Source organism: Streptomyces sp. NRRL WC-3626 (assembly GCF_000718785.1).
Taxonomy (GTDB): domain Bacteria; phylum Actinomycetota; class Actinomycetes; order Streptomycetales; family Streptomycetaceae; genus Streptomyces; species Streptomyces edwardsiae.
Map to the genome: position 1 here is coordinate 171,083 of NZ_JOCA01000001.1, position 57,102 is coordinate 228,184.

A 57,102-nucleotide genomic window follows, 5' to 3' on the forward strand; every position below is an offset into this window, starting at 1 on the left:
TCCTACGTCTCCTCCTCGGACACCTCGGTGTACGCGGCCGGCACGAGCGCCCGCATCATCGGCTGGGGCACCACCTCCTCCGGCGGCAGCTCCTCCAACCAGCTGCGCACCGCGACCGTGCCGACCGTCTCCGACACCAGTTGCAGCGGCTCGTACGGCAGCCGGTACGTGCGCGGCGACATGGTGTGCGCCGGCTACGCGTCGGGCGGTGTGGACACCTGCCAGGGCGACAGCGGCGGTCCGCTGCTGATCGGCGGCCGGCTCGCGGGGATCACCTCTTGGGGCGACGGCTGCGCGGCGGCGGGCTCCCCGGGCGTCTACACCCGGCTGACCACGTTCTCCGCGGATGTGACGGCACAGGTGGGCGGCTGACGGACGCACACCCCATGAGTTCCTGAGTACCCCTCGGGCAGCAGACCAGGGGGCGTTGCGGGCTTCCACGAGCAGCCCGCAACGCCCCCTCTCCATGCCCGCGTTCACTCCCGTACCGCCCCGAAGCGGATGTCGTACGTGCCCTGTGGGTGCATCACCCTCAGCATCCGCTCGCCCTCCGCGACGAGTTCGCCGCGCTGTCGGTCGTCCAGCCGGCCGAACGGCTCCACGACCAGGGCGTGTTCGTCCAGCCGCCACAGCCCGGCCAGGAACCCGTCGACGAGGAAGGTGCGGTAGGCGATGTTGCCCTGCCAGTGGCGGCCCCGGTGTTCGGGCGGTACGACACGGCCGCGGTCGGCGTGGGAGAGGAGCAGGTTGTCGAACTCGGGCAGGAAGCGCGGCGGGGCCGGGGTGTCCGGGTCGGGGCGGGGCGCGTCCGGGAGGTCGAAGAGCTCGACGCCGTTGTCGTCGTGGAAGGTGAGGAGCCGGGGTCGGAGGCGTTCGAAGACCTCGCGCAGCCGGGTCAGGCCGGCCCAGGCCTGCATGTCCTTGACGGAGGCCGGTCCGAAGGCGGCGAGATAGCGCAGCACGGTGCCGTCGGGCGTGGGCGCCGGCTCGGCGGGCCTGCCCAGCCAGTGCTCGGCGGTGGTGAGCGTGACCTGGCCACTGCGGCCCCACAGTCCGCGCGGGGTGATCTGCACGAGGGGCAGTTTGCAGCGGGCGGCGACGGAGAGGGACTGCGGGTCGGCGTCGGGCCACACCTTCAGCAGGGCCTCGCGCAACTGCCCCATGGTGCGCGGTTCGGCCTCGACGAGTTCCCGGGCGTGCGCGGCGAGGCGGTCCAGGTCGACACCGGCGAGCCCCGTGCGGAAGACCCGGAGCTCGCGGTCGCGGGCGGACTGGACCAGGGGCCGCAGGGTGAGGCAGTCGTCGGCGGTGTGCGTGTGGATGGTCGAGCGCATGGTGACGAGCCGGGCCACCGTCCGGTCGGCCATCGGCCGGGACAGCGCCTCGGGCGTGAAGCCGTCGAGGCGGGCGGCGAGGGCGTAGTAGGGCGGTTTGACGTTCTGCGCCTGAAGGCCGACCAGATGCCCGACCGCGTCCTCGGCGGACATCGGGGAGCGGCTCAGCAGCAGCTGCCGCGCCAGGGTGGCCCGGTTGAGGGCCCGCGTGCCGAGGACACCGGCCGGCTTCGTCTTCGTCATGCGAGCACGCTAGCGGGCTTCTAGGTCGGTTCCTGTCCTCGATACACAGGCGGCACCGGGCCGATTGCCTTCCCCCGGACCGGGGCACTCGGTGGCACTGTGTACGGACGAGAGCGACCGGGACCGCGAAAGGTCCTGCTGACCGGATGGTTCAGCTTCCGCGAGAGCGAGGCGACCGCCGGGGACGTACTGGCGCTGCGCCGGGTGGAGGAGGTGCTGCGGGGCGCCGGGATGGCGTACGACGTCGTATGGAGCCCGGGCTTCCGGCCCAAGGCGCTGCACTTCGACGACGTACGGCCCGGCGACTACTCGCACCTGGTGTTCGTGTGCGGGCCGCTGCACGGTCCGCAGGTCGAGGAGCTGCACCGGCGCTTCGCGCACTGTGTGCGGATCGCCGTGGGGACGTCGGTGATCGACCCGGACGGCGCCGCCGTGACCGGCTTCCACCGGGTACTGGCGCGGGACGCGCCCGGCACGGCACCGTCCGAGGACCTGGCCGCCCGCGCCCCCGACGCACCCGCGCGGCCCGTGGTCGGGGTGATCCTCACCGACGGACAGCGCGAGTACGGGGAGCAGAGCCGGCACGGGCAGGTCGCGCAGGGGGTGACGCGCTGGCTGGCGGGGAAGGACTGCGCCCGGCTGGAACTGGAGACCCGGCTCGACACCCATGACTGGCATCTGAGCGCGACACCGGCGCAGGTGCAGTCGGTGCTGGCCCGGCTCGACCTCGTCGTCACCGACCGCCTCGACGGGCTGGTGCTGGCGCTGCGGGTCGGCACGTCGGTGCTGGCGGTGGACCCGGTGGCGGGCGGTGCGAAGGTGACCGCGCAGGCGCGGGCCTGCGGCTGGCCGGCGCTGCTGGCCGCCGAGGGGCTGGACGCGCGGCGGCTGGACCGGTGGTGGGACTGGTGTCTGACCTCGGGCCGGGTGGCCGCCCGGCAGGTGCGGGACGCGTTCCGCGAGGGCCGGGTGGCGGACGGTGCCGACCGGCTGGTGGAGGTGCTGGCCACGCGCGGGTGACGACTCTCACACGCTCCCCCTCGCCTGTGTGAGGGCGACACAAAACGGACTATACAAGCCGTGTATAGACGGTGCGTATAGTCCGGGCCATGCCTTCTCCCACCAGCAAGACGAAAAGATCGGGGGCCGCGTTCCCGACCGGTGCGATCGTGGTCGCGGCCACAGCTCTGGCGCTGGCGCTGACCGGCTGTACGCGGCTGGAGACGACCGCCCCCAGCGCCGTCCGCGCCACCGACGTCCAGGCCCGTTTCGGCACCGTCGACTGCCGCGAGGTCAAGTGCATCGCGCTCACCTTCGACGCGGGGCCGAGCGAGCACTCCGCGCGGCTGCTGGACATCCTCGAGGAGGAACAGGTCCCGGCGACCTTCTTCCTCCTGGGCAGGCGGCACATCGACACCTATCCGGAACTCGTGAAGCGGATGGCCGACGAGGGGCACGAGGTGGCGAGCCACACCTGGACCCATCGCCGTCTGACGGAGCTGAGCCCGGACGAGATACGCGAGGAACTCGAACACACCAACACGGAGATAGAACGCCTCACCGGCCGCCGCCCCACCCTGATGCGCCCGCCGCAGGGCCGCACCGATGACACCGTGCACGGCATCAGCCGTGAGCTGGGGCTCTCCGAGGTCCTGTGGAGCGTGACCGCGAAGGACTACCAGACGACCGACTCGGACCTCATCACCCGGCGCGTGCTCGCGCAGTCCTCACGTGACGGCATCATCCTGCTCCACGACCTCTACGACGGCACGGTCCCGGCCGTTCCCGGCATCATCGCCGAGCTGAAGAAGCGGGGGTATGTCTTCGTGACGGTCCCCCAGCTGCTCGCTCCGGGGGTGGCGGAGCCGGGCGAGGTGTACCGCTGACGGGCGGACCCGTTCTCTAGGATGCCCTCGTGGCCGTCTTCCAGCTCCAGCGCACGGTGCCGCTGCCCCTCGACGAGGCCTGGCGGCGGCTCACCACGTGGTCCCGGCATGGAGAGGTGGTGCCGCTGACCCGGGTGACGGTTCGCACTCCGCCGCCGACCGGTGTGGGCACCCGGGTGGTGGCCCGCACGGGGTTCGGCCCGCTCGCCTTCGACGATCCGATGGACGTGACGGTGTGGCAGCCGCCGCGGGACGACTCACCGGGGGTGTGCCGGCTGGAGAAGCGGGGCCGGGTGGTCATGGGCTGGGCGGAGATCGAGGTACGGCGGGGGCCGGAGAGCCGTGCGCTGGTGACATGGCGAGAGGACATCCGGCTCCGCTTCCTGCCGCCCGTCTGCGACACGCTGCTGGCGCGGGCGGGACGCGGGGTGTTCGGACGCGCGGTGAACGGGTTGCTGCGGCGGGGGTGAGCGGGGGGATTCCAGCGGGCAGTCACGCCGCAGGCGCCGCACTCCGCGGCCCTGCCGCCACCGATCCGCGTTCCGCGTTCCGCGCGCCGCCCATCCGCGTGCCGCGTGCCGCCCCGCCGCCCATCCGCGTTCCGCCCCACCGCCCATCCGCGGGCAGTCGTGCCGCAGGGCGGCACGGGTGGGCGCGACGGCACCCCGTAAGCGCCGGGCCGCGCGACCTCCCCCGCTCAGCCGTCACCCCGGGCAGCTGCTGGGCGGGGGTGGGGGTGCGCTCGCCCCGCTGGAGGGGGTGCCGCTGCGCCCACCCGTGCCGCCCCAGCGGCACGACTGCCCGCAGCTACGGCGGCTACGGCGGCACGACTGCCCGCAGCTACGCGGGCTGCGGGGGCGGGCTTACGGCGCCCCCGTCGTGAGGTGTTCCGGGCGGATGGGGGTTTTCGTCAGGGGCAGACCCGTCGCGTCGCGGATCGCCGACAGGACCGCCGGCGTCGAGGAGAGAGTCGGCGCCTCACCCACACCCCGCAGGCCGTAGGGAGCATGCGTGTCGGCCAGTTCCAGCAGATCGACCGGCATGGTCGGGGTGTCCAGGATCGTCGGGATCAGATAGTCCGTGAAGGACGGGTTGCGTACCTTCGCCGTCCTCGGATCCACGACGATCTCCTCCATCACGGCAACGCCCAGCCCCTGCGTGCTGCCACCCTGGATCTGGCCAATGACGGACAGCGGGTTCAGCGCCTTCCCGACATCCTGCGCACAGGCCAGCTCGATGACCTTCACCAGCCCGAGCTCCGTGTCCACCTCGACCACCGCACGATGCGCGGCGAACGAGTACTGGACATGCCCGTTCCCCTGCCCGGTGCGCGGATCGAAGGGTTCGGTCGGCCGGTGCCGCCACTCCGCCTCCACCTCGACGGCCTCGTCCCCGAGAACGTCCACCAGATCCGCGAGGACCTCCCCACCGTCGGTGACCACCTTCCCGCCCTCCAGCAGGAGTTCCGCCGTCGCCCAGGCCGGGTGGTACGACCCGAACCGGCGCCGCCCCAGCTCCAGCACCCGTTCGCGAACGAGCTCACACGCGTTCCGCACCGCGCCGCCGGTGACGTACGTCTGCCGGGACGCGGAGGTCGAACCCGCCGAACCCACCCGCGTGTCGGCCGGATGGATGGTCACCCGGCCGACACCCAGCTCGGTGCGGGCGATCTGCGCGTGGACTGTGACGCCGCCCTGGCCGACCTCCGCCATCGCGGTGTGCACGGTGACGACCGGCTCACCGCCGGCCACCTCCATGCGCACGCGCGCGGTGGAGTAGTCGTCGAAGCCCTCGGAGAAGCCGACGTTCTTGATGCCGACCGCGTAGCCGACCCCGCGTACGACGCCCTCGCCGTGCGTGGTGTTGGACAGCCCGCCCGGCAGCTGGCGTACGTCGGCGCCCTCGCTGGACTCCCACTGCCGTTCCGGCGGCATGGGCATCGCCTTGACCCGGCGCAGGAGTTCGGCGACCGGCGCCGGGGAGTCGACGGGCTGGCCGGTGGGCATCAGCGTGCCCTGTTCCATGGCGTTCACCTGCCGCAGCTCCACCGGGTCCATGCCGAGCCGGGCCGCCAGCCTGTCCATCTGCGCCTCGTAGGCGAAGCACGCCTGCACCGCGCCGAAGCCGCGCATGGCGCCGCAGGGCGGGTTGTTGGTGTAGAGGGCGATGGCCTCGATGTCGACGTCGTCGACGGCGTACGGGCCGACGCCGAGGGAGGAGGCGTTGCCGACCACGGCCGGGGAGGCGGAGGCGTAGGCACCGCCGTCCAGGACGATGCGGCACCTGACGTGGGTCAGCCTGCCGTCGGCCGTGGCGCCGTGCTCGTAGAACAGCTTGGCCGGGTGGCGGTGGACATGGCCGAAGAAGGACTCGAAGCGGTCGTAGACGATCTTGACGGGTTTGCCGGTGCGCAGGGCGAGCAGACAGGCGTGGATCTGCATGGACAGGTCCTCGCGGCCGCCGAACGCGCCGCCGACACCGGCCAGGGTCATCCGTACCTTGTCCTCGGGCAGGCCGAGCACGGGCGCGATCTGGCGCAGATCGGAGTGGAGCCACTGGGTGGCGATGTAGAGGTGGACGCCGCCGTCCTCCTCGGGGACGGCGAGTCCGGACTCGGGGCCGAGGAAGGCCTGGTCCTGCATGCCGAAGGTGTACTCGCCCTCGACGATCACGTCCGCGCGCTCCCGTGCCGCCGCCACGTCCCCGCGCACGATGGGCTGGCGGTGGACGATGTTGGGATGCGGGACATGACCGATGTGATGATCGTCCCGGTTCTCGTGGACGAGGACCGCATCGGGGGCGAGGGCGGAGAGCTCGTCCGTGATGACGGGCAGTTCGCGGTACTCGACCCTGATCCTGGCGGCGGCGCGGCGGGCGGTCTCCGGGTGGTCGGCGGCGACGACGGCGACCGGTTCGCCGTGGTGGCGGACCTTGCCGTGGGCGAGGACGGGGGTGTCCTGGATCTCCAGGCCGTAGTTCTTCACGTCCGTCGGCAGATCGTCGTACGTCATCACGGCGTAGACGCCGGCCGTGGCGAGGGCCTCACCGGTGTCGATCGACACGATCTCGGCGTGGGCGACGGTGGAGCGCAGGATATGGCCCCACAACATGTCCTCGTGCCACATGTCGGAGGAGTACGCGAACTCGCCGGTGACCTTGAGGGTGCCGTCGGGACGCAGGGTGGACTCACCGATGCCGCCCCTGGTGCGCAGGCCCTGGGTGAGGGTGGTGGGAACGCCGTTCGCCGGCATGTCCGGCATCTTCAGACCCCCTCGGACCCGCGGGCGGCGGCGAGGCGGACCGCGTCCATGATCTTCTCGTAGCCGGTGCAGCGGCACAGGTTGCCCGACAGGGCCTCGCGGATGTCGGCGTCGGACGGGTCCGGGTCGCGCTCCAGCATCTCGTCGGCGGCGACCAGCAGACCGGGGGTGCAGAAGCCGCACTGGACGGCGCCCGCGTCGATGAACGCCTGCTGGACGGGGGCCAGTTCGGCCTCGCCCGGTGACCCGCCACCGGAGCGCCGCCGGGCGAGGTCCGCCAGGCCCTCCACGGTGACCACCTCGCGCCCCTCCGCCTGACCGGCGGCGACCAGACACGAGCACACGGGCACGCCGTCGAGCCGTACGGTGCACGACCCGCACTCTCCCTGCTCACAGGCGTTCTTGGAGCCGGGCAGACCGAGCCGCTCGCGCAGCACGTACAGCAGCGACTCGCCCTCCCAGACGTCGTCGGCCTCCCGGGGGCGTCCGTTGACGGTGAGGTTCAGGCGCATTACGCGGCTCCCTCCGTGGGGCGGCGGGCGTCGCGGTACGACTCCCACGTCCAGGTCAGCGTGCGGCGGGCCATGACACCGACGGCGTGACGGCGGTACTCCGCGGTGCCGCGGACGTCGTCGATGGGGTTGCAGGCGCCGGCGCACAGGTCGGCGAACCGCTTGGCGAGGGACGGGGTGATGATCTTCCCGTTGTCCCAGAAGCCGCCCTCCTCCAGTGCCGCGGTCAGGAATTCCTCGGCGGCGAGCGCCCGTACGGGTGTCGGGGCGGCGGAGCCGATCCCCGTGCGCACGGTCCGCGTGTCGGGGTGCAGGGCGAGACCGAAGGCGCACACGGCGATGACCATGGCGTTGCGGGTGCCGACCTTGGAGAACTGCTGGGGGCCGGCGGCCTTCTTGATGTGGACGGCGCGGATCAGCTCGTCGGGCGCCAGCGCGTTGCGCTTCACGCCGGTGTAGAACGCGTCGATGGGGATGCGGCGCGTGCCGCGCACCGACTCGGCCTCGACCTCGGCGCCGGCGGCGAGCAGCGCCGGGTGGGCGTCGCCGGCCGGGGAGGCGGTGCCGAGGTTGCCGCCGACGCCGCCGCGGTTGCGGATCTGCGGGGAGGCGACCGTGTGGGAGGCGAGGGCGAGGCCCGGCAGCTCGGCGCGCAGCCGCTCCATGATCCTCGCGTACGGGACGGAGGCGCCGAGCCGCACACTGTCCTCGCCGACCTCCCACTCCCCGAGCTCGGCGATGCGGTTCAGGTCCATCAGATGGCCGGGCCTGCGGTGATCGAAGTTGATCTCGACCATCACGTCGGTGCCCCCCGCGATCGGCACGGCGGCGGGGTGCTCGGCCTTCGCGGCGAGCGCCTCCTCCCAGTTGGCGGGGCGAAGGAAGTCCATGACCGGCTCTCTTCTACGTCTCGGGGGCGTCTGGATCAAGCCAATCCGTGTGCGGTGCTCCCGTCTCGTCGACGCGCGGTTCACTCGGCGTGGGGTCAGTAGACCGCCGTGTGCTCCACCCGGGTCAGTCACGGAAACCATGAAGGAGTTGGCTGGCCAGCGCAGGCATCTTGTAGATTCGTATGAACGGAGGTCGTCCGTGGCCTCCTCACCTTCCTCCGCAAACAGGGCACACGGTCCAGGACACGGCCGGCACCACTGATCAGCCACCCGACGGGCCCTCGCCGGAAGGCCCCGCCACGGTCCACCGGACCCACCGAGACACGACACGACGGAGACGAGAATGCGGCTGCGCGCACTGCTGGACACCGACGCGCTGGGCCTCAAGCTGCTCGGCGGCGAGGACGAGCTGGAACGCGGTGTGCGCGGGGTGATGACCACCGATCTGCGGGACCCCAGCCGCTATCTCTCCGGCGGTGAGCTGGTCCTGACGGGCCTGGCCTGGCGTACGGGGCCCGCCGACTCGGAGCCTTTCGTACGGCGTCTGGTGCAGGCCGGAGTGGCCGCGCTGGCGGCCGGCGAGGCGGAGCTGGGCGATGTGCCGGAGGATTTGGTCGTGGCCTGTGCGCGGCACCGGCTGCCGTTGTTCGCGGTGCACGAGTCGGTGGCCTTCGCGACCGTCACGGAGCATGTCGTACGGCAGGTGTCCGGTGAGCGGGCCGGGGATCTGGCGGCCGTGGTGGACCGGCACCGGCGGATGATGACCGCGGGACCGGCGGGCGGCGGCCCCGACGTCGTCCTGGACCTGCTCGGCTCCGACCTGGATCTGCGGGCCTGGCTGCTGTCGCCCGCCGGCCGGCTGATCGCGGGGTCGAAGACCGCCGGGGCCCCGGGCGGGGAACCGGTGCCGCCGGCCGGGCTGCGCGCGCGGCTGGCGGCGGAGCAGCTGGCGGCCGCCCGCACCGGCCGGCGCCGGCCGCACCGGGTCACGCTGGAGGGGACGACGTACAGCCTCTTCCCGGTGCACGGCAGCGGGCGGTCCGCGCCGGCGTCGGACGACGTACGCGAGACGGTGCTGTCGGACTGGGTGCTGGCGGTGGAGGCGGACGCCGGGGACTGGGCCGAGGAGCGTCTCGACCTGCTGCACGGGGTCACCCAGCTGATAGCCGTCGAGCGGGACCGCAGGGACGCGGCGCGCACGGTACGGCGCCGGCTCGCGCAGGAGGTGCTGGAGCTGGTGCAGACGGGCGCCGCGCCCGCCGAGATCGCGGCGCGGCTGCGGGTGGCCGCGCCGGTGCTGCTGCCCGGGCTGGGCAGCGCGCCGCACTGGCAGGTCGTGGTGGCCCGCGTCGACTGGGACGGCGGGGAGGTCGACGGCGGGCCGGTGGCGCGGGCGCTGCTGGAGGAGATCCTGGTCGACCCGGCGGCCACGGGGCCCGAGCACTCCGACCGCGTCGCGGTGGCCCATGCGGCGGGCGAGGCGATCGCCCTCGTGCCGCTGCCGGCGGTCACCGGCGGGCACGACGACTCCGGTACGGGGATCCACGCCGACGCGCTGCTGGCGTCCGTACGCGATCCGCTCACCGCCGGTCTGAACGGCGACGGCCGGCTCACCCTCGGCGTCTCCGCCGCCGTGCACTCGGCGGAGGGGCTGCGCGGGGCGCTGGAGGAGGCACGGCACGCCCGGCGGGTGGCCGCGGCCCGGCAGGGCCGGGTCTGCGCGGCCGGTCACCAGGAGCTGGCCTCGCACGTCCTGCTGCTGCCCTTCGTCCCCGACGACGTACGACGTGCCTTCACCGCCCGTCTCCTCGACCCGCTGCGCGACTACGACCGCCGGCACCGCGCCGAGCTGATCCCCACCCTGGAGGCGTTCCTCGACTGCGACGGCTCCTGGACCCGTTGTGCCTCCCGGCTCCATCTGCACGTCAACACGCTGCGCTACCGGGTCGGCCGTATCGAGCAGTTGACGGGACGTGACCTGTCGCGCCTGGAGGACAAGCTGGACTTCTTCCTGGCGCTGCGGATGAGCTGATCCGACACGGGCTGTGCGGCGGTTCGGGCCCGCGGACCATGACTTTGTGAAATCCTTCACCCACCCTCTTGGCCGGGCCCCGTGGTTCGTGCTGAGATGCGGCCACCACTCAACAGCTCGATGGCGTGCTCGGGGAGGGCAACGTGGCGCATACCGCCATGTCCGGTGACGGAACGACCGCCGAAGACGATCCTCTCCAGACGGCGGTGTGGCGACTGCGCTCCCGCGCCTGCTGGGCGGACGCGGCCGCCCTGCTCGAGCCCGAGGGGCCGAAGGCGGCGTTGCAGCGGGCGTCACTGCTGGTGGAGCGGTGTCTGTACACCGAGGCGGGGTGGGAGCAGGCCGAGGACGCGCTGCGGGCGGCCGAGGCGGCCGCGCACTCCGACGACGAGCGGGGTGCGGCCGCTTGTGAACGCGGGTACTTGGCCTATGCCGCCACGTTGTTCCAGGTCCGCGACCGTGCGGACGAGGCGCGCGCGGCGCTGGGGCGGGCGGCGGCGCTGATCGCGCCGGGGGCGGCGGGGCGGGCCCTGCTGGACTTCCGGCGGGGGTTGATCGCGGAGAATCTGACGCGGTCGCCACAGGCGGCTCGGGCGGCGTATCGGCGGGCCCATGCGGGGGCCACCGCTCACGCGGATCCTCTGCTGCTGTCGGGGACTTGGCGGCATCTGGCCGGACTGGCCCTGCGGGAGGGGGAGTTGAAGGAGGCACGGCACGGGTTCGCCGAATCCCTCCGCATCCGGGAGGAGTTGGGGTACCTGGTCGGTACGGCACCGGCGTTGGCGTCTCTCGCGGAGACGGAGTCCGAGCCCGAGGCGTCCCGCCTCCGCGAGGAGGCCCACCGCCTCCTCCGGCTCCTGGGCGGGGTCCCCACGTGGCTGACACGGCAGCTGGCACCACCGGGGGCCGCTACGGCGTAGGAACGCGTCGCGCCCCCGCCGGAGCTGATCTCAGCCCCGGCGGCGTTCGAGGAGCGGGGTCTGGGGCGGAGCCCCAGTTTCGGGACGGGAAGGGGCGGCGGGGGCGAGAAACTCACCCGCCCCCCGCGAAGTGCTCCCCCACCAGAACCCGCACCACATCCACATCCCCCGCGATCAACGCGTCCAGCAGCGCCGTGTGCTCATGCGCGTCGGCCACCAGCTCCACCCGCCCCCGCACCAACGGCCACTGCGCCCGCCGATGCAGATCCCCCGCGATCCGCACCAACTGCTCATTCCCCGCAAGGGAAAGCACCGCACCGTGAAACGCCCGGTCGCACTCCGCATACGTGGCCCGGCACCCCGACGACGCCGCCCGCACCGTCGCCTCCGCCAGCGGCCGCAGCTCGGCCCACCGTTCGGCGGACACCGTCCGCGCCAGCCGCAATATCACCGGCACCTCGACCAGCGCCCGCACCTCCGCCAGCTCGGCCAGCTCCCGCGCCCCCCGCTCGACGACCCGGAACCCCCGGTTGGGCACGACCTCCACCGCACCCTCGAGCGTGAGCTGCTGCATCGCCTCCCGGACGGGCGTCGCGGAGACCCCGAACCGCTCCGCCAGCACGGGCGCCGAGTACACCTCCCCCGGCCGCAGCTCGCCCGACACCAGCGCGGTGCGCAGGGCGTCGAGAACCTGCCCCCGCACGGAGGACCGCTGCACAACGGCCCGGGGCTGCGGAAAACCGGGCTCACCGTGTGTGTGCTCACCACGGGCGTCACCGTCGGGCCGTTCGCACCACTCCCGCCCGCTCGCCTGCCCCGCCGGCTGGGCCGGCACCCGGACACGCCCCGTCGCGGCGGATCCCTGCGTGCCCTGCTTCACAAGGTCCTCCTGCGGACGTATCGGTACTTGAGGTCATTACGGCGGGTTGTCACCTGTACGTCAAGCACCTTAAGGGCACAGGGGGCACCGGTTCACATCTCCACGATCTTCGGTAAGGTGAGCCTTACCTTTATTGCCCGGCTCCTCGAGACCTGAAGGAGTGGTCCCATGCCCGTGCCCGGTTCGGCCGTCGCGGACGCGTACGCCCGTCTGGCGGAGGCCCTCCCGGCCCTGGCCGTCACCGAACTCGGCGCCGGCGAGGAGGCGCCCACGGGCGGCGGCTGGGTCGCCGCGTCGGGCCTGGCCGAGGGGGGAGCCGAGCTGGAACGATTCCTCGACTGGGACGACACCCAGGTCCTGCGGGACTACGGACAGCAGGGCCGTCCGGACGTGATCGCCAGCTTCGGTCTGCACCGGTACGCCTGGCCCGCCTGCCTGCTGATCACCGTGCCGTGGTTCCTGCACCGCCGTGTGCCCCGCTACCCCGTGACACACGTCTCGTTCGACCGGACCGCCGAGGGTCTCGCCGTGGGACGCATGGCCGTACGACCGGAACGTTTCGCCTGTCTGCCCGGCGATCCGGCCGCCGCGCTGCCCGGCGCCTACGTGGTGCCCGACGAGGAGGCACTGCGGGCGGAGGTGCGCGCGGCGGTCGCCGAGCACCTCGAACCCGTCATGGCCGGTTTCGGCCCTCTGATGCGGCGCCGCGGCCGGGCCCTGTGGGCGACGGCGACCGACGAGATCGTCGAGAGCCTGCGGTACGTCGCCCAGCTGCTCGGCGAGGAGGAGCGGGGGCTGCGCGAACTGGAGCTGCTGCTGCCGGGCGCCACGAAGCCGTACGTGGGCGCCGCGACGTTCCGCCGGCCGAGCGGACCGGGGGGCGAGCCGGCGCCCGTCACCCGGGACCGGGTCAGCTGCTGCATGTTCTACACGATCCGCCCCGCCGACATCTGCGCCACCTGCCCCCGCACCTGCTCCACCGGGAGCACCGGGAAGCGGGTCAAGGAACTGGCCGTACAGGCGAGTTGACGTTCCGCCGGACGGGACCACATCCGTCCGGCGGGTAAGATCGTCCGGTCTCCGCCCCCCGCGGAGGTCACAGGTAATTCACAATCCCCTCACCCGCCACGGGAACTATCCGTGGAACCACTCTTACGGGTAGTGTCATTCGAACTCAACTCCTGCCTGTCATGCGGCAGTTCGAGCAGAATGCCGCCCTGGGGACCCCCTCGCACTTCCTTGGCGGCCTCTTGCCCCGAAACCCCCTGAAGGCGGCGGCGGTTGGGCCACTATGGCGGGCGTTACGCCCTATCCCAATGCAAGGGACCCCTAGATGAGACTGACCGACATATCGCTGAACTGGCTCCTTCCGGGCGTCGTGCTGCTCCTGGGCATGCTGGCGGCGGTGGCGGTGCTGGCGCGTGGCAAGCGCTCCTCGGTCAAGAGCACGAGTGCGGACGACTCCTGGGAGCGCAGCGAGGAGCGCCGCCGGCGCAAGGAGGCCCTCTACGGGACCGTCTCCTACGTACTGCTGTTCTGCTGTGCCGCGGTGGCCGCCGCGCTCTCCTTCCACGGCCTCGTCGGCTTCGGCGAGCAGAACCTCGGCCTGTCCGACGGCTGGCAGTACCTCGTCCCCTTCGGCCTGGACGGGGCGGCGATGTTCTGCTCGGTGCTCGCCGTACGCGAGGCCAGCCACGGTGACGCGGCACTCGGCTCGCGCATACTCGTGTGGACGTTCGCCTTCGCCGCGGCCTGGTTCAACTGGGTGCACGCTCCCCGGGGCCTCGGACACGCGGGCGCCCCCCACTTCTTCGCGGGCATGTCCCTGTCGGCGGCGGTCCTGTTCGACCGCGCGCTGAAGCAGACCCGCCGCGCCGCACTGCGTGAACAGGGCCTGGTGCCGCGCCCGTTGCCGCAGATCCGGATCGTCCGCTGGCTGCGCGCCCCCCGGGAGACGTACGGGGCCTGGTCGCTGATGCTGCTGGAGAACGTGCGCAGCCTCGACGAGGCGGTCGAGGAGGTGCGCGAGGACAAGGCCCGCAAGGACACGGCGAAGCAGCGCCGGCGTGACCAGCAGCGGGTGGAGCGGGCCCGGCTGAAGGCGATCAGCCGTGGTCACCGCGGTCTCGTGGGCCGGGGCGGCGGACGCGAGCTGGAGGCGCCCACGGTGGAGCGCGACTCCGACATGGTCTCCGCGGAGCCTGCCATATCGTCGCCGGAGGCCTTGCCCGCACGCACCGCCCGGCCCTCCCTGCAGCCGGTCCGCACCCGCGGTGACGCGATGACCGTCGACCTCACCGCCGAGGACGACACCCAGGCCCTGCCGCGTCTGGACTCCCTGGAGCGCAAACTCAAGGACCTGGAGCAGCAGTTCGGCTGATGTGCCGTTCGGCGGCCTGAGGGGTGCGGTACCCGCCCCCTCAGGCCGCTTCCGCGTCGAGCTCGAACCAGACGGACTTGCCCACCCGGTGCCGTCTGACACCCCACTCGTCGGCGAGCGTCTCGACCAGCACCAGGCCCCTGCCGTGCGTACCGTCGTCGATGCTGGGGGCCCTCGGCCTGGGGTCCCGTTCGACGAAGTCCCGTACCTCCACCCGCAGTCCACGGGGTCCGACGACGGCGGTCAGGACCGCCTCCCGGCCGGTGTGGACCAGCGCGTTGGTGACGAGCTCGCTGGTGAGCAGTTCCGCGACCTCGGAACGCTCCGGTGAGCCCCAGTGCTTGAGCAGTTCTCTCAGTGCCCTGCGGGACTCGGGCACCGCCCGCAGATCCGCCCGTCCCAGTGTGCGCCTCAGCCGGTCCGCCGAAGTCCGGCTCTTCATGGCCCCCGTCATGGCCCCCGCCCCCGTGCCGATTCCCCCTGTGGTCGAACACCTTCACGGGAATGCTTGCCCGGTCACCCACGCGCCAGTCATACCGGACGGTCACGAACGGTAGTTGGCCGAAGTGCGATGGCCACCCAGCCGGCCACACACGTGCGCGGGGCCGTCCTCCCGACCCCCGTGGCGAGAGGACGACCCCGGCTTCTCACGGTGGTCGTGGTGGAACGTGCGGCTCAGTACAGCTTGTTGACGGCCTTCTTCGTCGTCGTCCTGAACGCGCTCACCGGGGCGTCGTCGAAGTCGCCGAGCTGTCCCCAGCCGACGACGGTCACGGTCTTCCCGTCGCGCCCCACGGAGAGCAGGTGGATGTCCGTGGCCCCCCAGGACGTCTCGGTGTGCAGCCCGTGCACCTTCGCGCCCTCCTCGACCGGCAGGGCGCCGTAGTAGCGGCCCTCGGCCTCGACGTCCGGGTAGGTCTGCTCGATCCGGTCGGCGCAGGAGCGGATCTCCTCGTTCAGCAGGGCGGCCAGCGCCTTGCCCTTGGCGGCGGAGCCGGTGACGACGGTGACCTGTACGGCGTTGGTGTCCAGGTCGGTGGAGTAGACGCGGTGCCGGTAGTCGTACGCCGGTACGCCCTCGCCGAGGCAGTAGGCGAGTTCGGCGGGGAAGCCGTCGGTGACCGGGCCCGCGTTCCAGTCGGACGACGGGTGCGGGGGCAGCTCGGACGCCGCGAGGAACTTGGGAGGGGCGGCCGCGCCGGCCGGCGCCGCGAGCGCCGTACCGGCGGCGAGGGCGGCGGCCGTGAGGGTCGCGAGGACGGCGGCGCGGGTGTGCTTGGGCATGGGTGGTCCCCCGTGTGGTGAGCGTGATGGAGAATGCGGGACGGTACGCCCGTGACGGTCCGGATGGTCGTCCGGCGGCCGTCGGGGCGGTCGCTGTGCCAAGAGCATCGGCCGTCCCGGGAGACGGGCGCAAGCGTCGTCGCCGGTTTCACCGGCATGGAACCATCCCAGCCCGTTTGACGTGCAGATACATGGGGTGCCTGGGATGCCGTCCCAGGGCCCCGACCGGTCCGGACGAGTGCGGGGTGACGGTGTCGGCACAGGACGACGTGGCGGAGTTCGCGGCGCTGCTGCGGGAGCTGAAGGAGCGTACGGACCGCAGCTACGGCTCGCTGGCCCGCCGCCTCGGCATGAACACCTCGACGCTGCACCGCTACTGCGCGGGCGACGCGGTCCCTGTCGACTTCGCCCCGGTGGAGCGGTTCGCGGCGCTGTGCGGTGCGTCGAGGGCGGAACGACTGGACCTCCACCACCGCTGGCTCCGGGCGGTGGAGGCACGCCAACGCCCGCGGGCGGTGCCGGGTCCGCCCGCGACCCCGGACGCCGCCCCCGGCGAACAGCACCCGACGGCACGGGAGACCACCGGCACCCCGGCGGTCGCCGGGGGTGAGACACCGGACGGTCCGCCCGGCAGCCCCCGGACACCCCCCGCCGACGAACCCGGCGGGCCCCCCGCCGGCCACGGTGCCGCGGACACGACCTGCGTACCGGACGGGGCACACCGGACCGACCACACGCCGCACGCCGGTCCACTCCTCGGCACCGAACCTCCGCCCGGCGTCCCGAGCGGGCGAAACGACGAAATCCGGCCGACCGCCGCACCGCGCACCGCGAGCGGGGCCGGCTTCCCCCACCACGACGGCCGGAGGCCGGGCACGGACCCCGGAACGGGTGACGCCGCCGCGCCGCCCCCGGACACGGTCACCGGGCCGGGCGCCACTGACGAGCCCTCCGGCCGGGGCAAGTCGAACCCCACCACAACAGACCCCGGCAAGACGTCCGCGGGACGCCCCTGGTACCGGCGGCGGGGACGGGTGCTCGTCGCCATGGCCGCCGCCTGCGCGCTGCTCGCCACCGTGGGAAGTCTGTCCGCGCTCCCCGACGACCGGCGGGCGTCCACCGAGGGCGCAGGACCCTCGGAGGCGGCCCCGAGCGTGTCCAGTACTTCCCCCACGGCACCCCCGAGCCGCACCCCCTCGCCCTCCGGCTCCCTCTCCTCGGCCACCAGAACCCACCCGGCCCCCTCCTCTCCCACCCCCCGGCACAAGCCCGCCGCTCCCGGCACCTCCAGGGCCCCCGCCGCCGGCCCTCCCCTCACCTGGTCCGCCGACTCGCAGGCATGGGCGTACGGATGCGGGCACGACTACGTCATCGCCAAACCCCCGGACCGGGTCCCGCCGCCACCGGCCCCGCAGGACGCCGGGACGTGGGCCGCGACGCAGGAGGCCGTGCACGGGGGCGAGACGCTGGTGGAACTGTCGGTGCAGGGGACGTCCGAGACGGCCGTCGTCCTCACCGCGCTGCGCGTGCGCGTGGCCGGCCGCTCCGGGCCCGTGCCGGGGAACGCGTACGCCATGGACCAGGGCTGCGGCGGCGCGCTCACCCCGCGCTACTTCGACGTGGACCTGGACAAGGACCGGCCGATCGCCCGCGCGGTCGCCGGGAACGACGCCGGTACGCCGATCCCGGCCGTGCGGATGCCCTACCGGGTCTCCGTGAGCGACCCCGAGGTGCTGCTGGTCACCGTCCGTACCGCGGGCTGCGACTGCCGCTGGTACCTGGAGCTGGACTGGTCCTCGCGGGGCCGCACCGGCACGGTCCGGATCGACGACCACGGCCGCCCGTTCCGCACCAGCGGGACCGGGGGCCTGCCCCATTACGAGTACGACACCTCGTCCCGCGGCTGGCAGCCCCGCGCCGAATGAACGCCCTTACGGACGGGGCACGTTGCGCAGGTTGGAGCGGGCCATCTGGAGCATCCGGCCGACGCCCCCGTCCAGCACCATCTTGGAGGCGGACAGCGCGAACCCGGTCACCATCTCCGCGCTGATCTTCGGCGGGATGGACAGCGCGTTGGGGTCCGTGACGACGTCGACGAGGGCCGGGCCCTTGTGCTTGAACGCCGACTTGAGCGCGCCCGCGAGTTCCTTCGGCTTCTCCACCCGCACCCCGTAGGCGCCGCACGCGCGGGCGACGGCGGCGAAGTCGGTGTGCTTCATGGCGGTGCCGTGCGAGGGCAGTCCGGCGACCAGCATCTCCAACTCGACCATGCTGAGCGAGGAGTTGTTGAACAGGACCACCTTCACCGGCAGGTCGTACTGCACGAGGGTGAGGAAGTCGCCCATCAGCATGCTGAATCCGCCGTCGCCCGACATCGACACGACCTGCCGGCCCCGGTCGGTGAACTGCGCCCCGATCGCCATCGGCAACGCGTTCGCCATCGAGCCGTGGGAGAACGAACCGATCACCCGGCGGCGCCCGTTGGGGGTGATGTAGCGGGCCGCCCAGACATTGCACATACCGGTGTCGACGGTGAACACGGCGTCTTCGGCGGCGAGTTCGTCCAGTACGGAGGCCACGTACTCGGGATGGATCGGCACATGCTTCTCCACCTTGCGCGTGTACGCCTTCACCACCCCCTCCAGCGCGTCCGCGTGCTTCTTCAGCATCCGGTCGAGGAACTTGCGCTTGTCCTTGGTGCGCACCCGGGGGGTGAGACAGCGCAGCGTCTCCTTCACATCGCCCCACACGGCGAGGTCGAGCTTGGAGCGCCGGCCGAGGATCTCGGGCCGCACATCGACCTGGACGATCTTCACGTCGCCGGGGAGGAAGGCGTTGTAGGGGAAGTCGGTGCCGAGCAGGATCAGCAGGTCGCACTCGTGGGTGGCCTCGTAGGCGGCGCCGTAGCCGAGCAGTCCGCTCATGCCGACGTCGTACGGGTTGTCGTACTGGATCCACTCCTTGCCGCGCAGGGCGTGACCGACCGGGGACTTGATCTTCTGGGCGAACTCCATGACCTCGGCGTGCGCGCCCTTGGTGCCGGCGCCGCAGAACAGGGTGACCTTCTCGGCCTCGTCGATCATGTCGACGAGGCGGTCGATCTCGGCGTCGCCGGGGCGGACCGTGGGCCGGGAGGTGACGAGGGCGGTCTCCGCGGGATTCTCGGGGGCGGCGTGGTCGGCGATGTCGCCGGGGAGGGTGACGACGCTGACGCCGGAGCGGCCGATGGCGTGCTGGATGGCGGTGTCCACCAGCCGGGGCATCTGCTTCGGGCTGGAGATCATCTCGCTGTAGTGGCTGCACTCGCGGAACAGCTGCTCGGGATGGGTCTCCTGGAAGTAGCCGAGGCCGATCTCGCTGGACGGGATGTGCGAGGCGAGGGCGAGGACGGGGGCCATGGAGCGGTGGGCGTCGTACAGCCCGTTGATGAGGTGGAGGTTTCCGGGCCCGCAGGAGCCGGCGCAGGCGCCCAGCCTGCCGGTGATCTGGGCCTCGGCGCCGGCGGCGAAGGCGGCGGTCTCCTCGTGGCGTACGTGGATCCAGTCGATGGCGGAGTTGCGGCGGACGGCGTCGACGACGGGGTTGAGGCTGTCGCCGACGACGCCGTACAGGCGTTTGACTCCCGCGCGGGTGAGGAGGTCGACGAACTGCTCCGCGACATTCTGTTTGGCCATGTCTTCCGTCTGCCCCTCGGGTGTCGAAGATGCCTGACGGGTTCCATGAATTCACACCGGGCGCGCTCACGCCTCCCAGACGGCAGCGGCCGTACGGTCGTCCGCGTACCCCTTGACCCGTACCTGGGTGTCGGCGAGGAACGCCGCGAGGCCGGGCGGTTCGGGGCGGGACCACCGGTCGGCGAGGTGGGCGAGGAGTGCCGGTTCGCCGCGCAGGGGGTCGGCGAGGCCGGTGCCGCACATCAGCAGGGTGTCACCCGGGCGGGCGACCGAGGTGCGGAAGCGGAAGGGTTCGCGGGGCGGCTCGGGGGCGGGTTCGTACGGGCTCGGGGGTGTGGGGATGCCCAGGTCCATGGTGAGGCGGTCGCCGTCGGGGGTCTCGGCGGGCGGCGAGCCGAAACCGACCACGGGTTCGCCCCTGGCCTCGGTGGTCCCGGGTTCGATGTCCTGCCAGGCGCCGTCCCGCAGCCGGAACAGTCCGCCGGGGCCGACCCCGAAGAAGACCCGGGTACGGCACTCGGGGTCGGCGGGCAGCAGGAGACAGCGCAGGGTGGCCGCGTAGAGGTCGGGTTCGAGGCCCTGTTCGGCGGCACTGGCGCGGAGGCGGCCGAGGCTGCGGTCGGTGAGGCGGTGCAGGCCCGACTTGAGGTCGCCGCGCCGGGCGGCCCCGATGTCGTCGGCGAGGCGCGCGTGGCTGCGGCCCACCGCCGCGCCGATCCACCGGCAGGCCTCGGCGGCGGCCCGGTGCGCGCCGGGGGAGGTACGGACACCGGTCGCCAGCGCCACGAGGACGAGGGCCTGCTCCCCCGTGCCGAACCGGGCGGTCAGCAGCGCGTCGCGGCGGAGTTCGCCCCGGTAGCGGGCGGAGTCCCCGCGTACGGAGGCGGCGCGCAGGGTGCAGGCCCCGTACCGGGCGCCGTCCAGCACGGTGTCGGACACCAGGCCGTCCAGTGCGCCGGGGTCGGCCGGCGGGAGGGCGGTGGGCTCGGGGTCGTAGGTGGGCGGCCGGGAGCCGACGTGGGCGCGGGACGGGAGCGGGCCGGGGGGCGGTTCCATGCGCGTGGTGCGGGCGGCGGGCGGGCGCGCGGTCGTGGGGGTCCAGGAGCCGAAGGCCGCGCCGGAGGTGGGGGCGGCCGGAGGAGGGCTCACCTGTCCCGCGGGCGGGGCGGTGGCGGGTGGCCGCTCGGGCGGCCGGGGAGCGGCCGGAGGCGGCTGCTCGGGCGGCCGGGGAGCCGTCGGAGGCGAGGCCCCCGTCGACGGCCCGGAGGTCTCCGGCCCCCGGGGCGGCGGCTCCCAGGGGACGCGGGGCGGGGCCCCGCCCGGCCGGGGATCCGGAATGGCCGGAGTGACGGGTAAGCCGGCCGGGGCCGGGCCGCCCAGCGTGCCCGACGCCGACGCGAAGCGGTCGTCCAGGGAGTCGGGCGCCGGTACGGGACCCGTGTCGTCGGTGGCGTCGTCGTACAGCTGCCCCCACCAGTCGTCCTCGGGACCGGTGGGCGTTCCCCCCTGCTGGCTCATGCCCTCAATTGTCCACCGCGCGGGCCGCTTGGAAACGGGGCATCGGGAAAATCCCCGTCCCGCGCCACTCCCGGGACGGCTGTTGACGGGAGGTGACCGGGCACGTTCCGTTCTGCGCCGCTGCCCGGACTCCTGCACCCTGGACAGATGGGAGCCTGGGACCTCCTGCTCACCGGACTGGTGCTCCTGCTCGGACTGTGGGGAGTGCTGGTGCCAGGGGTGCCCGGGTCCTGGCTGGTGTGGGCCGGGGTGCTGTGGTGGGCGCTGAAGGATCCGCGGCCCGTCGCGTGGTGGGTGTGCGTGGGGGCGACCGTGGTGCTGTTCCTGTCGCAGGTGGTGCGCTGGGCGCTGCCGCCACGCCGGCTCCGGGAGGCCGGCGTCGACGGGCGGCTGCTGACGTACGCGGGCTGCGGCTCGTTCGCCGGGTTCGTGCTGCTGCCCGTGCTCGGCGCCGTCCCGGGTTTCCTCGCCGGGGTGTATCTGGGCGAGCGGCTGCGGCTGGGACGGCGGCGCGAGGCGGTGGCGGCGCTGTGGACGGTGATGCGTTCGGGCGGCTGGGGCCTGCTGACGGAGCTGTTCACCTGCCAGCTGATCACGGCGGCGTGGCTGGGCGCGGTGTTCTGGGGCTGACCGCTCTCAGGCGGGCAGCACGCCCTCGCGCGTGAGCAGCTGGACCTTGCGCTCCAGGCCGCCGGCGTACCCGGTCAGCGAGCCGTCGGCGCCGATCACCCGGTGGCAGGGGCGCAGGATGAGCAGCGGGTTCGCGCCGATCGCGCCCCCGACGGCCCGTACGGCGGCCCTCGGCGCGCCGATCCGCGCGGCGATCTCGCCGTACGAGACGGTCGCCCCGTAGGGGACGTCGTCGAGGGCGGCCCACACCTTCTCCCGGAACGGTGTGCCGGTGGCGTGCAGGGCCAGCCGGAACTCCTTGAGGTCGCCGGCGAAGTACGCGGTGAGCTGCCGTTCGGCCTCGCGGAACGGCCCGGGGTCGCGCCGCCAGTCGCCGGCCGGGGTGCGTCCGCCCTTCTGCCCGGGGACGGACAGCGACGTCAGTGCGCCGTCCGGGGCGGCGGTGAGCAGCAGCGGCCCGACGGGGCTGTCCACGCTCGTCCAGTAGGTGGTCTCCATGATCTACTCCAACTCCCCTGCGGCGCGCAGGTGGTTCAGGGCGTACGAGCGCCAGGGACGCCAGCTGTCGGGAACGGCGGGTCCGGGCGGGGCCACGTCCGGGTCGCCGAGGGCGCGGGTGCGGATCGCGGCGATCGTACGGGCGTCGAGGCCGGGGACGGCGGCCAGTGCGGTCCGGGCGTCGTCCCGGTCGGCGCCGGGTCCGAGGCGTACGGTGCCGTCGGCGAGGGCGGTGGTGAGCGCGCCCGGGGTGCCGTCGGGTTCGGCCTCGGCGAGGACGTCGGCCTCGGGGAACAGATGGGTGAGGCCGTGGCAGGGGGCGTCGAGCCGCTTGCCGTACGCCTGGACGAGCCGGGCGGCCTCGTCGCGGCCCACCAGCGCGCGTACCGCCAGTTCGGCGGGGTCGGCGGTGCCGGGTGAGCGCAGTCCCGGCCGGGCGGCGACCAGCGGGGCGAGCCGGGTGTCGGCGCCGAGGCGTTCGTCGACGGCGTACGGGTCGGCGTCCAGGTCGAAGAGCCGCCGCAGCCGGTGTACGGCGGTGGTCAGGTCGCGGGGGTCGGTGAGGTGGAGGCGGGTGTCGAGCCAGCCGCCGGGCCTGCCGCGCGGCTCGTCGACGGCGGCGATGCCGGTGCCGTAGGGCAGCCGGAGCGTCCGCCGGTAGGTGCGGGTGCCGGGAGCGCCGGTCATCTCCTCGACGCCGGGTACCGTCTCGCGTTCCAGCAGGTCGAAGACGGGTCCGGCCTGGTAGGGGCCGCGGTGGGCGAGCCGCAGGGGGATTCCGGCGGAGGGCGTGGCGGTGCGCGCCCGGCCGCTGCGGGGTGCGGTGGCGCGCAGCTCGCTGGGGGTGGTCGCGTAGACGGCCCGTACGGTGTCGTTGAACTGCCGCACGCTGGCGAATCCGGCGGCGAAGGCGATCTGCGTGACCGGCAGGTCGGTGGTCTGGAGCAGGACGCGTGCGGCGTGCGCCCGCTGGGCGCGGGCGAGGGCGACGGGTCCGACGCCGAGTTCGCCGGTGAGCTGGCGCTGCACCTGGCGGGCGCTGTAGCCGAGCCGGGCGGCGAGTCCGGCGACGCCGTCGCGGTCGACGACGCCGTCGGCGATCATCCGCATGGCCCGGCCGACGACGTCGGCCCGTACGTTCCACTCGGCGGAGCCGGGCACGGCGTCCGGGCGGCAGCGCCGGCAGGCGCGGAACCCGGAGCCCTGCGCGGCGGCGGCGGTCGCGTAGAAGCTCACGTTGTGCCGCTTGGGGGTGACGGCGGGGCAGCTGGGCCGGCAGTAGATGCCGGTCGTCCGCACGGCGAAGAAGAACGCCCCGTCGAACCTGGCGTCCCGGCTGCGCACCGCCTCGTACCTGCTGTCCTCGTCCTTCATGCCGTCCAGTCTCCGCCACCCGGGAGGCCCCGGCTGGCGGAAATCGGACGTGACGCTAGGAGTGGCGTCCCCGCTTGGCCTCCATCGCCGCCTTGCCGATGGCGCCCTTGCGCTTCCAGTCCTTGCGGATCTCCGCGCGGAGCCGGGCGTCGGTCTTGGCGACGATGTACTGGTTCTCCCGGAGCAGCTTGCGGTAGCTGTCCAGGCGGCGCTGCGGGAGGTCACCGGTCTCGATGGCGTCGAGGACGGCGCAGCCCGGTTCGCTCTCGTGGGCGCAGTCGTGGAAGCGGCAGTTCCCGGCGAGTTCCTCGATCTCGGCGAAGACCTGGCCGACCCCGGTGCCGGCGTCCCACAGGCCGACGCCCCGCAGGCCCGGGGTGTCGATGAGGACTCCCCCGCCGGGCAGGGCCAGCAGGTTGCGGGTGGTCGTGGTGTGGCGGCCCTTGCCGTCGACGTCCCGGATGGCCTGTACGTCCATGACGTCCTCGCCGAGGAGCGCGTTGGCCAGGGTGGACTTGCCGGCGCCGGACTGCCCGAGCAGTACCGAGGTGCCGCCGGCCGTGATCGCGGCGAGGACGTCGAGTCCGTCGCCGTCCCGGGCGCTGACGGGGAGCACGGCCACGCCGGGCGCGCTGGTCTCCACGTCCTGGACGAGGTGGGCGCGGGTGACCGCGTCCGGCACGAGGTCGGCCTTGGTGAGGACGACCACGGGCTGGGCCCCGGACTCCCAGGCGAGCGCGAGGAAGCGTTCGATCCGGGCCAGGTCGAGTTCGGCAGCAAGCGAGACGGCCACGACGGCGTGGTCGACGTTGGCGGCGAGGATCTGTCCCTCGGACCGCTTGGAGGAGGTGGACCGTACGAAGGCGGTACGGCGGGGCAGATACGCGCGGACGTAGCGCGGGTGCCCTCCTGGTTCGACGGCGACCCAGTCGCCCGTGCAGACGACCCGCAGGGGGTCGTGCGGGGTGACGAAGGCGGTGTCGGCGCGCAGGGTGCCGCCGGGGGTGAGGACGTCGCACTGGCCGCGGTCGACCCGGAGCACCCGGCCGGGCAGCAGCCCTTCCGCGGCGTAGGGGGCGAACGCGTCCGCCCAGGCGTCGTCCCAGCCGTAAGGGGTGAGTACGGAGGAAACGGAGGTGGAGCTGGAAGTCAAGGGGGTGACCCTTCGGGTGGGTGGCCCCGGCGGGCGCGCTCAGGCGCGCGGACATGGGTTCAGCCGGTGGCCACGGAGGTGGACGTGACGGGTTCCTGAATGCGGGCAGCGCCCAGCGCAGTGACAGCCATCGGTCGACACCTCCTCACTCCACGAAGTTCCGGTACGGCGGCACGCGGCCGCCGTGTGGTTCTGTGATCCGCGGTCACAGTAGCCCGCGACCGCCCCGGCCCGTCAACCGGTTTTTTCCGGCGCTCACACCGGCGCGCAGGTACGGCCGTTGAGGGTGAAGCCGGACGGCGGGTGGTTCGTCCCGTTCCGGGAGGCGAGGAAGCCGAAGGCGAGTTTCCCGCCGGCGGCGACCGACCGGTTGTAGTCGGCGGCGGTGGCGGTGACCCGGGTGCCGTCCTGGTCGGACGAGGCGTCCCACATCTGGGTGACGCGCTGGCCGTCGGGGAAGGTGAAGCCGACGCGCCAGGAGTCGAGGGGGTCGCGGGTGGTGACGGTGACGGTGGCCTGGAAGCCGTCGGGCCACTCGTTGACCACGTCGTAGTCGGCGCGGCAGGCGGCCGGTTCGCCGCGGGCGGTGGTCGCGGGCGCGGCGGAGGCGGAGTGGGTGCCCTGGGGTTCGGGGTCGGGGTCCTCGGGGGCGGGGTTCTCCGGGTCCGGGGTGCGCTCGGCGGACGGGGTCGCGGAGGCGGACGGGGTGGCGAGGGAGCCCGTGGGGGCGGAGGGCAGGGAGGGGCCGGGGTCGGCCACCGGCTGCTCCTCGGCTTCGGGGCGTTCGGCTCTCTCGTCGGCCCTGTCGCCGAACGGCATCAGGGAGACCACGAGCGCGAGCAGGGACACCAGGAGGGCGGCGACCAGCGGGCCGTGCCGGCCGAGCCGGCCGCGGGGCCCGGCGTCCGCCGGTTGGCCGCCGTCGGTGTCGGCCGGGTCCGGGCGGCCGGCCCCGAGCCGTGCCTCGGCGGCGCGGCGGCGGCGTTCCAGATAGGCGAGGCCGCCCCAGCCGATCACTCCGCCGGTGAGCGCGCCGGGCAGTCCGCCGCCGTGCAGGCGAAGGCAGGCGGCGGCCTCGGCGCACCGGTGGCAGGTGGCGAGATGGCGGGAGAGGTCGTCGGGGGCGTCCGCTGCGGGCGAGCGGGTGACGGCGTCGAGGAGCCGGGCGTAGCTGCGGCACTCGGCGTCCAGCGGGGAGTCGATGTGGTTGCGGTGGCAGCGGTCCCGGAACAGGCGGCCCACCTGGGCGAGTTCGTCGGCGGCGGTGGCCGGGTCGAGGCCGAGCCGGCGGGCCACGAGGGGCAGCGGGAGGGACTCCGCCTCGGCCAGCCAGAGGAGTTCGGCGTCCGCGGGCTGCAGATCGCGCAGTCCGCGCAGGGCGACCGGGCGTTCCAGGGGCGGGCCGGTGTAGCGGGCGGCCTGCTCGGAGTGGAGCCACAGCCGCAGATCGGGGTCGAGCTTGTGGCCCTGTCCCGCCTCCTCCCAGGCGGCGGCGGTGCTGCGGACGGCGGTCAGTAGCAGGGGGATCCGGGGCAGCCGGGAGGAACGGCGGCTGCGGACGGTGGCCGACTCCGCCTCGCGCAGTTCCCGTATGCCCTGCGCGAAGGCCTCGCGGGCGAGTTCGGCCGCGGCGGCGGAACCGGCTGTGCACAGGTCGGCGTAGGAGAGCGCCGCGTCCCAGCACTCGGTGAACAGCGCCGCCTCGGCGGCGCCTTGAGGGCTCGGCAGGTCGGGCATGAGACTCCCGCATCACGAACGAGGTCAACTTGCCATCGTGGCAATAAAGTTGGGGGAAACCTCGCGGCAGTGGCAGAGCTTTTCACGACCCCGCTACAAATGACAAGCGCTTCCCTCACTTTGTGTGGCGGCATGGCCACACCTCGCAGGGGCCGTACGCGGGGAGATACGCGCCGAGGACCGGAACGTCTCAGTTCCGGTCCTCCGCGTCGTGCGCCGTGCTCCGCCGGCTCAGACCGTCCCGGCGGGCTCCTGGGCGGGGAGGCTGTCCATGAAGGAGCTGACGGAGAACACCGCGTTGCCGGGTCCGGGCGGGCCGTAGCCGGGGGGCGAGGTGAGGCCGAAGTCCTCCATGGTCTGCCGGTAGGCCTGCAGCAGCCGGATGTGGTACTCCAGCGGCGCGCCCTGCGGGTTGGCCTTGCCGAGCGGGGTGGTGGGCTCCGGGCACCAGGTGGTGAAGCGGGGCGTGATGCCGTGCGACATGAAGAAGCGCAGGCCCTCGGTGGTGGAGTCGATGGCCTCGTCGACGGTCTTGAAACCGAAGGGCTCGGCCATCTCGACACCGGCGACGAAGTTGGGAATCACGTTGCGCGCGCCGAAGATGTCCGCGGAGTCCAGGATGCGCTTGTGCCACTCGTCACGGCCGACGTACCGCTCCTTGCCGGGGCAGTACATCTTGAACAGGTACTCGTCCCACACCTCGTAGTTGGGATGGTAGATCTGCACGCCGTAGTCCTTGAAGCGCTGCACGTCGTCCTTGGGCAGCGCCTGGGCGACGACCTTGCCGATCCAGCGGCCCGGGAAGTGCTCCTCGATGGCCTTGGCGTAGCGCCCGTAGAAGTCCGCCTCGTCCAGGCCCTGGACCTTCGACGTGATCGCGCCGCCGGTGAGCGTGTAGGCGGTGGACGTCTTCGCCGTGTCGTACGTGTTGATGATGTCCAGCGCCTCGAGGACCTCGTCGACGTCCTTCACGCCCGTGTACGGACGGCCCGCCGCCTTGTGCTGGCGCCAGTTGTGGTTGATGTCGCAGTACTGGCACTCCTCCTTGGCGCCGAAGTACTGGCAGACCCGGAACGCGGTGAGGTAGATCAGGTAGCCCCACTGGATGGTCGGGGCCACCTCCATGACCGACTTCCCGTTGGCGAGCTTGTGCCGGTAGTACTCCGGCATGGGCGGCACGCCGACGTCGGAGATCCGCTTGCCGTCGAGGTAGAGGCCGAGCCGGCCGTGCTCGTCGGAGGCGACGCGGTACGGGGAGGCCGGGTTCACGCGTACGGACACCACCGTACGGCGCAGGTCGTAGGGGCCTCCGGTGAGGATGATCTCCTCCGGCGGACGGCGCAGCGCGGCCTCGCCCAGCTCCGGCAGGGTGCCGTGGTCGAAGGAGAAGATGAAGTAGGACTTCGGTTTGACCTCGCCGTCCTCGTTGTCGCTGAGCGCGGAGGGGTCGAAGGCCACACCGCCGCGCAGCAGGTCCTCCTTGAACACGGCTTCGCGCGGCACATGGGGGAACCGCTCCATCAGATCCTCGACCAGCGCGGTGCGGCTGCCCATCGAAGTGTCTCCTCCCGGTTCGGACGTACGACTCCTCACGGTATGCCCCCGCGAGGAGATCCGGGGTGCCGGGTCCCCCCACGTGGCGTGGACCACTCCCGGGATAGGTTCCGGCGGGGGACCTTTTCGGTCCCGATCGTCAGGAAGGACGAGCGATGGCCGAGACCGTGACCAACTGGGCGGGCAACATCACGTACGCCGCCAAGGAGCTGCACCGCCCGCACAGCCTGAGCGCGCTGCGGAACCTGGTGGCCGGGAGCTCACGGGTCAGGGTCCTGGGCAGCGGGCACTCCTTCAACGCGATCGCGGAGCCCGGCGCGGACGGCGTGCTGCTCTCCCTCGACGCGCTGGCGCCGGAGATCGACGTGGACACCACCGCCCGGACGGTACGGGTCGGGGGCGGTGTGCGTTACGCGGAGCTGGCGCGCGTGGTGCACCGGCACGGGCTGGCGCTGGGGAACATGGCGTCGCTGCCGCACATCTCGGTGGCCGGCTCCGTCGCCACCGGCACCCACGGTTCCGGTGTGGGCAACGGGCCGCTGGCCTCGTCGGTGCGCGCTGTGGAGATCGTGGTGGCGGACGGTTCGCCCGTGCGGTTCACCCGGGGCGTGACGAACCGTTTCGGCGGTGTGGTCACCTCACTGGGCGCCCTGGGCGTCGTCACCGCGCTCACCCTCGATCTGGAACCCGCCTACGAGGTCGAGCAGCACGTGTTCACCGAGATGCCCCTGGAGGGGCTGGATCAGGCCACGTTCGAGACGGTGATGTCGGCGGCGTACAGCGTCAGCCTGTTCACCGACTGGCGGGCGCCGGGCTTCCGTCAGGTGTGGCTGAAGCGGCGCACCGACCGGCCGCTGCCGGACTTCCCCTGGGCGGCCCCGGCGACGGAGAAGATGCACCCGGTGCCGGGTATGCCGGCGGTGAACTGCACGGAGCAGTTCGGGGTGGCGGGTCCCTGGCACGAGCGGCTGCCGCACTTCCGGGCGGAGTTCACCCCGAGCAGCGGCGCGGAATTGCAGTCGGAGTATCTGCTGCCACGCGAGTCGGCGGTGGCCGCGCTGCACGCGCTGGACGGCATCCGGGAGACGCTCGCCCCCGTGCTGCAGACCTGCGAGGTGCGTACGGTCGCCGCCGACGAGCAGTGGCTGAGCCCCTCCTACGGCCGGGACACGGTGGCCCTCCACTTCACCTGGACCGAGGACACCGGGACGGTGCTGCCCGTGGTGCGGCGGCTGGAGGAGGCACTGGCGCCGTTCGACCCCCGCCCGCACTGGGGGAAGGTGTTCACCACCCCGGCGGCCGGGCTGCGCGCCCGCTACCCGCGCCTGGACGACTTCCGGGACACCGTCGAGGACCTGGACCCGCGGGGCACCTTCTCCAACACCTTCGTACGGGACGTGCTCGGCCACTGACCGGACTTCGTCCAGCCCCTTTCCTAACCCCTTGTCGAAAGCTTCGCCCGCGCCATAGCCTTGCCGCGCGCCGGTGCCCGTCGGCGCGGCCCGGCAGGGATGGGGGCAGCTGACGGTGAAGCGCACATCGCGGGACATCCGCACGGCCAACCGCTATCAGGTGCTGCGCCAGATCATCGCCGCGTCACCGACCTCCCGGCAGGAGCTGGCGGCCGCCACCGGTCTCAGTCTCGCGACCGTCGCCACCCTGGTCGGCGAGCTGCTGGACCTCGGCATGATCACCGAGGTCGGCTTCGAGGAGTCGGCCGGCGGCCGTCCCCGGGGGCTGGTGGCGGTCAACGCGCCGGGCGGCGCGCTGATCGGGGTGGATCTCGCCGAGACCTATGTCCGGGTCGAGCTGTTCGACCTCGCGCTGAACGTGCTGGCCCGCACCGAGGAGCCCGTGCGCCCCGGCGAGAGCCGGCCCGAGCGGGTCGTGGGGCATGTGGCGACGGCGGTGGGGGCGGTGGTCGCGCAGGCCGGGGTGGAGAGCGCGCGGGTGCTCGGGGTCGGGGTGAGCGTGCCGGGCCAGGTGGACCGGGACACCGGGGTCTGCGCGTACGCGCCGAACTGGGACTGGCACGACGTGCCGCTGCTCGATCTGCTCACCGGCCACATCGCCTACCCCCTGTATCTGGACAACCCGTTGCGGGCCTGCGCGGTGGCCGAGCTGTGGTTCGGGGCGGCGCGCGGGCACGGGGACGCGGTGGTGGTGAACCTCGGGACCGGGGTGGGCGCGGGCCTGGTGCTGGGCGGCGCGGTGCACCGGGGGGTGAGCAACAGCGCCGGCGAATGGGGGCACACCACGCTGGTCCTGGACGGACGTCCCTGCCACTGCGGCAACCGGGGCTGTGTGGAGACGTACACCGGCGCGCCGGGGATCATGCTGAATCTGCGGGAGCTGAGCCCGGACGGTCCGCTGCTGCGGGCCGACGACCAGACGGCCACCATCGACGCCCTCGCCCGCGGCGTCGGGGACGGCGATCCGGTGGCACTGAAGGTGCTGGGGCACACCGCCCGCTATCTCGGTGCCGGGATCGCCGATCTGATCAACCTGTTCAACCCCGAGGTGGTCGTGCTCAGCAGCTGGGTCGCGGCCGCGTTCGGCGAGCCCCTGCTCGACGAGGTGCGTACGGCCGTCACCCGGCACGCGCTGCGCCGCCCGCTGGCCGCCACCCGGATCGTCCTCTCCCCAATCCCGACCGACCCGGTGTGTCTGGGCGCGGCGACGTTCGCGCTGGAGGGCGCCCTGCAGTCCGCGGGGAAGCGCGCCAGGAGCCGTACCGCCGGCGGTCGCCGGTAACTGCCGCCCCGCGTCCGTTCGTCATCACGAACGGCGCACAACGCTTCGCACCGACTTTGTCCAACCCCTTGCCGAAGTATTTGCCGAAGGTTAACGTCCCGCGCACCGCAAGTCCTTGAGCGCCAACCCGCCGACCGCCGCACTCGAGACAAGGACGTCGCCATGCCGGATTCGGGCAACAGCAGCTGGGACCGTCGATCAGCACTCCGCGCCGCGCTCGGCCTCGCCGCCGCGGGCGGACTGGCCGCCTGTGGCGGCAACAACGGGCGCGGGGGCGGGGGTTCGGGATCGGGCACGAGCCTGGTCCAGTACTTCCACGCGTACGGCGAGGCCGGCACCGAGCAGGCGATCAAGCGGTACGCGAAGGCGTACGAGGACGCGAACGTGTCCACGCAGTGGATCACGGGCTCCAACTTCGAGAGCAAGCTGTTCGCGTCGCTGCTCACCGACAAGGCGCCGGACGTCTTCGAGTTCCATCCGCAGATCCAGCTGGTCAAGAGCGGCCAGGTCGCCGATCTGACCGAGCTGATCGACCCGGTGAAGGACGACTTCAACCCGGCGGACATCCAGTCGCACACCGTCGACGGGAAGATCTACGGCGTCCGTATGATCGACGACCCGCAGTTCTTCTTCTACCGCAAGTCGCTGTTCGACAAGGCCGGCGTCGGCATCCCGCGGACGCTGGACGAACTGGTCGCGGCAGCGGCGGAGTTGACCACCGACAAGGTCAAGGGCATCTACCTCGGCAACACCCTGCACTCGATCGTCAATCCGCTGATCTGGGCGTCGGGCGCCGAGACCCTGGACGAGAACAACGAGATCGCCTATCACACGGACGGTGTCGTCGGCGGCTTCCGCACCCTGCGCACGCTGTTCACCAGCGGCGATCTGCTGCTCGACGCGCCGACCGACTTCTGGGACCCCTCCGCCCTCAACCAGGGGCTCACCGCGATCCAGTGGTGCGGCATGTGGGCCATGCCGCAGATGCAGCAGGCGCTCGGCGACGACCTGGGGATCTTCCCTTTCCCCAAGGTCACCGACGCGGGCAGGCAGACCGTGTACAACGGCGGCTGGTCGATGTTCGTCAACGCCAAGGGCAAGAACGTCGAGGCGGCCAAGGAGTATGTGAAGTGGCTGTGGATCGACCGGAAGGAGTACCAGGAGGACTGGGCGCTCTCCTACGGCTTCCACATCCCGCCGCGCACCTCGCTCGCCGAGTCCGCGGACAAGCTGAAGTCGGGTCTGCCCGCCGAAGGGGTGCGGCTGTTCAACGAGTTCGGGCACTTCGACAACATCGGCTGGACCCAGGCGATGATCACCGCCCTGGAGGACGTCCTCGCCAACTGTGTCCGCAAGGGCGGTGACCCGGAGGCCGAACTCGGCAAGGCCGACGGGAAGGTCAACCGCGAACTCGACAAGCTCTTCGGCTAGGCCGGCGGACGGGCGGTCACACGATGCCGACGACCACCACCCGCCAGGTCAGCGCCCCGGCCAGGTCGCGGCGGGGGCTGCGGGCGCGCAGCACCCTCGCCTTCTGGCTGTTCACCGGCCCCTTCCTCATCGGCCTGCTGATCTTCGTCTACGTCCCCATCCTCTGGAGCGCCTGGCTGTCGTTCTTCGAGGCCCGCTTCACCGTCACGCCCAGCGATTTCGTCGGCTTCGAGAACTACCGGACGATGCTGACGGACGAGGACTTCATGGGCTCCCTCGTCACCTTCACCGTCTTCGCGGTGATCATCGTCCCGACCACCTGGGCGCTGTCCCTGGCGCTCGCGCTCGCGGTGAACCGGCTGCGGTTCATGCGGGCGTTCTTCCGGTCGGTGTTCTTCCTGCCGACGGCGGTGAGCTATGTCGCCGCCTCGCTGATCTGGAAGATGTCCATCTTCAACGGTGTGCGCTTCGGGCTCGCCAACACCGTCCTCGGCTGGTTCGGCGCCGACGGCACGGCCTGGCTGGCGAGCCCCGACCCGCCCTGGTACTGGCTGGTCATCGTCACCGTACGGCTGTGGCTGCAGGCCGGGTTCTACATGATCCTGTTCCTGGCGGCGCTGCAGAACATCCCGCCGGAGCTGTACGAGGCGGCGGCCATCGACGGGGCGCGGCCCGGCTGGCAGACGTTCCGGTACATCACCCTGCCGCAGCTGCGGGCGACCTCGACGGCGGTGATCCTGCTGCTGCTCGTCGCGGCGTACCAGGCGTTCGACGAGTTCTTCAATCTGCTGTCGAAGACGACGTGGGGGCGTCCACCGCTGGTCGAGCTGTACTACAAGGCGCTGGGCGAGAACCAGGACTACGGCGCCGGCAGCGCGGGCGCGCTGATCCTGACGCTGCTGATCTGTCTGGTGACGCTGCTCCAGGGCCGGATCATGGGCTTCGGCAGGGCGGAGGGCTCCAAGTGACCACCGGGACTTCGCGCCGGGGCCGGCGGGGGAACGTGCTCGGCTCGGCCGGCCTGTACGCGGCCACGAGCGTCGCCGCGTTCCTCTTCCTCGTGCCCTTCTATCTGATCGTGCGCAACGCGCTGTCCACCGATGCGGAGATCACCGGCGAGGACTGGCAGTTCTTCCCCGGCGACATCCAATGGGGCAACGTCACCGAGCCGTTCGACGATCCGACGGTCGACTTCGCCCGCTCGCTGTGGAATTCGGCGGTGGTGGGCGTGGCGCACACCGTCGGCACGCTGCTGGTGTGCTCGCTCGCCGGATACGGGCTGGCCCGCATCCCCTACCGGCACGCGAACAAGGTGTTCTACGCCGTGCTGGTGACCCTGATGGTGCCGACGGCCGTCACCTTCGTGCCCAGTTTCGTGCTGGTCTCCTCGCTGGGCTGGGTGGACAGTTACCGGGGTCTGATCATTCCGGGGCTCTTCAGTGGTTTCACCTGCTTCCTGTTCCGGCAGTACTTCCTGGGGTTCCCGAGAGAGCTGGAGGAGGCGGCGCGGGTGGACGGGCTCGGATACTGGGGCGCGTACTGGCGGGTCGTCGTGCCGAACTCGCTGAACTTCTTCGCCGCCATCGCCACGATCACCTTCATCAGCGGCTGGAACTCCTTCCTGTGGCCGCTGGTCATCGGGCAGGACCCGAGCGCCTGGACGGTCCAGGTGGCCCTCTCCTCGTACATGACCAACCAGACCGTCAACTTCCATCTGATCTTCATGGCCACGGCCATATCCATCCTCCCCCTGGTCTGTGTCTTCCTGTTCCTCCAGCGCTGGCTGGTGCAGGGCATCGCCCAGACCGGGATCAAGGGCTGAGCTAGGAGACACATGACACCGCGCACCACCCCGGCCACCGGCTATGTCGAGGACGTATCCCCCGGCCGCGGGACCCTTCCCCCGCGTGCCTGGTACGCGTCCTCCGACGCGGCCTCCCTGTCCCTGAACGGCGGCTGGCGGCTGCGGGTGTCGCCGACCGCCGACGCCGAGGACGACGCGTTCGCCGAGCCCGGGTTCGACGCGGGGAGCTGGGCGGAGGTGACCGTGCCCGGCCACTGGGTCCTGCAGGGCCATGGCGCGCCCGTCTACACGAACCACCTGTACCCCTTTCCCGTCGACCCGCCGCGCGTGCCCGCCGAGAACCCGACCGGTGACCATCTGCGCGTCTTCGACCTGCCCGGCGACTGGCCGGACGGGGGCGATACGGTGCTCCGTTTCGACGGGGTGGAGTCCTGCGCGCGGGTCTGGCTGAACGGCACGGACATCGGGGAGTTCAAGGGCTCGCGACTGCCGCACGAGTTCGCGGTCGGCCATCTGCTGAAGCCGTCCGGGAACGTCCTCGCGGTCCGGGTGCACCAGTGGTCGGCGGGGTCGTATCTGGAGGACCAGGACCAGTGGTGGCTGCCCGGCATCTTCCGTGACGTGACGCTGCTGCACCGCCCGCCCGGCGCCGCGGGCGACTTCTTCGTGCACGCCTCCTACGACCATGTCACCGGCGCCGGCACCCTGCGCGTCGACTCCGGCGTCCCGGGCCGGGTGACCGTCCCGGAACTGGGCATCGACACCGGCACCGGTGAGGCGGTGACGCTCCCGGTCGAGCCGTGGACGGCCGAGACACCCCGGCTGTACGACGGCGTACTGGCCACCGCGGGCGAACGCGTCCCGGTGCGCGTGGGCTTCCGTACGGTCGTCGTCGAGGACGGCCTGATCAAGGTGAACGGCACGCCGCTGCTGTTCAAGGGCGTCAACCGGCACGAGTGGCACCCGCGCACGGGCCGCGCGCTGGACCTCGGCACCATGCGCGAGGACGTGCTGCTGATGAAGCGGCACAACCTCAACGCGGTCCGCACCTCGCACTATCCCCCGCACCCGGCCTTCCTGCGGCTGTGCGACGAGTACGGGCTGTGGGTGATCGACGAGTGCGATCTGGAGACCCACGGCTTCGTCGAGCAGGAGTGGCGGGACAACCCGGTCGACGACGACCGCTGGACCCCGGCCCTGCTGGACCGGGCGGAGCGCATGGTCGAGCGGGACAAGAACCATCCGTCGGTGGTGATGTGGTCCCTGGGCAACGAGGCCGGCACCGGACGCGGGCTGACCGCGATGGCCGAGTGGATCCACGGCCGGGACCCCTCCCGCCCGGTGCACTACGAGGGCGACACCGGCTGCCGTGACACGGACGTGTACTCGAGGATGTACCCGCCGCACGAGGAGGTCGAGCGGATCGGCCGGGGTCTGGACGGCGGCACCCACCGCCGGCGCGGACTCCCGCTGATCCTCTGCGAGTACGCGCACGCGATGGGCAACGGCCCCGGCGGACTCACCGAGTACCAGGAGCTGTTCGAGCGGTACGACCGGCTGCAGGGCGGCTTCGTCTGGGAGTGGATCGACCACGGCGTCGAGCATCCCGAGCTGGGCTTCGCCTACGGGGGCGACTTCGGGGAGGAGTTGCACGACGCCAACTTCGTCTGCGACGGACTGCTCCTCCCCGACCGCACGCCCTCACCGGGCCTGCGCGAGTACAAGAAGGTGATCGAGCCGGTCCGTATCGAGGCCGGCGACGCGGCCGGCACCGTACGGATCACCAACCGGTACGACTTCGCGGATCTGTCCGGGCTGGAGTTCGTGTTCTCCCACCAGGTGGACGGAATACCGACGGGCGCGCACCGGCTCACCGTGCCCGCGCTGGCCCCCGGCGAGTCGGCGGAGGTCAAGCTGCCCGGGGCGCCGGACGGCCGGGGCGAGGAGGTGCAGTGGACGGTGCAGGTGCTGCTCGCCGAGGACACACCGTGGGCCGGTCAGGGGCACGAGGTGGCATGGGGGCAGGGGACGGTGGCGCCCGGGGCCCCGCTGCCGGCGGCGGCCGGTGTGCGGCCCGCCGTGGACGGGGACCGGATCGCACTGGGCCCGGCGGAGTTCGACGCCCGCACGGGCGCGGTGCGTTCGCTCTCCGGAGTGCCGGTGAGGGATCTGCGGCTGGATGTGTGGCGGGCGACGACCGACAACGACGACGGGGCGTCCTGGCAGACGGACACCCGGTACGGGCCGCTCTGGCGGGAGTCGGGCCTGCACCGGATGCGGCACCGGCTGGACGCGGTCGAGACGGACGGTGACGCGCTGACCGTACGGACCCGGGTGGCGCCCGCCGGACGCGAGACGGGCCTGCGCACGGTGTACCGGTGGACCTCCGACGGCACCCGGGTGCGGCTGACCGTCTCGGTCGTGCCGGAGGGCGACTGGCGGGTGCCGCTGCCCCGGCTCGGCATCCGCTTCGGTCTCGCGGGCACGCCCGAGGACGCCGTCTTCTGGTACGGCGGCGGCAACGAGGCCTATCCGGACACCAGGGCCGCGTCCCGGGACCTGCTGTGGGACGCGAGCGTGGGAGAACTGCAGACGCCGTATGTGCGCCCGCAGGAGAACGGCGCCCACGCGGATGTGCGCTGGGCGGAGGTCGGCGGTCTCCGGGTCGACGGCGAACCGGAGTTCTGGTTCACGGTCAGGCCGTGGACCACCGAGCACCTGGACGCCGCCCGCCATCGCACCGACCTCGTGCCCGGCGACACGGTGTGGGTCCACCTCGACCACCGGCTGCACGGCATCGGGTCCCAGTCCTGCGGACCGGGCCCGCTGCCCCGGTACCACCTGTGGCCGGAGCCGGTGGAGTTCTCCTTCGTGTTCTCGCAGCCGCGCGACTGACCACCCCCGGTGGTCGACGGAAGGACGAACGGTGCGTACCCGGGGCACGGCGGCTCGCCCACACCTGATCGGTAGGCTGGGGCTTCCTGCTCAGGTCTGCCCCGGAGGCCGTCATTCCCCGCGCCGGACTCACCACCGACCGTCTGGTCGCGGCCGCCGCCGACCTGGCCGACGAGGCGGGCTACCAGAACGTCACGCTGTCCGCGCTGGCCCGGCGTTTCGGTGTGAAGGACGCGAGCCTGTACGCGCATGTGCGCGGGCTGCGGGATCTGCGCACCAGGATGGCGCTGCTCGCGGGCGGGGAGATGATCGACCGGATCGCGGCGGCGGTCGCCGGACGCACCGGCGGGGAGGCGCTGGCCGCGTTCGCCGACGCCTACCGGGAGTACGCCCTGGCCCACCCGGGCCGGTACGCGGCCACCCGGATCCCGCTGGACCAGTACCTGGTGGCGGACTCCCCCGCGCTGCGCCGCACCGCCGAGATCACCTACGGCATGCTCCGTGCCTACGACCTGGAGGAGCCGGACCTCACCGACGCCGTACGCCTGCTGCGCAGCACCTTCCACGGCTTCTGCGCGCTGGAGGCCCAGGGCGCGTTCGGCGATCCCCGTGAGGTGACGGCATCATGGAACAGGTCGATCGGGGCCCTGCATGTCGCGCTGCTGAACTGGCCCCGGGAGAAGGCGCGTTGACCTTCGGGTAAGTGGGCCGGGTGTGAGACGGCGATAACAGCGGTACGGACGTGGAGTCGGAGCCGGTCAGGCAGGAAGGGGGCGCGCGTTGTGTCCCAGCCACGCCTGAGGCGGCACCCCTTGGGCCCGGGAGGCCCCGACCCGGCGCCTCCCGGTCCGGGAGGCGGCCCCCCGCGTCCCGTGCGGTTCGTGGGCTGGCTCGGCGGTATCGGCTGCGCGGCCGCCGGGTACGGGGTGTTCCAGTTCCTGTTCCAGGTACTGCCCGACTCGCTGGACGGGGAGGCGGCGCGGTATCTGATCTCCACGGTGAGCGGCGTCGGCACCGGCCTCGCGGCCTGGCTGGCGGCGGCGCTAGTACGGGCCCGGACGGCCGAGCCCGCCGCCCCTGCCGTCCCGCCGGGGCCCGTCACCGGCCCGGCGCCGGGTCCGCTGCCCGAGGTCTTCGCCTCCGCCTACGACACCCTGGTCGCGCAGGTGGCGGTGGTGGACGACCCGGACCGGGGGCGGCTCACGGGCTGGTCGCACTCGCTGGGCGAGAGCGGTCCCGGGCGGCCGACGTCCGTGGGCACGTCGTACGGGCTGCAGACGCTGCTCGACCTGGGGATGACCGACGGCCGGCTGCGGCCGGGCGAACTCGTGGACACGCTGTGGCGGCTGCGGCTGCCGGACGGTGGCTGGTCGGCCCGGTCGCAGGGGGCGCAGGCACGCCCGGAGGTGACCGCGCTGGTGCTGGGCGCGCTCGCCCGCGCGGGGGTGTCGCCCGACCGGCTCGCGCAGGAGGTGGACCGCTGCACGACCGCGTTCACACGTGAACGGGACCGTGCCGGGCGGGAGTCGACGCATGTGGTGACGACGGTGCTGCGCGGGCTGCTGCGCGCGGCGCCCGGCAGCGACGCCCTGTCGCCGCTGCGTGAGGTCCTCGTCGACGGGGCGATCAGCGACCGGGGCCGGGAGCATCTGCGCTGCTGGGGCTACCGCCTGGACCCGCCGTACGGGCCGCCGTCGCCGCTGCACACCGCGCAGGCGGTGGTCGCGCTGGAGCGTGCCGGACGGGTCCTGGGCGAGAACGCGGGGGTACGGGCCGCCCGGGAGGACGGCGTGCGCTGGCTGTTGTCCTGCCCCGGCGCCGCGCACCATTCCTGCCCGGACCTGGAGAACCTGCGCGAGGAGGTGCGCCGGCCCCGCCCGGACGACCCCGCCCACCACGAGGTCCTGAACGTACGGCACTTCACCGCGACCTGGATCCTGCGGGCCCTGCTCTCCCGGGGCGCGCTGGAGGTCGCCCGCCAGGACGGCCTCGAGGGGACGTGGCGGGAGCTGGCGGACGGGGCCGCCGCGGCGGTGCGGGCGGGGCAGCGGGACGGCATCTGGACCTGGGGCCGGGGCGACAGCACCGAGCTGCGGCACCCGATGTGGATGACGTACCAGGGTCTGTCGGCGCTGCGGGCACACGCCCTGTGGAGCTACCGGCCGAACGACCGTTGAATCGAAGGGGTGGAGTGCGTGGGGGGACGGCACGTGGCGGCGGCGCGGCGGTTACTGACGCGGACGCTGGACGGTGGGCTGCCGGAACGGGAGCAGGTGTCCGCGGCGGGCGCGGTGGTCGCCGAACTGGGTTCGCCCGAGCGGCTGTCGGAGCTCGTCGGTGAACTGGTCCGCGGGGAGGGCGATCCGAAGGGCTGTGCCCGGCTGTCGTACCGGCACGTGCTGGGCTTCGACAAGCTGTTGCTGATCGACGCCGGTCCGCGGCACATGCTGCGCGTGCATCTGTGGCACGCGGGCGCGGGCGGTACCGGCCGGGAGGACATCCACAACCACCGCTCGGCGCTGGCCTCGCACATCGTACGGGGGCGGCTGTGCATGGAGTTGTACGAGACGGGCGGCGGTGACGGTTTCGAGGCCGAGCGGTACGAGGAGTCCCTGGCGGACGGGTCCGCGGACTGGCTGCTGACCCCGGCGGGTCCGGCGCGGCTGCGGCTGGCGCACACCGGCCGTTATGCGGCGGGGAGCACGTACGCCCTGCCGGCGCACACCCTGCATCGCGCGTGGTGCGACACTCCGGTGCCGACGGTGACCCTGTTCCTGGAGACGGGGGCCGAGCGGCGGCGGCACACCGATGTGTTCACCGCGGCGGGCCCGCACGCGGGCGCGGTGCCGAAGCAGCCGCTGGACGTGCCCGGCTATCTGACCGCGCTGAACGGTCTGGCGGAGCTGCTCAGGAGTCCGTGAGGGCCTGGCGTACGACGTCGAGGTTGTAGGCGTCGATGTCGACGCCGGTCAGCTCGGAGGGATACAGCCAGGCGTGGGTCTGGTCGGGGAGGGGGAGGGTGACGCGGTCGGTGAGCGGGCGGACCAGGAAGTTGTCCTGCCAGTTCTTCGTCTCCTGGCCGCGGTAGTCGCTGACGAAGGAGGACTCGCCGACCTTGCGGACGATCTCGCCGAGCAGGCCGGTCTCCTCCTTCAGCTCGCGCAGGGCGCCGTCCCGGGGGTCCTCGCCGGGTTCCAGCTTGCCGCAGGGGACGCCCCAGACCCGGGGGAGGAACTTCTCGGTCCCGCTGCGGCGGACCAGGAGGATGCGGCCCTTGTCGTCCCTCACGACGGCGGCGGCCAGCCGTTTCTCACCGGGGGGCTCCATGTCCATGGTTCCTCGGTTCCTCGCCGGAGATGAGTCCAAAGGGTCTGATACCCGCGAAAAGGCCGACTGTACCAAGCTTTTTTCGCCCCCGCCGCCCCTGCCCGTCCCGACCTGGGGCTCCGCCCCAGACCCCGCTCCTCAAACGCCGGAGGGGCTGAACGCAGCCCCCGGGGACGTGGCGTCACAGGCGCAGGCCTGGGACGCCCCGGTTCCGGACGGGGCGCCCCAGGGGTTCATCCCACCCCGAGTGTGCCATCGAGCACCAGATGCCGGGGCACCTTGTTTGATCTCATGTCCCGCGAGTCCACTGCTGGTTGGTGCCTCCGGTGCAGGTGTACGTGATGATCGCGGCGGAGTTGGCCGTGGATGCCCCGTTCACGTCGAGGCACTCCCCGGTGGCGCGGGACCTCACGTTCACGTACGAGCCCGTCGTGGTGAGCGACCACTGCTGGCTCGTCGCGGAGGTGTCGCAGTTCTCCTGTGTGACGGTGCTCGCGTTCTCCCGCACGCACAAGCTGCTGCCCCGGACCATGAGTTGGTAGTAACCACTTCCGACGGACTTGAACCAGAATTTCTGATTCCCGCCGCCGTTGCAGTCGTACTGCTTGATCTGCGCGCCCGCCCACAGCGACTGACCGGTCACGTCGGCGCACCTGCCGCTGTGCCGGGCGATCAGTGTGTTGTACGGGGCGGACGTACCGCCGGCCGTCCCGGCGGCCGTGTCGATGGTCAGCTCCGGGGACCAGGACATGGACAGGGACGTCGACGACGGGAAGGTCAGCGGCAGCCATACGTACCGGGAGTCGTTGACGGTCCCGCCGAAGGAGTTGCCCCAGCGGTCGCCGAGATACAGGTACGCGGTGCCCGACGTGCCCTGCACCGGCAGCACGTACGCGGTCTGCGAGCCGTAGGCGGTGGAGTCGCCGACGTTGCTCATCGCCGACCAGGGGCCCGAGAGGCTGGTGGCGGTGGCGTACTGCTGCTGGTTGGGGCTCCAGCCGGTGGCACCCGACGTCAGCATGAAGTAGACGCCGTTGCGCTTGAACAGGGCCGGGGCCTCGCGGTGACCGCCGGGCCAGGGGTTGGCGACGAGGCTCGCGATGCCGGTGTAGTCGGCGGTGAGCCGGTAGATGTGCAGGTCGTAGTTCTCGCGGGCGGCGGAGACCATGTAGCCGGCGCCGTCGGTGTCCGTGAACACGGTGATGTCGCGGGACATGTGCTGTCCCAGCGGCCGGAAGCTGCCCCGCCAGGTGTAGTTCCCGTCCACGGTGTCGGAGACGGCCACGGCGGCGCGGGCCTCGCCGTAGTCGCTGCCGTTCTCCTTGTGCATCCACATCACGAACTGGCCGGTGGACGCGTTGTACATGACCTTGGGCCGTTCGATGTTGGCGGTGGCGAGTTCGGAGTGGCTGTTCTCGGTGAGGACGTGGTTGCGGAACTCCCAGTTCTTCAGGTCGGTGGAACGGTAGGCGTCGACGTAGCGGAAGGTGTTGTCGGCGTTGCGGTGCTCGCCGAACCAGTAGTAGTAGGCGCCGACTTTGAGGACACCGCCCCCGTGGGCGTGTACGGGACCGCCCGAACCGTCCGTGAACTGGACGCCGTTGGCGACGGTCTGCGGGGCGGCCTGGGCGGGCGCGGTGACCAGGGCGCCGGCGAGCGCGAGACAGAGGGTGAGCAGTAACGCGTAGGCCCGTCTCATGTCACGCCCCCTCGGTGTCGGCCACGGGGACCCCGAAGTCGGGGGTGCCGTCCGCTTTCCAGCCCAGCTTCTGGACGCGGGTGTGCCGGTTGGGATCGTGCAGCGGGTCGCCGGTGATCTCCTTGTACTGGCGGGCGTGGTAGACGAGCACGTCGGTACGGCCGTCCTCGGCGACGGTGAAGCAGTTGTGGCCGGGGCCGTACTGCCGGGTGGTGTCGTTGCTGGTGAAGACGGGGACGGGCGACTTGGCCCAGCTCGCCGGGTCCGTCAGATCGCTGTCCTCGTCGGCGGTCAGCAGGCCCACACAGTAGTTGGCGTCGGTGGCGCCGGCCGAGTAGGTCATGAACAGCCGTCCGTTGCGGTGCAGGACGTAGGGCCCCTCGTTGACGGCGAAGCCGATGCGTTCCCAGGCGTACTCCGGTGTGGAGAGCCGTATCTGAGGGCCGGTCAGGGTCCAGGGGTTCGCCATCGCGGAGAGCCAGATGGCGGTGTTGTTGTCCAGCCCGGGTTCGTGCTGGGCCCAGGCGAGGTAGCGCCTTCCGCGGTGCGCGAAGGTGGTGGCGTCGAGGGAGAAGGTCTCCCAGGCGGTCCTGATCTGGCCCTTCTCGACCCAAGCGCCCGTGAACGGGTCGGCGTTGGCGTTCTCCAGCACCCAGATCCGGATCGCCCACACGTCCTCGGCGGGCGCGGCGGCGAAGTAGATGTACCACTTGCCGCCGACGCGGTGCATCTCGGGCGCCCAGATGTGGGCGCCCATGTTCCCGGCCGGGTGCGCCCGCCAGATCACGGTCTCGGCGGCCCGCCCCAGCCCGCCGAGCGTCCGGGACCGGCGCAGAATGATCCGGTCGTACTCGGGGGCTGTGGCGGTGAAGTAGTAGAACCCGTCGGTGTGCCGCGCGATATGCGGATCGGCGCGGTTGGGCACCAGCGGATTCCGGTAACTCTCCGCCTTCGCCCGGGCGACAGCAGGCGTGACAGCGGCGAGGGCCCCTTTCAGCAGAACTCTGCGCGCAGAAACCGATTCGAAGCGACTCATACGGACTGCCTCTCGTGGGGGGACAACAATCCCGTTCGCTATACCGAACGACATCTGAAACCACGAACGCCGCCAAGGTAAAGGCGACCCCACAAGAGGTCAACGGCCCCGCCACAACTGCGGGCAACCGCACCGCCCCCTACACGCGCCGCACCACCACCGTCGCCGACCGAGGCACCTCCCCCGCCCCCGGCCACCCGCTGGACCGTTCCGCCGCCCCCCACCGCACCGTCCGCTCCCCCGGATGCTGCACATTGACGAACAACGCCCGGCCATCCGGCGTCGCATCCACCCCCGTGACCTCCGCCCCCCGTGGCGCGGTGAGGAACCGCCGCACCACGCGACTCCCGACATCCGCCGCCAGCAACGCGTTGTTGCCGGCCGCCCGGTACACCTCGCCCGGCCCGTTCACCGCGGCCCCCGACACCCCCGTGGAGATCCACAACGTCCCCCGCGCGTCGAACCAGAGCCCCTTGGGCGCGGCGAAAACCCCCTCACCGCCACCCCGCAGGTCCCCGCCCGCCAGGAACAACTCCCACCGCAGCCCGTCCCCACCCGTCTCCCGCCACCGCACCACGCACCCGTACGGATCCGCCGCGCCCACCCGCGGCACGGCCCCCCGCACTCCCGCGTCCGAACACCGCCCCGTCCCGTTCCCACCCGCGAGCGCGAGGTACGCATGACCGTCGACCGGGCTCACGGCCACCCGCTCCGGCCGGTTCAACGCGGTGGCCCCCACCGCGTCCGCCGCGAGCCGCGCCCGTACGAGCACGTCCCCCTGATCGGCCCACCCGCCCGCACGGGTCAGCGGCCCCTCCCCGTACCGCAGCGGCAGCCAACGCCCCCTGCCGTCCGCCCGCAACCGCGCCACGTACAGCGTCCCGTCGTCCAACGACGCGCCCGCGCTCACGAACTTGTACAGGTACCCCCCGTCCACGGCATCGGTGCTGTGGACGACGACCCGTCCCCCGCTCTCGCTCACCGTCGCGCTCCCGTGCGAGAACCGCCCGAGCGCGGTCCGCTTCACCGGCACTGAGGACGGATCGCGCGGATCGAACTCGACGACCCACCCGAACTGCCGGGCGTGCGCCCCGTCCCGGGCCAGGTCGAAGCGCGGGTCGGCACCGTGCCACGGATGGCCGAACCCGCCGGCCGACAGCCCGTAGCGCACGTCCTCCTCGGTACGCCGCCACCTCACCTCGTCCGTGCCGAAGCAGGCCTGGTAGTCCTCCTCCGCGGCCAGACACGTCCCCCACGGCGTGACGGTGACCCCGCTGACGGCCACCACACCGCGCGACGGCCCGTCGGCCGCGAACGGCCCGGAGAACCGCGTCGGCGTTTCCGCGGTGATCCGGCGGCCCGCCGCCGACCCCGCGGTCCGCCACGCCCCGCCGTCCTCCCGCACCCCGACCACGGTGAGCCCGTGCGCGGCCATCGCCGTACGGGGGTCGTCGCCCAGCAGCGCGGGATCGGCGCCCTCGTGGCCGATGACGAGCAGCCCGCGTCCGCTCCCGCCCGACGCGACGTACCGCACACCGTGATGGTGGCTGCCCACCTGCCGCGCCTGTGCGACGGCGCCGTCCGCGCGGGACGTACGGATCCGCTCCCCCCACGGAGCGACGACGTCCGCACGGAACCCGGCGGGGACGGTGACGGCGTCCGCCTCACTGGCCGCCACGGGTTCGAACTCCCCGAAGCCCCCGGCGGCCGCCCGCCCCGCGGAGGAGCCCTCCGTCGCCGCTACGGCGGGCGCTCCGACCGCCATCAGCCCGGCGGCCGCCAGCGCGCCGTACGCGACCACGCCCCGCCGCGACGGGCCCGTTCCCGACGTTTCGTCCCCCATCAGAACCTCCCCTGGTTGAGTGCCGCCTGCAGGGCCTTGGTGGTGCCCGTGCCCCAGTCGCCGTCGACGAGCAGACCGGCACCGGTCATCTTGTTGAGGTGGCGCTGCATCGCCTCGACCGTGGCGGCGCCGATGTCGCCGTCGACGACGAGCTCCGCGCCCGCCCAGGTGTTGAGGTGCTGCTGCAGGGCGCGCTTGGAGGCCGGCCCCCACTCCCCGTCGGCGGTGACGCCGATGGCGCGCTGCGTCGCGGTGATCGTCGCGGGACCGAACTCCCCGTCGACCGGCAGGCGTTCGCCGTCGCTGTAGGCGGTGTACGCGGCCTCGGTGGCGGGCCCCCACAGCCCGTCCGCGGCCGCGCCCACCTTCCCCTGCAGCCACTTCACCCCGGCCTCGGTGAGCGGGCCGAAGACACCGTCCTCGTCCAGGGGCGGCGTGTGGCCGAGCCCGTTGACCGCCCGCTGCTGCGCCCGCACGGCGCGGATGGTGGTGATGCCTCCGCCGCTGAAGTTCGGCGACCCGGTGTGGTCCGCGTAGGCCCGCTCGGTGTCCGGGCCCCACATCCCGTCGGGCGCCGTGCCGACCTTGCTCTGCAGCCACTTGACGCCCGTCTCGGTGAGCGGGCCGAAGATGCCGTCGGTGGCGAGGGCGGGCGTGTATCCGAGGCCGTTGACGGCCCGCTGCTGCGCGGAGACGGAGCGGATGGTGGCCACGCCCCCGCCGCCTCCGCCCCGGCCGATGTAGGCGACGTACGCGGCCTCGGTGGCGGGCCCCCACAGCCCGTCCGGGTCGGTGCCGACCTTCGTCTGCAGCCACTTCACCCCGGCGCCGGTCAGCGGGCCGAAGACACCGTCCTCGTCCAGAGGCGGCGTGTGGCCGAGCCCGTTGACGGCCCGCTGCTGCGCGATGACGGAGCGGACGCCGGTCTCTCCCATGCCGGGGGTGCCCGACTCGCTGTCGCCGATCGGCAGGGTCGATCCGCTCATGCCGTTGACGACCCACAGCCGCAGTTCCGCGCCCGGGCACTGGGTGGGCGCGAGCGCCGAGTGGTAGGTGGCGTTCAGCGTCCTGCCCGTGCGCTCGTTCGCGGCGTGATAGAGGCTGCGGATCGCGTTCTTCGCCTCCGTCGTGGCGTCACCGTCGACGCCGATGAAGCACACCCCGATGTGGCTGGTGTTGTAACCGGCCACGTGCGCCCCCAGGTTGGTCCAGCCCCGGCCCTCGTAGATCCGTCCCTGCCAGTCGACGAGGAAGTTGTAGCCGATGTCGTCCCAGCCGTTGGAGTCCATGTGGTAGTTCTGGATGGCCCGTACGGTCTGGTACTTGTTGCCGGCGGAGTAGTGCACGGCGAAGCCGACGCGCTGCCCGTACGGCACCTTCACCACCTGACGCGGCGGGCGGGCGTTCCACTGGGAGCGGGAGATGACGTCGAGCTGTGCCGGGGCCGACGGGGCCGGCATGCCCGGGTCGATGTCGGATCCCGTCTTCGCGTACGAGGTCAGGTTGCCCGGGCAGTCGGTGCCCGGGTTGTTCTTGGAGTGGGGATAGATCGCGTCGCCGGCCTTGCGGTTGTCGGGGACGGCGGTGCGCAGGTGCCAGATCAGGTCCCTGATCGACTTCTTCATCGCGGACGTCGGCTGCTGAGTGCTCCAGAGCAGGCCGCAGATGGAGTAGTAGCCCGTGTTCCGCCCGACGTCCCCGTAGCCCGACTCCCTGATGTACCCCGGTGAGTTGGCCTCGCCCCGCTGCAGGCCGCGGCCTTCGTAGACGTGTCCGTGCGGGCACACCAGGAAGTTGTACTCGATGTCGTCGAAGTCCTCGATGTACTCCTTCGCCCACACTTCGGCGATGTCGCGGCGGCAGTCGTCCTCGTCGTTCAGGATGCGGGGGACGAGCCCGCGATGGTGGATGAACACACCGCCCTTCCAGGGCGTCCACTCGCGCCCGCTGTTCAGCGGGCCCATGCCGGCCTGGGCGACGATGGCCTCCTGCGCCGCCCGGTAGGGGAACTCGTAGTCCCAGTAGACCGTCGCGGCTCTGTCCGCGATCAGGTCCGCTCCCGTGGACGTATCGGGTACATGGACGGCCCAGGTGGACCGGCGGTGAATGGTGACGGCCATGGCGGCACTCCAGTCGACTGTAGGCAACGGGGCATCCCCGGCCAACGATCGCCGCGACCGCCCCCGTCCCACCACGCGTTTGCGCCTGACCGCAAAAGCCCAGCCCCGACCGCCCCTTCGCCCGTCCGCGACCGGCGCTTCGCCCGTCGCCGACCGCCCCGTCGCCCGTCCCCGTACCGGCCTTTCACCCGTCCCCGCCCGGACCTAGCCCGCCGCCGGCGCGAACCCCGCCATCCTGTCGCCCTCCGGCTGGACGACGCCGCAGGTGCCCTCGGGGACGGCGTTCCAGGCGCCGGGCAGGTCGCCCAGGGGTTCGGAGACGATGAGGCGGGCGTCGCCGGAGATCTCGCGCAGGAACTCCAGGTCCGGGTGGAGGGAGCGCAGTGTCTCCACGCGCGAGCTGTAGAAGAGCGAACGCGACTGCTGCTGGGTGGAGTAGCGGAACGCCCACAGGCGTGCGCCGTCGGTCACCGCGACCGTCATCTGCAGCGGGAACTCCACGCCGTGCTCATGGCCGACGCGTTCCACCAGGCCCGCCATCCGGGCGACGGCGCCGGGCGGATCCTCCTCCAGACCGAGGGTCAGCGACAGATAGAACATCATCTCCGAGTCCGTGGAGCCCTCGACGTACGGGAACAGGTGCGGCGCGACGCGGAGGGCGAGGTCCCGCCGGAGCAGGTGGAACTCGGCGACGGCCCCGTTGTGCATCCACATCCAGCGGCCGTAGCGGAAGGGATGGCAGTTGGTCTGCTGCACCGCCGTACCGGTCGAGGCGCGGATGTGGGCGAAGAAGAGCGGCGAGACGACATGCCCGGCGATCTCCCGCAGATTGCGGTCGCTCCACGCCGGGCCGATGTCCCGGACCACCGCGGGGCTGTCCTTGTCCGGCGCGTACCAGCCGACGCCGAACCCGTCGCCGTTGGTCGTCTCGACGCCCATCCTCGCGTGCAGACTCTGGTCGATCAGCGAGTGCGCCGGCCGGTAGAGAATGCTGTCCAGCAGGATCGGCGTGCCCGAATAGGCGAGCCAACGGCACATCGTCCACCGCCTTCCCGGTCACGGCCGCGACCGTCGTGGCACGGACCCCCGGCGTCCCAGCGCGAGCCGGGCCACCCGCAGCCAGTCGGGTGCCCCGCCGCCCCGCCGCGTACGCACCGCATCGCGTGGAACGCGCACCCGCAGCGCCCCGGGAGCGATCCGGCACACCACGGGGGCCGGCAGCAGCACGTGCTCCCCGTCCACACCGGCCGGAACGGCCGCGGTGTCCGCCTCGACCACGACCTCCCCGGCGGTGAGCCGCAGCAGACCGGCCGCGCGGGGGCCGCGCGCCATCCCCGCGGCCCGCACCGCGCCCTCCACCCGCACGCCCAGCACGCCGAGCCGTCCGGAGTCCAGCCGCTCCCTGCGCCCCGGCCGGGACGCGTCGACCGCCCGCAGATACGGGTTGTTGCTGACCAGCAGTGCCTGAAGACCGTCCGCGCGGGTGCCGTCGGCCAGCATCCGCAGCCGGGGCGCGGAGGGACCGGACAGCAGGCCGGGCATCATGCGCAGCGCGGTCCGTCGCTTCTCGTCCCGGTACGCGGGATCGCCGACGACCTCCGCGTACGTGCCGAAGGAGGCGTTGTTGACGAAGACCCGGCCGGCCGCGAAGCCGAGGTCCACGCGGAGTTCTACGCCGTCCGTCAGGGCGTCGAGGGCCTTCGCAGGATCGTCGCGGTCGAGGCCGAGGTCGAGCGCGAAGTGGTTGCGGGTGCCGGCCGGGACCACCAGGAACGGCAGGTGGTGCCGGGCGGCGACCTCCGCCACCAGTGCCTGGGTGCCGTCCCCTCCGGCCACCGCCAGCAGATCGGCTCCGTCGCGTACGGCGTCCTCGGCGAGCGCGGCCACGTCCTGGTGCCCGGGGCCGAGCAGCGTCACCCGCACACCCGCCGCGCGCGCCCGGTCCGCCAGCCGGAAGCGGTCGACCTTGCCGCCGCCCGAGCGGGGGTTCATCAGGGCCCAGGGCCGGACCGGCCGCGGTGCGTGTTCGGGTTCGGCGGTCGCGGGCGCCAGTGCCGTCCGGGCCGCGCCCACGGCCAGCGCCCACAGCGCCAGGGACGCCACGGCGGGTCCCAGCATGCCGCCGGCCGCGTACAGCGCGAGCACCGTCAGCGGGGCCGCCACGCACAGGGCCGCTCCGAGGAGCCGCACCGTCCCGGAGTGGGCGAGCGTCCACCACAGCCCCATGGCCGCGAGGGCGAGCCCGGCGAGGCCGAGCAGCACCCAGAGCACACTGCGCGGACCGGCGGCGGCCAGCGGGACCAGCGCCCCCGCCGTGAGGGCGAGGAGCGCCAGTCGTGCCCACGCCGCGTCCCGCGGGACGCCGGTCCGCGCCACGGCCCGGGACTCACCGCCCGGCGCGGGAGTCCGAACGCGGCATGCACAGGGCCCAGATGATGAAGCCCGAGAACGCGATCATCACGACCGACCAGACCGGGTAGTACGGCAGGGACAGGAAGTTCGCGATGATGATGAGTCCGGCGATCGTCACACCGGCGATGCGCGCCCACAGGGCCCCGCGGGCCAGACCGAGGCTGACGAGCACCCCGATCGCGCCGAGCACCAGATGGGTCCAGCCCCAGGACGTGAGGTCGAACTTGAAGACGTAGTTCTGCGTCGTGACGAAGACGTCGTCCTCGGCGATGCCCATGATGCCCCGGAAGATGTCGAGCACTCCCACGATCATCAGGGTGACGGCGGCGAAGACCGTCAGGCCGCCCGCCCACTCCCGCTTCGCCGACCGTGCGTACGTGCCGGTCGCCGGGCGTGCGCCGTGTGTCGGATGTGTGGTTGCCATCGCGTTGCCTCGATTCGGTGTCGTGCGGTCAGCGCCCCGTGGACGAGGCGTACGGTCCCCGGTGTTCCGCCGGGCCGTGCCCGCTCAGGACCAGTTCCTTCGCCCTGCGGAACTCGTCGTCCGAGATGTCGCCGCGTGCCTTGATCTCGGACAGCCGGGCGAGTTCGTCGACGCTGCTGGTGTGTCCGCCCGCGCCCTTGGCGGTCTCGCGGACGTAGCTGTCGAAGGCGTCCTGCTGTGCGCGTGCCTGCGCCCGCTCACGGTGTCCCATGTTCTTGCCGCGGGCGATCACGTAGACGAACACGCCCAGGAAGGGCAGGACGACCGTGAACACCAGCCAGCCGGTCTTGGCCCAGCCGCTCAGGTCGTCGTCGCGGAAGATGTCCATGACGACCCGGAAGAGCAGCACGAACCACATGATCCACAGAAAGATGATCAGGATGGTCCAGAAGGCACTCAGCAGCGGATAGTCGTACGCGAGGTACGTCGCACCACTCATCTCGGTCCTCCGTTCCGGGCCTGCGCCCGACATGCCGTTCGCCCCCACGCTCAGCGTCCGCCCCACATGGCCGGTGCCGCCTCACCCGGGACGGGTGATCCGCTCGCGGCGCCCGCGCGGTGCGATGGGGGCGAGGATTCACGTCGTACGGAGGCAGGGATGGCCGTACAGGATTCGTTCAGCGCACCGCTCTCCCCCGCCGAGCGGGCCGCGCAGGGGAAGTCCGCGCGCGACCGGGCGCCGCGTTCGTGCCACGGCCGGTTCGAGGCGGCCCGGAAAAGGCCGGACCCCGTCGACGTGATCGAGCGGCAGTCGGCGACCCGGCTGCCCGAGCTGGTGCCGGTCCGCTACGGACGCATGCTGGAGTCGCCGTTCCGGTTCTACCGGGGCGCGGCGGCCATCATGGCGGCGGATCTCGGCCCGGCCCCCGACACGGGTCTGACCGTGCAGCTCTGCGGCGACGCCCATCTGCTGAACTTCCGCCTGCTGGCCTCCCCCGAACGCCATCTCGTCTTCGACATCAACGACTTCGACGAGACCCACCCCGGCCCCTTCGAATGGGACGTCAAGCGGCTCGCGGCGAGCTTCGCGATCGCCGGCCGGGCGAACGGCTTCCCGGTGGAGGAGCAGAACGGCGCGGTGCGCACCTGTGTGGCGGCGTACCGCGCGCGCATGCGGGAGTTCGCCGGGATGCGCACCCTCGACATCTGGTACGCGCAGGACGACGCCGACCGGCTGCGGGAGCTGATGGCCTCGTCGATGGACCGCGAGGCCCGCCGCCGTACCGCCGAGGCGACGAAGCACGCACGGACCCGCACCCATCTCCAGGCCTTCGCGAAACTCACCCGTGCCACGGCCCGGGGCAGGCGCATCGCACCGGACCCGCCGCTGATCACACCTCTGGACGACCTGGTGGAGGACCCCTCCGCCGAGGGGGAGGCGCTGCGCGCGGTCCTGGACGGCTACGCGCGCTCCCTCCCGTCGGAGCGGCGGCATCTGCTGGGCCGCTACCACCTGGCCGACATCGCCCGGAAGGTGGTCGGCGTCGGCAGTGTCGGCACCCGCTGCTGGATCGTGCTGCTGCTCGGCCGGGACGACGACGATCCCCTGCTGCTGCAGGCCAAGGAGGCGCAGGAGTCGGTGCTCGCCGCGCACACGGAGGGCGAGCCGTACGACAATCAGGGCCGCCGGGTCGTCGCGGGTCAGCGGCTGATCCAGACGACCAGCGACATCCTGCTCGGCTGGACCCACACCGTGGGCCTCGACGGCCGCCCCCGCGACTTCTATGTCCGGCAGCTGCGCGACTGGAAGGGCATCGCCCGCCCGGAGACCATGGACCCGGGTCTGCTGCGGCTGTTCGCGCGGCTGTGCGGGGCGAGCCTGGCGCGGGCCCACGCCCGCTCCGGCGACCCGGTCGCCATCGCCGCGTATCTGGGCCGCAGCGACCGCTTCGAGCGGGCGCTCACCGGGTTCGCCCAGGACTACGCCGACCGCAACGAGCGGGATTTCGCGACGCTGGGCGCGGCCGTACGCTCCGGCAGGGTGCGTGCCGAGAGCCTGTGACGGGGAGGGCGCCCGCTATTCCGGTGCCTGGCGCAGCTCCAGGATGCGCAGGCCCAGGGACTGGCAGCGGGCGAGCAGCCCGTACAGGTGCGCCTCGTCGACGACGTGCCCGAACAGCAGGGTCTGGCCGGACATCGTCACATGGTCGAGTTCCGGAAACACCTTGATCAGCGGTTCCGAGAGGTGTCCGTCGACGCGGATCTCGTAGCGCATGAGCCGCTCCCCGGGTGGCCTGCCCGTACCCTGCGATCGTCCGCCGCCGGGCGGCTGCCCGGCTCACCCCGTAGAGGTGACCGGCTCACTTCTTCAGCCACAGCTTGCAGGAGAGGATCACCAGACCGAGGACGAGGTTCACGGTCGCCGACAGCACGATCAGGCGCCGCCCCGCGCCCGCCCGGCGGGCCGCCGCCGCGGACCACCCCACCTGCCCGGCCACGGCGACGGACAGCGCGAACCACTGCGTGCTCTGCACCCCGAGCCCGAGCACGGGGCTGACGGCCACGGCGGCCGCCGGCGGCACGGCGGCCTTGACGACCGTCCACTCCTCCCGGCACGCCCGCAGCACGTCGTGCCGGTCCGGGGTGCGCCGCGCCAGCCGCTCGCCGAACAGCTGCGCGTGCACGTGCGCGATCCAGAACACCCCGCCGGTGAGCAACAGCAGCAGCACCATCTCCACCCGCGGGAACGAGCCGAGCGCACCCGCGCCGACGATCACCGAGGCCGCGAGCATGGACCCGTAGACACCGCCGGTGTAGTCGCTGTGCGCCCTGCGCTCGGTGTCGGACTTCACGGACGTGCGCACCCCCCTCGTCACAGCAGGTCGAGTTCGCGGGCGCGGCGTACCGCCTCGTTGCGGCGGTTGACCGACAGCTTGCGGTAGACGCTCTTGAGGTGGGTCTTGACCGTGTTCACCGATACGTACAGGTCGGCGGCGATCTCCTCGGTGGACATGGCCAGGGCGAGGCGCCGCAGCACGTCGTGCTCGCGCCCGCTCAGCTCCTCGACGACAGGGGGCGGCGGCTGCGTGTGCGGGGTCGCGCCGGTTCCGGGGGCGAGCCAGCCGGTGGTCAGCCAGTGCAGGGACGCCGAACCGAGGTGGGGCCGGATCCACGGACCGGCCTCGCGGAAGGGCCGGCGCAGCCGCTCCCGGCGCGCCTCCGCCAGCGCCCGCACCACCAGCCTGCGCGCGGCGACGGCGTCCCCCGCCTCGTCGGCGGCCTGCGCCCGCACGAGCGCGGCCCGTACGGCCACCGCGGGACCGGCGTGCCGCTCCGGGTGCGTTCGGTCGAGCAGTCGTACGGCGTCGGCGGCCCGGCCGGTGGCGAGCCGGACCCGCGCGGCGCCCACCGCGCACGCCGGCTGCTCGTCGGACACGTCGCGCAGAAGGCTCGCGGCGGTGTCCGTACGGCCCTCGGCGAGGTGGGCGGCGGCCGCGACGAGGGCGCTCTGCCCGCGTGCCCAGGGCGATACGGCGGCGGCCGCCAGCTGCGGTTCGACCGCTTTCAGCGCGGAGCCCGGTTCGCCGCGCGCCAGATGCAGACGCGCGGTGGTCAGGGCGCGTCCGGCCGCCAGTACGGGGTCCCGCATCGCCGGGTGCGCGTCGGCGGACGTGTCGAGCAGCGCCTGGGCCTGCCCCAGCTCGTCGCGGTCGATGGCGACGGCGGCCAGGACGAGGCGTTCGACACCGGAGCCGGACGGCTGGGGCAGCCCGAAGCGTTCCGTCTCGGCGAGGGCCGCGTGCGCCTTGCGTTCGGCCCTGCCGGGCCAACCGTCGAGGTGGTCGATCAGGGCGAGCCGGCCGAGCGCGTCCTCGCGCGGGAGTGCGGTGGCGGCTTCCGGTGCGGAGTCCGCCACCGTGGAGAGGGCGTCCCGCGCCTCCTCGAACCGCCCGGCCCACAGACGTGCGGAGCCCAGGTGGTCGAGGAGCAGGGCGGTGAGTTCGGGATGCCGTTCCAGAAGTTCGGCGGGGACCTCGTTCCGCAGCTCCTGGGCCTCCCGCGCGGCGTCCTCCGCCCGCTCCGGCGCACCGGACAGCCGGGCGGCCAGCGCCTCCAGCAGGGCGCAGCTCAGCCGGGCCGCCGCCGTGCCGTCGTCCTCGGCGAGGTCGTGCCGCGCGCGGCGCAGATGGGTCAGCCCGTCGTCGATCTCGCACCGGGCCAGCCGGTCGGCGGCCCGCACGAGCTCCGGGGCGGGACCCGTACTCCCCGCTCCCATGCGGGCGAAGAGTCCGGTCACGGCGTCGGAGCGCGGCCCGGTGAAGAACTGGCCGATGGCGAGGTCGTCGACGAGCGCGCCGGCGGTGAACTCCCAGTCGTCGGCCGCGGCCCCGTGCCCGAGCGCCTCCGTGAGGCGTCCGGCGCGGCGCAGCCAGTCGGCGGCCCGCCGGTGCAGTTCGGGTTCCAGACCGGGCAGGCGCAGGCGCAGATGGGCGCGGAGGATCTCGGCGAACAGGGGGTGGAGGCGGTACAGGCCGTGCCCGAGGTGCTCGACGAAGGCGTTGTCGCGGCTCAGCCGTTCCAGGATGGGGGCCGCGTCGGTGCGCCCGGTGAGGGCGTCCGCGAGATCGGGGCAGAAGCGGTCGAGCAGGCCGGCCCGCAGCAGGAGGTCCTGGGTCTCGGCGTTCTGCCGTTTGAGGACCTCCGCGAGCAGGAAGTCGGCGATGGCGCTGCGGTCGGCCTCGAACTCCTTCAGACAGGCCTCGGCGTCCGGGCTCTGCCCCGCCGCGAGCGCGGACAGCCGCAGCCCGGCGGCCCACCCTCGGGTGCGCTCCACCAGCGCGCGCACGGCGGCCGGGGGCAGCCGCAGCCCGTGCAGCTCCATCAGGCGGGCCGCCTCGGGCGCGGTGAAGGCGAGCTCCGCGCCCCTGATCTCGGTGAGTTCTCCTGCGGCCCGGTAGCGGTGCAGGGGCAGCAGCGGCTCCGTACGGGTGACGAGGACCAGCCGCAGGCCCGGCCCGGCGTGCCGCAGGACGAATTCCAGCTGCTCGGCGATCTCGGGGGCGGTGACCCGGTCGAACTCGTCGAGCACGACGACCACGGGCTCCTCCCGGACGCTCAGCTGGGCGGCGAGCCGGGCCTGCAGGGCGGGGCTCACCCGGTTCGCGTCCGCCGGGAACCCGATGTCGGCGGGAAGGGCCACCCCGGCGGTACGCAGCGCCCGCAGCAGGTACGCCCAGAACATGCCGGGCCCGTCCCCGGCGGCCTCGGTGGTGAGCCAGGCGACGGGCAGCCCGTCCAGTCGCTCCACCCAGTCGGCGACGAGGAGCGTCTTCCCGGCGCCCGCGCTGCCGTTGACCATGGTCAGCGGGGTGCGCAGGGCCTCGTCGAGATGTCTGTTCAGCCGCTCGCGCCGCAGATACGTCACCGGGCGCGCGGGCACCGCGAACCGGGTCCGCAGGAACGGGTCCCCGTGCGGGTCGGCGAGGGGTTCCTCGGACGTACCGTCCCCTTCGAGCACGGTCATGGCGCTCACCGCCCTGTTCGGCTGTGCCCCCTCCCAGCATCCCAGCACGGGGACCGGAGGGCGCGCTGTGCCGGTCCGCTCGGCTAGCGTCGCCGGTATGAGCAGCGCACCCGCCCTCGCCGAGGCGCTCGCGGACGGCACGGTCGTACTCGACGGAGGCATGTCCAACCAGCTCGCCTCGGCCGGTCACGATCTGAGCGACGAACTGTGGTCGGCCCGGCTGCTCGCCGAGGACCCGGAGGCGGTGACGGCGGCGCACCTCGCCTATTTCGAGGCGGGCGCGGACGTCGCGATCACGGCGAGCTACCAGGCGACGTTCGAGGGGTTCGCGCGGCGCGGGATCGGGCGGGAGGAGGCGACGGGTCTGCTGGGGCTGAGCGTGGCGTGCGCGCGTTCCGCGATCCGGCGGGCCGGGGCCTCCCGTCCCCTCTGGGTGGCGGCCTCGGTCGGCCCGTACGGCGCGATGCTCGCGGACGGCTCGGAGTACCGGGGCCGCTACGGGCTGACCGTGCGGGAACTGGAGCGCTTCCACCGCCCGCGCATGGAGGTGCTGGCAGCCGCCGCCCCGGACGTCCTGGCCCTGGAGACGGTCCCCGACACGGACGAGGCGGAGGCACTGCTGCGCGCGGTGCGCGGCCTCGGCGTACCGGCGTGGCTGTCGTACTCGGCGTCCGGCGACCGCACCCGCGCCGGCCAGCCGCTGGAGGAGGCCTTCGCCCTGGCGGCGCGGGCGGACGAGGTGATCGCGGTCGGCGTGAACTGCTGCACCCCCGCGGACGCCGACCTCGCCGTCGCCCTCGCCGCCCGCGTCACCGGCAAGCCGGTCGTGGTCTACCCCAACAGCGGTGAGACCTGGGACGCGGGGGCGAGGGCGTGGACGGGCCGGTCGACGTTCAGTGCCGGGCGGGTGAGGGGCTGGCGGGCGTCGGGGGCGCGACTGATCGGGGGGTGCTGCCGGGTGGGGCCGGACGCGATCGCGTCGGTGGCGTCGGTGCTGCGGGCGGCGCGATAAGGAACTCGCACCACACGACTTTCCCGGGGTGCCGCTCCCCCGCCCCCCACGTGTCCGCGAGCGCGCCCACGAGCAGGAGCCCGCGCCCGCTCTCGTCGGGCTCGTGCTCGGGCACGGCGGGCGTACCGCCCCCGCTGTCGTGCACCTCGACCCGCACGCTCTCCGCATACGGCAGCAGCCTCAGCAGAAATCCCCGGCCGGCCGGCACGCCGTGCAGCAGCGCGTTGGTCGCCAATTCACTGACGCACAGCAGCACATCGTCGGTGCGCCCGCGCACGTCCCAGTCCTCCAGCGCCCGCCGCGCGAACGCCCGCGCGCCCGGCACGGACCGGCGTTCACGACGGAAGAGACGCTCACGTGGGGCGGGGTTCTGGTTCTGGGACGCGGGTGAAGTTTCTTGTTTCACGGTACGAGAGTCACGCTCCGTACTCATCATGGAACAGTCCGCGCTCCCGTACGTCTCGGCTGTACGCCTGCGCGACAGCGAACGCATGGGCACGAACGGGGAGTACGGCCTCATGGTCACCACCACACGGAGAAACGCGTCGGCGATGAAGATGGTGGGCGCGCTGCTCGCCCTCTACCGCCAGTCGGCCGGCCACACGCAACGCTCACTGGGCGAACGGTTCGTCATCAGCGAGCAGCAGATCGCGTCGATCGAACAGGGCAGACGCCCCCTGAAGCCGGACCTAGCGGAACAACTCGACGAACTCCTCTGCACAAAGGGCGCGTTGTCGGTCGCGCTGAGCAGGATGCCGGAGGTGGATCTGATTCCGTTGTGGGCGGAGGAGTACCTGGATCGGGAGCGGGAGGCGATCGCGATCTCGTGGTACGAGGCTTCAGCAGTACCTGGCCTGCTCCAGACCGAGGAATACGCCCGGGCGGTCTTCCAGAGCCGCGTTCCGGTGTACGACGAGGACCACATCGAGCAGATGGTGACAGCACGCATCGAGCGCCAGGAAATCCTGCACCGCAAGGTGCCGCCGACCACGAGCTTCGTCATCTGGGAAGCCGCGTTGCGTGATCAGTTGGGCGGCGATGCTGTGTACGCCGGGCAGCTGC

Annotated in this window: 48 protein-coding genes and 1 pseudogene (2 of these 49 only partly in view); 22 read left to right on the forward strand and 27 right to left on the reverse strand. The window is 72.6% G+C overall.

The features are described from left to right. Window positions 1–372, forward strand: the 3' end of a protein-coding gene (locus tag IF28_RS0100770; RefSeq protein ID WP_030212197.1) for a S1 family peptidase. The gene continues 420 nt to the left of window position 1, outside the view; only the last 372 of its 792 coding nucleotides appear in the window; its start codon lies beyond the left edge, outside the window; the stop codon is at window positions 370–372. Window positions 373–476: 104 nt separating this feature from the next. Here IF28_RS0100770 and IF28_RS0100775 read toward each other — a convergent pair whose 3' ends face one another. After that, on the reverse strand, window positions 477–1,577 hold the full coding sequence (locus IF28_RS0100775; RefSeq protein WP_030212198.1) for a winged helix DNA-binding domain-containing protein: 1,101 nt from the start codon (window positions 1,575–1,577) through the stop codon (window positions 477–479). A gap of 99 nt (window positions 1,578–1,676) precedes the next feature. Between IF28_RS0100775 and IF28_RS0100780 the strand changes: the two genes are divergently transcribed. The 3 genes from IF28_RS0100780 (at window position 1,677) to IF28_RS0100790 (ending at window position 3,933) form a co-directional block, all read left to right on the forward strand. Then, complete coding sequence (locus IF28_RS0100780; protein ID WP_030212199.1) at window positions 1,677–2,597, forward strand: polysaccharide pyruvyl transferase; 921 nt, start codon at window positions 1,677–1,679, stop codon at window positions 2,595–2,597. 89 nt (window positions 2,598–2,686) lie between these two features. Then, window positions 2,687–3,463: a polysaccharide deacetylase family protein gene (locus IF28_RS0100785; protein ID WP_030212201.1), complete on the forward strand. Its 777-nt coding sequence runs from the start codon at window positions 2,687–2,689 to the stop codon at window positions 3,461–3,463. Between the two features lie 29 nt (window positions 3,464–3,492). After that, window positions 3,493–3,933 (forward strand): hypothetical protein, encoded by a 441-nt coding sequence (locus tag IF28_RS0100790; RefSeq protein WP_030212204.1) that lies wholly within the window; start codon window positions 3,493–3,495, stop codon window positions 3,931–3,933. A gap of 393 nt (window positions 3,934–4,326) precedes the next feature. On the opposite strand, the gene IF28_RS0100795 is transcribed toward IF28_RS0100790, so the two are convergent. The 3 genes from IF28_RS0100795 to IF28_RS0100805 are packed head-to-tail and all read right to left on the reverse strand — an operon-like array spanning window position 4,327 to window position 8,125. Beyond that, a complete protein-coding gene (locus tag IF28_RS0100795; protein ID WP_030212206.1) occupies window positions 4,327–6,714 on the reverse strand; it encodes a xanthine dehydrogenase family protein molybdopterin-binding subunit in 2,388 nt (795 codons plus the stop codon). 11 nt (window positions 6,715–6,725) lie between these two features. Further along, on the reverse strand, window positions 6,726–7,235 hold the full coding sequence (locus IF28_RS0100800) for a (2Fe-2S)-binding protein (protein WP_030212210.1): 510 nt from the start codon (window positions 7,233–7,235) through the stop codon (window positions 6,726–6,728). Continuing rightward, window positions 7,235–8,125 (reverse strand): FAD binding domain-containing protein, encoded by an 891-nt coding sequence (locus IF28_RS0100805; RefSeq protein WP_030212213.1) that lies wholly within the window; start codon window positions 8,123–8,125, stop codon window positions 7,235–7,237. Before IF28_RS0100805 ends, IF28_RS0100800 begins: the two co-directional genes overlap by 1 nt. A gap of 343 nt (window positions 8,126–8,468) precedes the next feature. Between IF28_RS0100805 and IF28_RS0100810 the strand changes: the two genes are divergently transcribed. Both IF28_RS0100810 and IF28_RS0100815 read left to right on the forward strand, forming a co-directional pair. Beyond that, the gene (locus IF28_RS0100810; protein ID WP_030212216.1) at window positions 8,469–10,157 is read left to right on the forward strand and encodes a PucR family transcriptional regulator; all 1,689 of its coding nucleotides are present in this window, start codon (window positions 8,469–8,471) and stop codon (window positions 10,155–10,157) included. A 143-nt stretch (window positions 10,158–10,300) separates the two neighbouring features. Further along, window positions 10,301–11,077, forward strand: a complete 777-nt coding sequence (locus IF28_RS0100815) for a hypothetical protein (RefSeq protein WP_030212219.1) — start codon at window positions 10,301–10,303, stop codon at window positions 11,075–11,077. A 112-nt stretch (window positions 11,078–11,189) separates the two neighbouring features. Here IF28_RS0100815 and IF28_RS0100820 read toward each other — a convergent pair whose 3' ends face one another. After that, complete coding sequence (locus IF28_RS0100820) at window positions 11,190–11,957, reverse strand: GntR family transcriptional regulator (protein ID WP_030212222.1); 768 nt, start codon at window positions 11,955–11,957, stop codon at window positions 11,190–11,192. Window positions 11,958–12,125: 168 nt separating this feature from the next. On the opposite strand from IF28_RS0100820, the gene IF28_RS0100825 reads away from it, so the two are divergent. Both IF28_RS0100825 and IF28_RS0100830 read left to right on the forward strand, forming a co-directional pair. After that, window positions 12,126–12,986, forward strand: coding sequence for a (2Fe-2S)-binding protein (locus IF28_RS0100825; RefSeq protein WP_030212225.1), 861 nt, complete (start codon window positions 12,126–12,128; stop codon window positions 12,984–12,986). A 304-nt stretch (window positions 12,987–13,290) separates the two neighbouring features. Then, window positions 13,291–14,337: a DUF2637 domain-containing protein gene (locus IF28_RS0100830; RefSeq protein WP_030212228.1), complete on the forward strand. Its 1,047-nt coding sequence runs from the start codon at window positions 13,291–13,293 to the stop codon at window positions 14,335–14,337. A 40-nt stretch (window positions 14,338–14,377) separates the two neighbouring features. On the opposite strand, the gene IF28_RS0100835 is transcribed toward IF28_RS0100830, so the two are convergent. Both IF28_RS0100835 and IF28_RS0100840 read right to left on the reverse strand, forming a co-directional pair. Beyond that, window positions 14,378–14,779: an ATP-binding protein gene (locus IF28_RS0100835; RefSeq protein ID WP_030212230.1), complete on the reverse strand. Its 402-nt coding sequence runs from the start codon at window positions 14,777–14,779 to the stop codon at window positions 14,378–14,380. Between the two features lie 233 nt (window positions 14,780–15,012). Beyond that, entirely contained in the window at window positions 15,013–15,621 is a 609-nt protein-coding gene (locus IF28_RS0100840) for a hypothetical protein (protein ID WP_030212231.1), read from the reverse strand. A gap of 251 nt (window positions 15,622–15,872) precedes the next feature. Here IF28_RS0100840 and IF28_RS0100845 point away from each other — a divergent pair, with 251 nt between their 5' ends. Beyond that, window positions 15,873–17,546 (forward strand): helix-turn-helix domain-containing protein, encoded by a 1,674-nt coding sequence (locus IF28_RS0100845; protein WP_037892355.1) that lies wholly within the window; start codon window positions 15,873–15,875, stop codon window positions 17,544–17,546. A 6-nt stretch (window positions 17,547–17,552) separates the two neighbouring features. Here the strand turns inward: IF28_RS0100845 and IF28_RS0100850 are convergent, their stop codons facing one another. Together IF28_RS0100850 and IF28_RS0100855 are read right to left on the reverse strand one after the other, a co-directional pair. Continuing rightward, window positions 17,553–19,295 (reverse strand): pyruvate dehydrogenase, encoded by a 1,743-nt coding sequence (locus IF28_RS0100850; protein ID WP_030212235.1) that lies wholly within the window; start codon window positions 19,293–19,295, stop codon window positions 17,553–17,555. Window positions 19,296–19,361: 66 nt separating this feature from the next. After that, window positions 19,362–20,813 (reverse strand): protein phosphatase 2C domain-containing protein, encoded by a 1,452-nt coding sequence (locus tag IF28_RS0100855; RefSeq protein ID WP_030212238.1) that lies wholly within the window; start codon window positions 20,811–20,813, stop codon window positions 19,362–19,364. Between the two features lie 147 nt (window positions 20,814–20,960). Here IF28_RS0100855 and IF28_RS0100860 point away from each other — a divergent pair, with 147 nt between their 5' ends. Beyond that, window positions 20,961–21,443 carry a DUF456 domain-containing protein gene (locus tag IF28_RS0100860; protein WP_030212241.1) on the forward strand — a complete coding sequence of 161 codons (483 nt, stop codon included), beginning with the start codon at window positions 20,961–20,963 and terminating at the stop codon, window positions 21,441–21,443. Window positions 21,444–21,449: 6 nt separating this feature from the next. On the opposite strand, the gene IF28_RS0100865 is transcribed toward IF28_RS0100860, so the two are convergent. The 5 genes from IF28_RS0100865 to IF28_RS0100885 all read right to left on the reverse strand — a co-directional run bounded on the left by IF28_RS0100865 (window position 21,450) and on the right by IF28_RS0100885 (window position 27,759). Further along, window positions 21,450–21,941 (reverse strand): methylated-DNA--[protein]-cysteine S-methyltransferase, encoded by a 492-nt coding sequence (locus tag IF28_RS0100865; protein WP_030212244.1) that lies wholly within the window; start codon window positions 21,939–21,941, stop codon window positions 21,450–21,452. A 3-nt stretch (window positions 21,942–21,944) separates the two neighbouring features. Next, a complete protein-coding gene (locus tag IF28_RS0100870; RefSeq protein ID WP_030212247.1) occupies window positions 21,945–23,315 on the reverse strand; it encodes a DNA-3-methyladenine glycosylase 2 family protein in 1,371 nt (456 codons plus the stop codon). 55 nt (window positions 23,316–23,370) lie between these two features. Beyond that, window positions 23,371–24,468: a ribosome small subunit-dependent GTPase A gene (gene rsgA, locus IF28_RS0100875; protein ID WP_030212250.1), complete on the reverse strand. Its 1,098-nt coding sequence runs from the start codon at window positions 24,466–24,468 to the stop codon at window positions 23,371–23,373. Window positions 24,469–24,723: 255 nt separating this feature from the next. Further along, a complete protein-coding gene (locus tag IF28_RS0100880) occupies window positions 24,724–26,205 on the reverse strand; it encodes a cellulose-binding domain-containing protein (protein ID WP_030212253.1) in 1,482 nt (493 codons plus the stop codon). Between the two features lie 231 nt (window positions 26,206–26,436). After that, window positions 26,437–27,759: a radical SAM protein gene (locus tag IF28_RS0100885; protein WP_030212256.1), complete on the reverse strand. Its 1,323-nt coding sequence runs from the start codon at window positions 27,757–27,759 to the stop codon at window positions 26,437–26,439. A gap of 155 nt (window positions 27,760–27,914) precedes the next feature. Between IF28_RS0100885 and IF28_RS0100890 the strand changes: the two genes are divergently transcribed. The 9 genes from IF28_RS0100890 (at window position 27,915) to IF28_RS0100930 (ending at window position 39,564) form a co-directional block, all read left to right on the forward strand. After that, on the forward strand, window positions 27,915–29,171 hold the full coding sequence (locus IF28_RS0100890) for a D-arabinono-1,4-lactone oxidase (protein ID WP_030212268.1): 1,257 nt from the start codon (window positions 27,915–27,917) through the stop codon (window positions 29,169–29,171). 115 nt (window positions 29,172–29,286) lie between these two features. Beyond that, window positions 29,287–30,513 (forward strand): ROK family transcriptional regulator, encoded by a 1,227-nt coding sequence (locus IF28_RS0100895; protein WP_030212271.1) that lies wholly within the window; start codon window positions 29,287–29,289, stop codon window positions 30,511–30,513. Between the two features lie 162 nt (window positions 30,514–30,675). Then, on the forward strand, window positions 30,676–31,944 hold the full coding sequence (locus IF28_RS0100900; protein WP_030212274.1) for an ABC transporter substrate-binding protein: 1,269 nt from the start codon (window positions 30,676–30,678) through the stop codon (window positions 31,942–31,944). A 23-nt stretch (window positions 31,945–31,967) separates the two neighbouring features. Further along, window positions 31,968–32,912: a carbohydrate ABC transporter permease gene (locus IF28_RS0100905; protein ID WP_030212277.1), complete on the forward strand. Its 945-nt coding sequence runs from the start codon at window positions 31,968–31,970 to the stop codon at window positions 32,910–32,912. Continuing rightward, window positions 32,909–33,766: a carbohydrate ABC transporter permease gene (locus IF28_RS0100910; protein WP_030212280.1), complete on the forward strand. Its 858-nt coding sequence runs from the start codon at window positions 32,909–32,911 to the stop codon at window positions 33,764–33,766. Before IF28_RS0100905 ends, IF28_RS0100910 begins: the two co-directional genes overlap by 4 nt. A gap of 12 nt (window positions 33,767–33,778) precedes the next feature. Continuing rightward, window positions 33,779–36,643 (forward strand): glycoside hydrolase family 2 TIM barrel-domain containing protein, encoded by a 2,865-nt coding sequence (locus IF28_RS0100915; protein ID WP_030212283.1) that lies wholly within the window; start codon window positions 33,779–33,781, stop codon window positions 36,641–36,643. Between the two features lie 113 nt (window positions 36,644–36,756). Further along, complete coding sequence (locus IF28_RS0100920; protein WP_030212285.1) at window positions 36,757–37,335, forward strand: TetR/AcrR family transcriptional regulator; 579 nt, start codon at window positions 36,757–36,759, stop codon at window positions 37,333–37,335. Window positions 37,336–37,524: 189 nt separating this feature from the next. Further along, window positions 37,525–38,820, forward strand: coding sequence for a hypothetical protein (locus IF28_RS39635; RefSeq protein WP_234324823.1), 1,296 nt, complete (start codon window positions 37,525–37,527; stop codon window positions 38,818–38,820). Between the two features lie 18 nt (window positions 38,821–38,838). Then, window positions 38,839–39,564 (forward strand): hypothetical protein, encoded by a 726-nt coding sequence (locus tag IF28_RS0100930; RefSeq protein ID WP_030212291.1) that lies wholly within the window; start codon window positions 38,839–38,841, stop codon window positions 39,562–39,564. Here IF28_RS0100930 and IF28_RS0100935 read toward each other — a convergent pair. From IF28_RS0100935 to IF28_RS0100975, 9 genes are all read right to left on the reverse strand, one after another. Continuing rightward, a complete protein-coding gene (locus IF28_RS0100935) occupies window positions 39,551–39,970 on the reverse strand; it encodes an NUDIX hydrolase (RefSeq protein ID WP_406710875.1) in 420 nt (139 codons plus the stop codon). The two genes, IF28_RS0100930 and IF28_RS0100935, sit on opposite strands and share 14 nt — an antisense overlap. Before the next feature lie 289 nt (window positions 39,971–40,259). Further along, complete coding sequence (locus IF28_RS0100940) at window positions 40,260–41,669, reverse strand: RICIN domain-containing protein (protein WP_030212297.1); 1,410 nt, start codon at window positions 41,667–41,669, stop codon at window positions 40,260–40,262. 1 nt (window position 41,670) lies between these two features. Then, window positions 41,671–42,705 carry a family 43 glycosylhydrolase gene (locus IF28_RS0100945; protein WP_030212300.1) on the reverse strand — a complete coding sequence of 345 codons (1,035 nt, stop codon included), beginning with the start codon at window positions 42,703–42,705 and terminating at the stop codon, window positions 41,671–41,673. 139 nt (window positions 42,706–42,844) lie between these two features. Further along, window positions 42,845–44,548, reverse strand: a complete 1,704-nt coding sequence (locus tag IF28_RS0100950) for a PhoX family protein (protein ID WP_199808938.1) — start codon at window positions 44,546–44,548, stop codon at window positions 42,845–42,847. Further along, window positions 44,548–46,668: a peptidoglycan-binding protein gene (locus IF28_RS36855; protein WP_030212306.1), complete on the reverse strand. Its 2,121-nt coding sequence runs from the start codon at window positions 46,666–46,668 to the stop codon at window positions 44,548–44,550. Before IF28_RS36855 ends, IF28_RS0100950 begins: the two co-directional genes overlap by 1 nt. 204 nt (window positions 46,669–46,872) lie before the next feature. Continuing rightward, the gene (locus IF28_RS0100960) at window positions 46,873–47,706 is read right to left on the reverse strand and encodes a class II glutamine amidotransferase (protein WP_030212309.1); all 834 of its coding nucleotides are present in this window, start codon (window positions 47,704–47,706) and stop codon (window positions 46,873–46,875) included. An 18-nt stretch (window positions 47,707–47,724) separates the two neighbouring features. Beyond that, window positions 47,725–49,044: a diacylglycerol/lipid kinase family protein gene (locus tag IF28_RS0100965; protein WP_030212312.1), complete on the reverse strand. Its 1,320-nt coding sequence runs from the start codon at window positions 49,042–49,044 to the stop codon at window positions 47,725–47,727. 10 nt (window positions 49,045–49,054) lie between these two features. Then, window positions 49,055–49,504, reverse strand: coding sequence for a DUF7144 family membrane protein (locus IF28_RS0100970; RefSeq protein WP_030212314.1), 450 nt, complete (start codon window positions 49,502–49,504; stop codon window positions 49,055–49,057). A gap of 28 nt (window positions 49,505–49,532) precedes the next feature. After that, the gene (locus IF28_RS0100975) at window positions 49,533–50,003 is read right to left on the reverse strand and encodes an SHOCT domain-containing protein (protein WP_030212317.1); all 471 of its coding nucleotides are present in this window, start codon (window positions 50,001–50,003) and stop codon (window positions 49,533–49,535) included. Between the two features lie 159 nt (window positions 50,004–50,162). On the opposite strand from IF28_RS0100975, the gene IF28_RS0100980 reads away from it, so the two are divergent. Continuing rightward, window positions 50,163–51,566: a DUF2252 domain-containing protein gene (locus IF28_RS0100980; RefSeq protein WP_030212320.1), complete on the forward strand. Its 1,404-nt coding sequence runs from the start codon at window positions 50,163–50,165 to the stop codon at window positions 51,564–51,566. A 15-nt stretch (window positions 51,567–51,581) separates the two neighbouring features. On the opposite strand, the gene IF28_RS0100985 is transcribed toward IF28_RS0100980, so the two are convergent. The 3 genes from IF28_RS0100985 to IF28_RS0100995 all read right to left on the reverse strand — a co-directional run bounded on the left by IF28_RS0100985 (window position 51,582) and on the right by IF28_RS0100995 (window position 55,028). Then, window positions 51,582–51,779 (reverse strand): hypothetical protein, encoded by a 198-nt coding sequence (locus IF28_RS0100985; RefSeq protein ID WP_030212322.1) that lies wholly within the window; start codon window positions 51,777–51,779, stop codon window positions 51,582–51,584. 85 nt (window positions 51,780–51,864) lie between these two features. Beyond that, window positions 51,865–52,296 (reverse strand): hypothetical protein, encoded by a 432-nt coding sequence (locus IF28_RS0100990; protein ID WP_234324836.1) that lies wholly within the window; start codon window positions 52,294–52,296, stop codon window positions 51,865–51,867. An 80-nt stretch (window positions 52,297–52,376) separates the two neighbouring features. Continuing rightward, window positions 52,377–55,028, reverse strand: a complete 2,652-nt coding sequence (locus tag IF28_RS0100995; RefSeq protein ID WP_051713558.1) for a LuxR C-terminal-related transcriptional regulator — start codon at window positions 55,026–55,028, stop codon at window positions 52,377–52,379. 97 nt (window positions 55,029–55,125) lie between these two features. Between IF28_RS0100995 and mmuM the strand changes: the two genes are divergently transcribed. Then, the gene (mmuM, locus tag IF28_RS0101000; RefSeq protein ID WP_030212331.1) at window positions 55,126–56,040 is read left to right on the forward strand and encodes a homocysteine S-methyltransferase; all 915 of its coding nucleotides are present in this window, start codon (window positions 55,126–55,128) and stop codon (window positions 56,038–56,040) included. A 1-nt stretch (window position 56,041) separates the two neighbouring features. Here the strand turns inward: mmuM and IF28_RS37350 are convergent. Further along, window positions 56,042–56,473: pseudogene (locus IF28_RS37350) on the reverse strand (ATP-binding protein); the annotation flags it as partial. Between the two features lie 85 nt (window positions 56,474–56,558). Here IF28_RS37350 and IF28_RS0101010 point away from each other — a divergent pair. Continuing rightward, a protein-coding gene (locus IF28_RS0101010; RefSeq protein ID WP_030212336.1) for a helix-turn-helix domain-containing protein crosses the window boundary here: on the forward strand, window positions 56,559–57,102 show its 5' portion. It continues 275 nt past the right edge of the window; only the first 544 of its 819 coding nucleotides appear in the window; its start codon is at window positions 56,559–56,561; its stop codon lies beyond the right edge, outside the window.

Bases quoted from the DNA above. Each gene is read 5' to 3' on its own strand.
- IF28_RS0100905 (WP_030212277.1), top strand. From the start codon at position 31,968: ATGCCGACGACCACCACCCGCCAGGTCAGCGCCCCGGCCAGGTCGCGG.
- IF28_RS0100810 (WP_030212216.1), top strand. From the start codon at position 8,469: ATGCGGCTGCGCGCACTGCTGGACACCGACGCGCTGGGCCTCAAGCTG.
- IF28_RS0100785 (WP_030212201.1), top strand. From the start codon at position 2,687: ATGCCTTCTCCCACCAGCAAGACGAAAAGATCGGGGGCCGCGTTCCCG.
- IF28_RS0100795 (WP_030212206.1), bottom strand. From the start codon at position 6,714: ATGCCGGCGAACGGCGTTCCCACCACCCTCACCCAGGGCCTGCGCACC.
- IF28_RS0100870 (WP_030212247.1), bottom strand. From the start codon at position 23,315: ATGAAGGACGAGGACAGCAGGTACGAGGCGGTGCGCAGCCGGGACGCC.
- IF28_RS0100885 (WP_030212256.1), bottom strand. From the start codon at position 27,759: ATGGGCAGCCGCACCGCGCTGGTCGAGGATCTGATGGAGCGGTTCCCC.
- IF28_RS0100945 (WP_030212300.1), bottom strand. From the start codon at position 42,705: ATGAGTCGCTTCGAATCGGTTTCTGCGCGCAGAGTTCTGCTGAAAGGG.
- IF28_RS0100840 (WP_030212231.1), bottom strand. From the start codon at position 15,621: ATGCCCAAGCACACCCGCGCCGCCGTCCTCGCGACCCTCACGGCCGCC.
- IF28_RS0100825 (WP_030212225.1), top strand. From the start codon at position 12,126: ATGCCCGTGCCCGGTTCGGCCGTCGCGGACGCGTACGCCCGTCTGGCG.
- IF28_RS36855 (WP_030212306.1), bottom strand. From the start codon at position 46,668: ATGGCCGTCACCATTCACCGCCGGTCCACCTGGGCCGTCCATGTACCC.
- IF28_RS0100900 (WP_030212274.1), top strand. From the start codon at position 30,676: ATGCCGGATTCGGGCAACAGCAGCTGGGACCGTCGATCAGCACTCCGC.
- IF28_RS0100995 (WP_051713558.1), bottom strand. From the start codon at position 55,028: ATGACCGTGCTCGAAGGGGACGGTACGTCCGAGGAACCCCTCGCCGAC.
- IF28_RS0100880 (WP_030212253.1), bottom strand. From the start codon at position 26,205: ATGCCCGACCTGCCGAGCCCTCAAGGCGCCGCCGAGGCGGCGCTGTTC.
- IF28_RS0100775 (WP_030212198.1), bottom strand. From the start codon at position 1,577: ATGACGAAGACGAAGCCGGCCGGTGTCCTCGGCACGCGGGCCCTCAAC.
- IF28_RS0100890 (WP_030212268.1), top strand. From the start codon at position 27,915: ATGGCCGAGACCGTGACCAACTGGGCGGGCAACATCACGTACGCCGCC.
- IF28_RS0100805 (WP_030212213.1), bottom strand. From the start codon at position 8,125: ATGGACTTCCTTCGCCCCGCCAACTGGGAGGAGGCGCTCGCCGCGAAG.
- IF28_RS0100835 (WP_030212230.1), bottom strand. From the start codon at position 14,779: ATGAAGAGCCGGACTTCGGCGGACCGGCTGAGGCGCACACTGGGACGG.
- IF28_RS0100850 (WP_030212235.1), bottom strand. From the start codon at position 19,295: ATGGCCAAACAGAATGTCGCGGAGCAGTTCGTCGACCTCCTCACCCGC.
- IF28_RS0100990 (WP_234324836.1), bottom strand. From the start codon at position 52,296: ATGCTCGCGGCCTCGGTGATCGTCGGCGCGGGTGCGCTCGGCTCGTTC.
- IF28_RS0100980 (WP_030212320.1), top strand. From the start codon at position 50,163: ATGGCCGTACAGGATTCGTTCAGCGCACCGCTCTCCCCCGCCGAGCGG.
- IF28_RS0100860 (WP_030212241.1), top strand. From the start codon at position 20,961: ATGGGAGCCTGGGACCTCCTGCTCACCGGACTGGTGCTCCTGCTCGGA.
- IF28_RS0100915 (WP_030212283.1), top strand. From the start codon at position 33,779: ATGACACCGCGCACCACCCCGGCCACCGGCTATGTCGAGGACGTATCC.
- IF28_RS0100960 (WP_030212309.1), bottom strand. From the start codon at position 47,706: ATGTGCCGTTGGCTCGCCTATTCGGGCACGCCGATCCTGCTGGACAGC.
- IF28_RS0100940 (WP_030212297.1), bottom strand. From the start codon at position 41,669: ATGAGACGGGCCTACGCGTTACTGCTCACCCTCTGTCTCGCGCTCGCC.
- IF28_RS0100855 (WP_030212238.1), bottom strand. From the start codon at position 20,813: ATGAGCCAGCAGGGGGGAACGCCCACCGGTCCCGAGGACGACTGGTGG.
- IF28_RS0100970 (WP_030212314.1), bottom strand. From the start codon at position 49,504: ATGGCAACCACACATCCGACACACGGCGCACGCCCGGCGACCGGCACG.
- IF28_RS0100865 (WP_030212244.1), bottom strand. From the start codon at position 21,941: ATGGAGACCACCTACTGGACGAGCGTGGACAGCCCCGTCGGGCCGCTG.
- mmuM (WP_030212331.1), top strand. From the start codon at position 55,126: ATGAGCAGCGCACCCGCCCTCGCCGAGGCGCTCGCGGACGGCACGGTC.
- IF28_RS0100985 (WP_030212322.1), bottom strand. From the start codon at position 51,779: ATGCGCTACGAGATCCGCGTCGACGGACACCTCTCGGAACCGCTGATC.
- IF28_RS0100975 (WP_030212317.1), bottom strand. From the start codon at position 50,003: ATGAGTGGTGCGACGTACCTCGCGTACGACTATCCGCTGCTGAGTGCC.
- IF28_RS0100800 (WP_030212210.1), bottom strand. From the start codon at position 7,235: ATGCGCCTGAACCTCACCGTCAACGGACGCCCCCGGGAGGCCGACGAC.
- IF28_RS0100950 (WP_199808938.1), bottom strand. From the start codon at position 44,548: ATGGGGGACGAAACGTCGGGAACGGGCCCGTCGCGGCGGGGCGTGGTC.
- IF28_RS0100935 (WP_406710875.1), bottom strand. From the start codon at position 39,970: ATGGAGCCCCCCGGTGAGAAACGGCTGGCCGCCGCCGTCGTGAGGGAC.
- IF28_RS0100830 (WP_030212228.1), top strand. From the start codon at position 13,291: ATGAGACTGACCGACATATCGCTGAACTGGCTCCTTCCGGGCGTCGTG.